Genomic DNA, 56,598 nt, shown 5'->3' with positions numbered 1-56,598 from the left:
TCTGAGCTCGCCCGTCAGGGCCAGCGACCGAACAGAGTCCTATCTGACGGTTCAGCTCTGCCCGAATCGTTTGACGATTTGCGCCGCCAGTACGACCGGGAACGCACGTCTCCGCGCCTGAATCCCGACCTTACTTTCAGTGGTCGCGGCAATTCACGCCGGGTCTCAAGGTTCGGACAATCCACTCCGAAAATCACAGAGGCGTCACCTGCAATTGTTCGGGCGTCCGTCGACTGTCATGGTCATGCGCGAACTTGACCCGTCTCTCGCAGACGACCATCTGCGCGAGTTCGGACGCGCTGACTCGATCCACCTTGGGGGCTCGTCGCTTCGTGCCAGTCACGGTGCGCCCCTACTCGCTCAGCGGCTGTCCGAACATCTGGTTCGTGACAGTCGGTTCACCAAGATCAAGGCCACCCGCCGTCGGACCTGCAGGCAACGGAAGTGAAGCCGCCGCACCGGCCGTCGCTGGCAGGAGCAACCAGTTCTGCGCCAGCAGCCCTTCATGCGCCAGAAAGCGCAGACGGTTGACCCGCTTCGTGCCTTTGTTGAATCGCGCCAGGTCGTCGTACAGCCGCGGGTTGTCGTCGCGATTCATCTCGAACAGCATGCTGATCGGGCCGCCTCCCAGACGTCATGCACTTGGTCAGCGATGACCTGCGGTCTTTGCAGATAGCCGTTGAAGGTCAGCACGGCTCGCTCGGTGCTCTGTTCCCGCGCATCCACATCCAGCACGAAGAGGTTGCGCCGGTTGAAGAAGGCCTCGTCGGTGACGGCGGCACGGTTTCGGTCGAACCGGGCAAACACCCAGATGAGCTTGCCCCTGGAATCCGTACCCCATAGCCGAGTCACGAATTGACTTGCTTGGCCTGTGCGGCCAGCCAGTCTTGCTCGAACCGCACCGGGCTGACGTAAGCCAGCGTCGAGTGCCGTCGGGTCTGGTTGTACCAGAGTAGCCAAGCGATGGCTTCGTCCTTGGCGTGGCGGCGCGTCACGAACCGCTGACCATGCAGCCGCTCCACCTTCAACGACCCGAACAGCGTCTCGCTGCAGGCGTTGTCCCAGCAGTTGCCACGCCGGCTCATCGATGCCGTGATGCCGTACTCAGCCAGGACGTCCCTGAAGTCCTGGCTCGCGTATTGGCTGCCGCGGTCGCTGTGGAAGATCAACCCCGCCTGCTTGCTCGGGTGGCGCTTGAACCAGGCCATACGCAAGGCATCGATGACGATGTCGCGCGTCATGTCCTCTCGCAGCGACCAGCCCACCACCTGGCGACTGAACAGGTCGATCACTACCGCCAGGAACAGCCACCCCTCGTCGGTGGGGATGTAGGTAATGTCGCCGGCCCAGACCTTGTCGGGCTCGGCCACGGTGAACTGCCGATCGAGCAGGTTCGGCGCGATGGGCAGATCGTGGTTGCTGTCGGTGGTCACCTTGAAGCGGCGCTTGCCCTTGGCCCGGATGCCATGCAGTTGCATGAGCTTCTGAACCCGCTCCTTGCCCACACGAATGCCACGGGCCAGCAGTTCCTTCCACGTGCGCGGCCAGCCGTAGCTGCCATGGCTCTCGGCGTGGATGGCCTTGATGTGCACCAGCAGCGCATCGTCGCTCAGGTGGCGCCGTTGCTCGCTGCTGGCCTGACGCACGAAGTGCTCGTGGTACCCCGCCACGCTGGCCTGCAGAACCCGGCATTGCACCGAGATCGGCCACAAACGCCGATGACGGTTGATGAAGGCGTACTTCAACTCTGCCCTTTCGCGAAGTACGCCGTCGCTTGCCCCAAAATGTCGCGCTCCATCTTCACGCGCGCCAGCTCGGCTCGTAGCCGGCTGATCTCCATCTGCTCGGCGCTCACGACCTTGGTGTCAGCGCCTTTGAGCTTGCACCCTGCCGATCAGCTTTGATCCAGTTGAACAGCGTCTGCTCCACCACGCCCAACGACCTTGCCGCCGCGGCGATGCTCTGTCCACCTGTCCACCTGTCACCAGCCTCACCGCCTCCTGCTTGAACTCCAGCGTATAGCGCGCCCGTACTGTCTTCGTCATTTCCGTTCTCCTTGCTTGCATTGAACCACTCAGCAAGGGGTACGTTTTTCGGGGGCAAGGTCAGTTGCAGGCGACGCTACCGAGTCGATGAATGCAGCCAAAGAAGCGGCCAAAGACCTGCTCAAGAGAAAGAAGTAGTCAGTCGAGCCGGTCGGGATCAGAGGTGGCCCCGGTGGTTCAGACAGTCGCCCGGGTTTTCTAAGTGGATCTCTACAGGGTTGAAGGGGTGAGAGTGCTCAGGCCGCGTCGGCAAGCGAGGCCCGCGAAGCGAAGTAGAACTCGTCGGGCGTCATCTTGTCCAGCGTCGAGTGTGGCCGGCGCGTGTTGTAGAACTCGATGTACCTGCCGATGCCGGCCTTGGCCTGGCTGACCGAGTCGTAGGCATGCAGGTACACCTCTTCGTACTTGATCGAGCGCCACAGCCGCTCGACGAACACGTTGTCGCGCCAGCTGCCGCGCCCGTCCATGCTGATCTTGATGCCATGCTCGTGCAGCGCGCTGGTGAACTCCAGGCTCGTGAACTGGCTGCCCTGGTCGGTGTTGAAGATCTCCGGCGTGCCGTACTTGGCGAGGGCCTCGTTCAATGCTTCCAGGCAGAAGCCTGTCTCCATCGTGATCGAGATTCGGTGCGCGAGAACGCGCCGGCTGGCCCAATCGACGATGGCGCACAGATAAACCCAGCCCTGAGCCATCGGGATGTACGTGATGTCGGTGGCCCAGACGTGGTTGGCACGGGTGATCTTGAGCCCGCCCAGCAGGTACGGGTACACCTTGTTGTGCGGGTGCTTGCGGCTCGTGTTGGGCTTGCGGTACAGCGCCTCGATACCCATCCGGGCCATCAGCGTGCCCACGTGCCGGCGGCCCACCGCGAAGCCTTCTCGCTGCAGCAGGTCGCGCAGCATGTGAACCGCCCCGGACTTCGTGGAGTGGAGGCTGTTTGGTTTAAGTCAGGCTGCCACCATGGCGACTTGACTGGCGAGATGCCGGAAGTAGTTTGCCTCAGCTTCAGCGGGAGGTATGTAGCCGATGGGTTCAAGCAAGCGGTGGTTGTTGAACCAGGCCACCCATTCCAGCGTGGCCAGCTCGACCGCTGCCTTGGTCTTCCAGGGCGCTCGGCGATGAATCAGCTCCGCCTTGTAGAGCCCGTTGATCGTCTCGGCCAAGGCGTTGTCGTAGCTGTCGCCCTTGCTTCCCACGGAGGGCTCGACGCCGGCCTCGGCCAGTCGCTCGCTGTACCGGATGGACACGTATTGCGACCCGCGGTCCGAGTGATGAATCAAGCTGCTGTCGCGCTCGGGTTGACGTGCATACAGCGCCTGCTCCAGAGCATCGAGGACGAAGTCCGTTCGCATCGAACTGCTCACCCGCCAGCCCACGATGCGCCGGGCGAACACATCGATGACGAAGGCCACGTAGAGCCAGCCCTGCCAGGTCGAGACATACGTGAAGTCCGAGACCAAGAGCTGGTTCGGCCGCTCGGCACGGAACTGCCGGTTGACCCGGTCCAGTGGGCACGCTGCCTTGCTGTCGCTGATCGTCGTGCGCACCACCTTGCCGCGCATCACTCCGCGAAGCCCGTGTCGCCGCATCAGCCGCTCAACGGTGCAGCGCGCCACCGAGGTGCCTTCACGCCCCAACTGCCGCCAGACCTTGTCGGCACCGTAGACCTGCATATTAGCCTGCCAGACGCGTTCGATCTGCGGCACCAGCACTTCGTCGCGCTGGACCCTGGCGCAGCGTCTGTGGGGCTCGCGCCGAAGCGCGGCATGTCGTCGATATCCCGACGGGGCGATCTGCAGAACCTTGCAGATCGGCTCGACCCCATGGGTAGCACGGTGCTTGTCAATGAAGTCCCTCAAGACTTGAGTCGGCGGTCGAGCTCCGCCTGGGCGAAAAACGCGCTGGCCAACTTCAGGATCTCGTTGGCCCGGCGCAGTTCCTTGACCTCGCGCTCCAGCTCCTTCATGCGCTGCGCGTCGGCCGTGGTCACACCGTCTCGCACACCAGTGTCGACCTCTTGGCGCTTGACCCATTCCAGCAGCGTCTGCGGCACGCAGCCGATCTTCGGCGCCATCGACTCCACGGCTGCCCACAACGATGGGTACTCCCCGCGGTGCTCCTGCACCATGCGCACCGCCCGCTCACGCACCTCTGGTGAAAACTTGTTCGACTTGTTCATGGCTCCATCTTCTCAAGAGTTGGAGCCTCCTCAAAACCCGGGGCGGTTCACAGCGCGCCGACGCGGAACGCGTCATGCACGCCGAGCAGATAGTCCGACTCGACAAGTCGTACAGCCGCGGCTGTGGTCCCGGCCCTTTGTGCACGCTCAAGACGGCGTCGCATGAGAAGTCTTCCCCAACGATCCGGGCTCGCGTCGGCGAAGACGCCGAAGGTTTCACTGCCCTGCTGCGGGTGTTGACGCCCTGCGAACAGCCCCAGCCTTGGATCGAGTCGCAGGTTGGCGTAAGCGCGGTCATCGAGCACGAGCCTGTCGAACTCGAACTCGAATACCTCGCGCCCGGCCCCGCGCCGAGCCCTCAACAAGCCAAGACGGAGCGGCGCAGACAGACCGTCCCAGTCGGCGTAGACCGCGATCTTGCGCGTACCCGTGGCCATGCCGTCAGCAGTGCCGCTTCTTCGGGACCGGCGTCGTAGGCTCAATCAGGTCAGCGAGGATGCGGGAACTGGTGAAGCCACTGTCGCTCATCCACCCGCTCGCGTCGCCCGAAGGCTTCGCACGTGGCCGCACTGTCGGTACGGGCGCATCAACCTGCCGCGCGCTGAGGTCGCGCCTGACGCGCTTGACCTGCACGGGCTGACTCGCCACAGTTTTCTTGGCATCCACCTCGGCGTCCTGCGCGACCCCGGCCGTACTCGCCGCCACTGCAGTGCGTCCCGCCGGTAACCTGGCGTCCTGCAACTCGCGGCCCAGAGGATCCGCCTGCCCCAGCAGGTCGAGATCCCGCTCGATGCCGAGCACCTGCATCACAGCGAGGTAGGCACCGATCGTGACGCCCGGCCCGCCACGCTCCAGGCTGCGCAAAGTCATGGGCGCCATGCCAGCCCGTTCGGCCACCTGCTTGGACGACAGTCGCCGGCGTCTGCGCGCCAAACACAGCCGCTCGCCGAACCGAAGCAAGTGATCCTCTGTCACTGGCAGCAGGGGTGAAGTCTTCTTGGCCATAGTGCCATTATTCTAGCGATTTTAATAACATATCGCCAGATTATATTCACTATTTTCCACTCTACCGTTCTGCGCGTCATCCCGCCGGTTGTCTGCCGGCTTCGGCCGCGGCTGGCTTTTGGCCAGGTCAGCGCCCATCATGTTTTCGCCGTTGGCGACCTCAAGACCGCACTGCGCTTCGTGGCCCAGCCCGCTGAGACCTTCTCACCCGTGCTCGCTGCAACTGCCGGCTCTTCGTATCGCCTAGCCATCACAGCCGGACGAAGCCGAAGATCCTCAAGATAGTCTGCCCATGCCTTCATCATGTGCCGCCGCTGCTCCATGAACTCCGCCCGATCGTAGGCCGCACCCAACGGGCCGCCCTTTTCGTGGGCGAGTTGTGCTTCGATCACGTCCGGATGCACGTTCATCCGTTCGACCATGATGGTTCGGGCCATTGCCCGAAATCCGTGCGGCGTCATCGTGTCGTTGTCGAAACCCATCCTTCGGAGAGCGACGCGCACGGTGTTTTCGCTCATCGGTCGCTGAATGCTTATCAGCGACGGAAAAACGTAGCGTCCCTGACCCGTGAGCGGCTGCAAGTCCTTCAGAGCCGCCACGGCCTGCGGCGGCAAAGGGACGCAGTGGGGACGCCCATTCACCTTTTCCCGCTTTGTGCGCTTCATCTTGTCCGAGGGGATCGTCCACATCGCTTCGTCCAGATCGAGTTCGCTCCACTCCATCTGTCGGATGTTGCCAGGCCGCTGGAAAAGGAATGCCGACAGCATCAGCGCCGTTCGTGTCGAGGGCTGCCCTTGGTAGCCTTGGATCGATCGCATCAAGTCCCCGGCCTGGCTCGGCTCGAGAATCGCCGACATATGCCGCGTCATGATCGGCTTCAGCGCGCCTCGAAGATCGGCCGCGGGATTGCGTTCACATCGACCGGTCGAGACGCCGTAACGGAACACCTGGCCGCACGCCTCAAGCACCGAGTGCGGCAGTTCTCGTACCCCGCGGCTCTCGACCCGCCGCAGCGTTTGCAGCAGCATCGGGGCGCCGATCTGCGACAGGGTGAGTTTGCCCAGCCAGGGGAACACGTCTTTGCTCAGACGTTCCAGCCAGCGCTTGGCATAGTGATCGCTCCAGCCGGCCTTTTTGGTCGCGTGGAACTCGCGGGCAGTGACTTCAAACGTCGCGTTGACATCGAACTGGGAACTGAGGCGTTCAACCTTGCGCTGAAGAACCGGATCGACCCCACGCAGCTGTTGTTTCCTCGCATCGTCGCGAGCGACTCGCGCCTCCTTCAGCCCGATTTCGGGATAGCTGCCAAGCGCCAGGCGTTTCTCTTTCCCGCTGAAGTAGTACTTCCAGAACCAGCGTTTCGATCCCGATGGAACGACCTCAAGGTACAAGCCACCGGAGTCCGCGAGTCGGACGCGCAGTTTGCCGCTTGGGCAGGCCGCGTTCTTGCAATGTGTTTGAGTGAGCATAGGGGAACAAACCTCCGAACGGACAGGGACACTGCCGTTCGTTCCCCTACATGTTCCCCTACATCCGCTGAGCTGTCGTGAGACGGCAGGAACTCTCCAGACACAAACGACCACGTAAGTCGTTGATTTTGCGTGGCGTCTGGGTCTCTATGAGACCTTGTGAAGAGCAGGGATGGGGTGGCTGATGGGGCTCGAACCCACGACAACAGGAATCACAATCCTGGACTCTACCAACTGAGCTACAGCCACCGTAGAGCTTGAAATTATAGCGGATGCCCGAGCGGGCTCAACCGAAACGCCCGGCTGCGCGGCCTGCGCATCGCGTCATTTCGGGGCGGCGCTGGCGGCGCTCGCAGCGGCCTCGGAAACCTTCAGCGCGTCAGACTTGATCTCGACCTTGAAGCGCGATTTCAGCGCGCCGTAGTAGGCCTGCGATTCGGCGTCGCCCCAGGCCTGCGCATACTGCGCCTGCCCTTGTGTCGCGTCGGCCGTGACTGGGTCGCGCCCGAGCACCTTGCTGACTTTGACGACCGCATAACCTTGCTCGCCGAGGTCGACGCCGACGAACGCCGGCAACGTGGCCACAGGCGCCTTCAGCAGCGCATCGAGCACGGCCGACGGCACTTCGCGCGGCTGGGCCCGCGACACCACCTGCACCGGCTCGGTCAGCGCCGTGGCGGGCGCAGCGCGCAAGGCAGCAAGACGCTCTTCACCGAGCTTGCGGGCGAGTGCCGCAGCCTGCACCGCGGCGAGCCGGTCGCGCACCCGCGCCTTGACTTCGGCCAGCGGCAACTGGTGCGCCGCCGCGTACTGGAGCACGCGCCCCGACACCATCGTGCTCGGGGCGATCTCGACCGCTTCGGTGTTGCGCTTGTTGCGCAAGGCATCGGTGCCGAACAAGGCTTCCAGAAACTTCGGGTTCGCGAGCGCGCCGGTGGCACCGGGCACCGCGCTTCGTTTCACGTTCTGTGCAGTGCGGAGTTCGAGTTTGAACTTGTCGGCGGCAGGCTTCAGGCTGTCGGGCTGCTCGTAGACCATGTTGGTGAACTCGACCGCGACCTCGGAGAAACGTTTCTGGGCCAGTTGTGTCTTGACCTCCGCTTCGAGCTCGGCGCGCACCGATTCGAAGCTGCGCTTCTCGCCGCCCTTCACCGCGGCGAGCTTGATGATGTGGTAACCGAAGTCGCTCTCGACAACGGCACTCAGTTCGTCGGGCTTCAGGCCGAAGGCCGCGTCTTCAAACGGCTTGACCATCGCGCCGCGGCCGAAGAAGTCGAGGTCGCCACCCTTCTCTGCCGAGCCCGGGTCTTCGGAGTTCTTGCGCGCCATGTCGGCAAACGCCGCCGGGTTCTTCTTCAGCTCAGCCAGCAGGCCTTCGGCCTTGGCCTTCGCTTTCGCGCGTTCGGCTTCAGGCGCGCTCTTCTCGGCCTTGATCAGGATGTGGCTCGCGCGCCGCTCTTCGGGTGTGGTGTAGCGCCTCTCGTTCTCGGCGTAGTACTTGCGCAGGTCTTCCTCGGACACGCTGATGCCCTTCTTGAGCGTGTCGAGGTCGAGCACCACGTACTCCACCGAGGCCTGCTCGGGGGCCTGGAACTGCAGCGCGTTGGCCGGGTCCTTGTAGAACTTCTCGATGTCGGCATCGGTCGGCGACACCTTGTCGAGCGAGGCCTTGGTGTCAAAGCGCTGCACCTGCACTTCACGCTGCTGGAACATCGCATCGAGCGCACCCGCCGTGGTGCTCACCGGCGCGAACGCGGTACCCGCCAGACCCAGCATCACCTGACGCAATGTCAGGTCCTGGCGCAGGCGCTGCGCGAACTGCTCCGACGACATGCCCTGCGCACTGAGCACGTCCTTGTTGATGCTGCCGTCGGGGTTGCGCATGAAGGCGAACTGCGAGTCGGCCGCGAACACGCGCTGCAGGCGAGCATCGGTCGTCACCAGATCGAGCTTGTCGGCGGCCGCCAGCATCACGCGCTGCCGCACCAGCCCGTCGAGCGATTGGAGTTTCATCTCAGGCGTGTCGAACATCTTCGGGTCGACGCTGGGCATCTGCTGGCGCACACGTTCCATCTGGTCACGCTGCGCCGCTTCCCACTCGGTGCGCGTGATGTTGTGGCCCGCCACCTTGGCGACGGAATCGTTCGCCTCTCCGGTGAAGCCGCTGTAACCCTGGATCCCGAAGAACACGAACGACGGGAAGATCAGGATCACCAGCAGGAACTGCAACACGCGTGTGTGCTTGCGGAAAAAATCGAACATCGGAAGCCTCTGTCAACGGGCCGCCCGACTGCAGGGCAGCGGGGCGGACAGGCGGGTGCAGGAAGGGTGGTCGGGCCACGCGTCGAACCTTGGTTCACGCGCAAAAGCAACAAAGGCGAACCGAGGTTCGCCTTTGACTGCTTGGCTTCGACAATTCTAGCCGGTCACTCGGGGTGCAAATGGGTGGTGGGTGCTGAGGGGCTCGAACCCCCGACCTACGCCTTGTAAGGGCGCCGCTCTACCAACTGAGCTAAGCACCCGCGTTGCTCGAAACTCGTTGCGCAGGTCTTCAGTTGACCGCGTCTTTCAGTGCCTTGCCGGGCCGGAACTTCGGAACCTTCGCGGCCTTGATCTTGATCGTGGCGCCGGTGCGCGGGTTGCGCCCGCTGCGTGCCGCGCGCTTGCCGACGCTGAAGGTTCCGAACCCGACGAGGGACACGGAGTTGCTCTTCTTCAGCGAGGTTTTCACACCGCCGATCACGGCCTCCAAGGCGCGCGCCGCGGCCGCCTTGGAAATGTCGGCCTGCTTGGCGATGTGTTCGATCAATTCACTTTTGTTCACGGGTGCTCCCCCTCTCTAAAGGTCTCTCACATGGAATTCGGGTGGTGTTCGGGCCGCGCGGCGATGGCCTGCAAGGCGCGATTGATTACAGCCGTGCGCTCACCCACTGTCAAGCGCGGAAGCGGATTCTATTCGTAATCGAACGCCCCCGATCATGGGGAAACGCGCGCTTCCTCGCTTGACAAAAGCCGCTGCGCGCGGCTCACCGAACAGGTGCGCGCACCACCAGAGCAACCCCGGTGACGGTGAAGAACATGCCCAGCAGCATCTGCGGCGTGAACGACTCTGCGAACAAAGCCCAGGCCATCAACGCGGTGCACGGTGGCACCAGGTACATGAGGCTCGTGACCCGCGTGGCCGCACCGCGTTGCAACAGCATGTAGAGCAAGGAACTGCCACCGAGCGTCAGCCCCAATACGGACCAGACCATCGCGCCGATCATGTGCGGGTGCCACACGATCGGCTCGGTCTCGAGCAGGGCCAGGGGCAAGGTCACCACGAAGGCCGCGAGCAACTGCACCGCGCTGGCACTGCGCACGTCGCAGGGCGCGACGAACCGCTTCTGGTAGAGCGTGCCGACGGTGATCCCGAGCAAAGCGAACGCCGCCAGAGCCAGGTTCCACGGTGTCACTTCGCCACCGCCGAGCTTGGGCCACACCACGAGCACGAGGCCGAGCAGCCCGAGCGACAGGCCGAGCCACTGCCGTTTCGACACGCGTGACTGGTTCGCGGCGGAAGCGGTCAGCGCTGTCCAGATGGCGGTGAGCACCGGCTGCAAGCCCACGAGCAGTGCGACCGTGCCGGCGCCGATGCCGGCCTTCACGGCAGACCACACGCCGCCAAGGTAGGCCGCGTGGATCAACATCCCCACCACGGCGAGGTGAAACCATTGTTCGCGGCCGCGTGGCCACTCCACACCCGCGACGCTGATCCAGCCCACGAAACACAGCAGCGACAGTGCATAACGCAGCGCGAGAAAACTCATCGGCGGCGCGTGGGGCATGCCGAACCGTGCCACCACGAAACCCGTGCTCCAGATCAGCACGAAGACCCACGGCATGGACCGGATCAGCGCACGCTGCCGGTCGGATTCTTCGACCTGCACCCCTAACGCGCCTTGGCGCGAATTTCGGGCAGCGCCTTCTGCAGGTAGTACACCATCGACCAGATCGTCAGCACCGCCGACGCATAGATCAGCACCGTGCCCCACTGCTGGGTGTCGATGATGCCGAGGAGTTTGCCGTGGTACAGCAGGAACGGGATCGCGACCATCTGCACCATCGTCTTCACCTTGCCCAGCATGTGCACCGCCACGCTGCGCGAGGCACCGATCTGCGCCATCCATTCACGCAAGGCCGTGATCGCGATCTCGCGGCCGATGATGATCAGCGCGATCAGGCTTTGCACACGCTCGAGTTCCACCAGCACGAGCAATGCAGCGCAGACCAGGAACTTGTCGGCCACCGGGTCGAGAAAGGCGCCGAACGACGACGTCATGTTCAGCTTGCGGGCCAGGTAACCGTCGGCCCAGTCGGTCAGCGCCACCACCACGAACAGCACGGTGGCGAACAGGTTGCGGTCGGCCTCGGCCAGCGGCAGGTGGAAAACGCCGACGATCAGCGGAATGGCAACGATGCGCGCCCAGGTGAGCAGCGTGGGGAGATTGAAGAACATCCGCCCATTGTGACCAACTTCGAGCGCGCTTCGCGCCCGGGCTCAATCGAGGGTGCGCGGCTTGAATTTGCGGTCGTCGCTGAACAGGAACGACTCGGTGAAGCGCCAGGGTTTCGGCAGGCGCGAGACATCACCGAACGGCGCCGCCCGGTGCAGTGCGTCGACGGCCAGCTGGACCGTGTCTTTCGCTTCGCGCGGGTAACGCAGCGTTTCGATCTTGCGGATGCTGCCGTCGCCGTTGAGTTCGACTTCGAGCACGGGAATCGCCAGCAGCGGTTCTGGCGGCACGCCGGTGTAGGTGCTGCCCGGGTTGGCTGCCACGAGGCGCTGCGCGGCCTGCCGGCGCAATTCGTTCCAGTTGCGCACAGCGCCGGGCGCGCTCAGGCGCGACGAGCCGGCCGGCGGCGCGGGGGCTTTCGCAACGCTTTGCCCCGCACCCACCGCAGGGGCCGGGGCCGGAGGCGGCGAAGACGAACAGCCCGCCAGAACGCTCAATGTCAACAGGCTCAGGCACGCACGCCGGTCAATGCAAAGCACGATAGATTTCCTCTGCCAGTTCTTTCGATATGCCGTCGACCGTGAGCAGGTCTTCGACGCTGGCGTGCCCCACCCCGCGCACGCCCCCAAACCTCTGCAGCAGCCGGGCGCGCTTTTTCGGCCCCACCCCTGCAATCTCTTCGAGCTTGCTCGCACCGGTGCGCACACTCGCCCGCCGCGCCCGCATGCCGGTGATGGCAAAACGATGCGCTTCGTCGCGGATCTGCGCCACCAGCATCAGCGCCGCCGAATCGCGCCCGAGCGCCACCTTGGCACGGCCATCGGCGAACACCAGTTCTTCGAGCCCGACCTTACGGCCTTCCCCCTTCTCGACGCCAACAATGCGTGCGAGATCGATGCCCAGCTCCTCGAAAACTTCACGCGCCATCGCCACCTGACCACGCCCGCCGTCCACCAGCATCAGGTCGGGCAGGCGCGCTTCGCCCTTGGCCGCCGCCTCGGCGATCTTCGAATAGCGGCGTGTCAGCACCTGGCGCATGGCCGCGTAGTCGTCGCCGCCGGTGATGCCTTCGATGTTGTAGCGGCGGTACTGGGCACTTTGCATCTTGTGGGCTTCGAACACCACGCACGATGCCTGAGTCGACTCGCCGGCGGTATGGCTGATGTCGAAACACTCGATTCGGAACGTGTCGAGGTTCTCGACCGCCAGATCGAGCGCGCTCACCAACGCACGCGTGCGCGCCTGCTGCGAACCTTCTTCGGCCAGCAGTTGCGCGAGCTTCAGCTGCGCGCCGGTGATGCACATGTCGAGCCAGGCCCGGCGCGGCTCGCGGGGCTGGTGTTGCGCGGTGACCTTCACTCCGCTCTGCAGTGAAAGCGCCTCGATCAGGGTCTTGCTGACGGCGTGGCTCAGCACCAGCAAGGGTGGCACGCCACCGTCGAGGTAGTGCTGCGCGATGAAGGCTTCGAGCACCTGAACCTCGGGCGCGTGGCGGGCCCGTGCCGAGCCCGCAGCGCCTTCGTCGGCCTCTTCTTCGACCACTTCGACCGCGTCGTCCACATGCGCCGGGAAGTACGGCCGGTCGCCCAGGTGGCGCCCGCCGCGCACCATCGCCAGGTTGACGCAGGCGCGCCCGCCTTCGACCTTCACGGCGAGGATGTCGGCGTCCTTTGTTGTGACCCCGGTGTTGTCTTCGACCGACTGCTGGTGCAGCACGCGCGACAGCGCGCCGAGTTGGTTGCGGATCTCGGCCGCCTGCTCGAACTGCAAGGCTTCGGCGCGCGCCATCATCTGCTTCTGCAGGCCGTCCATCAGCTCCTGCTGCTCGCCGAGCAAGAAGCGTTCGGCGTTGTTCACGTCCTGTGCGTAGTCTTCCGGCGAGATGAAGTTGACGCACGGGCCGGAACAGCGCTTGATCTGGTACAGCAGGCAAGGCCGGGTGCGGTTGTTGAAGACGGTGTCTTCGCAGGTGCGCAGCCGAAACACCTTCTGCAGCATCTGGATCGACTCTTTCACCGCCCAGGCGCTCGGGAACGGCCCGAAGTAGCGGTGCTTCTGATCGACCGAACCACGGTAGTAAGCCACGCGCGGGAACTTGTGCGAGGCGATCTTCAGGTACGGGTAACTCTTGTCGTCGCGGAACAGGATGTTGTAGCGCGGCGCCAGCGTCTTGATCAGGTTGTTCTCGAGCAGCAGCGCTTCGGCTTCCGAACGCACCACCGTCGTCTGCATGCGCACGATCTTCGTGATCATGTGGCCGATGCGCGTGCCGCCGTGGTTCTTCTGGAAGTAGCTCGACACGCGCTTCTTCAGGTCGCGCGCCTTGCCCACGTAGAGCACAGCGTCGTTCGCGTCGAAGTAGCGGTACACACCGGGCAGGCTCGGCAATGCCGCCACTTCGGCGAGCAGGCGCGCCTGGGCCGCGCTCTCGTCGCTGCCGGTGTCGTCGGTCGTGGAATCGCCCTCGTTCATCGGGCGCCATTGTGCCGCGCAGGCCTTTTGGATAATGCGTGCGATGCACGACACGCCAGCCCGCCGGTGGGACATCTACTGCCGCGTCATCGACAACCACGGCGACATCGGCGTCTGCTGGCGTCTGGCCTGCAACCTGGCAGCGCGCGGCCAGCAGGTGCACTTGTGGGTCGACGACGCTTCGGCGCTCGCCTGGATGGCGCCGGCCGGTGCCCCTGGCGTGCGGGTCTCGCCGTGGCCGACGGGTTTGCACAACGACGAGCCCGGGCAGGTCGTGATCGAGGCCTTCGGTTGCGAGTTGCCGGCGTTCGTGGTCGAACGCATGGCCGCCATGAAGGTGCCGCCGCTCTGGGTCAATCTCGAATACCTCAGCGCCGAGGGGTTCGTCGAACGCAGCCACCGGATGCTGTCGCCCCAACGCGGCGGGCTGAAGAAGTGGTTCTTCTACCCCGGCTTCACCGAGCGCACCGGGGGCCTGATCCGCGAAGCCGACCTGCTGCAGCGCCGGCAACGCTTCGATGCCGCCGCGTGGCTGCGCACGCTGGGCACCGAGCCCGCGGCCGGCGAGCGGGTGGTCAGCCTGTTCTGCTACGAACAACCCGCCCTGCCCGCGCTGCTGCGCCATCTTTCACAGCACCCGACCCTGTTGCTGGCGACTTCGGGGCATGCTGCCCGGCAAGTCGCACACCTGCTCGGCCCGTCATTGCAGTGCGGCGCTTTGCGGGCCAGGCTGCTGCCCGCCCTGTCGCAAAACGAGTACGACCACCTGCTGTGGGCCAGCGACCTCAACTTCGTGCGTGGTGAAGACTCCTTCGTGCGCGCCCAGTGGGCCGGCCAACCCTTCGTGTGGCAGATCTACCCGCAGGCCGATGGCGTTCACGCGGTGAAGCTGCAGGCCTTTCTTGGGCGCTTCCTGGAAGGTGCCGACGCTTTCTGGGCCGCGCGCCTTCGCGACGTCTGGGCGGCATGGAACGGCGGCGGTGCAAGCTGGCCGGCCGAACCCGAGCTCGCAGCCTGGCAAGGCCGCTGCCTGAACTGGCGCGATGCCCTGGCCCGCCAGAGCGACCTGGCCAGCCAGCTGATCGGCTTTGCCGGCGAAACGCGCTAAAATCGCAGGCTTTTCGCGTGCCGACAGGGCGCGCGGACCGAAGTACAGCCAACGAACCACAAACGGAAACGCTATGAAGACCGCAATGGAATTTCGCGCCGGCAACGTGATCATGCTGGGCAAGGACCCGATGGTCGTGCTGCGCACCGAATACAGCCGCGGCGGCCGCAACTCGGCCACCGTGCGCATGAAGCTCAAGAGCCTGCTCTCGAACTCGGGCACCGAAGTCGTCTACAAGGCCGACGACAAGCTCGACCAGGTGATGCTCGACAAGAAGGAGTGCACCTACTCCTACTTCGCCGATCCGATGTACGCCTTCATGGACGCCGAGTACAACCAGTTCGAGGTCGAGTCCGAGAACATGGGCGACGCGATCCAGTACCTCGAAGACGCGATGCCGGTCGAAGTGGTGTTCTACGACGGCAAGGCCATCTCGGTCGAGCTGCCCACCAGCCTGGTGCGCGAGATCACCGACACCGAGCCGGCCGTCAAGGGCGACACCTCGGGCAAGGTGCTGAAGACCGCGAAGATCGCGACCGGCTTCGAGATCTCGGTGCCGCTGTTCGTGCAGACCGGCGACAAGGTCGAAATCGACACCCGCACGCACGAATACCGCAAGCGCGTGTAAAGCCTTCGGCAGACAGGACAGCGGGCGCCTCTGGCGCCCTTTTCTTTTTCTGGTGGCAGTTCTGCTCCATCATCGAGCCATGCCGTTCGACTTCTCCGCCGTCAGTGCGCCCTTCCGAATGCAACCCGGTCTGCGCAAGCTCGCGCCGGGTGCGCAGCAGCTGACGCCGAACCAGCCCGGTGACCGCGCGCTGGCCGAGAAGCTGCACGTGCTTCGAGGTGATGCCGGCCGCGCCCTGCTCTGCACGCCCGGGTTCGACGCCGGCCCGGCTTTGAGCGCCCTGATGCACCACGCCGTGGCCGAACACCCGCAGGCGTTCGCGCTCGACGGTGACGGGCACTTTTCGGCCTTTCGCCTCGGCTGGTCGCTGCGAGGAGACGAAGCCATCGGCCACGGCCCAAATGACATCGGGGCCTGCCTGCACCCCTTGCCCGCGCAACAACGTCTCGCGGCCCTGCTCGCGCTCGCGTTCGCCGAAGACCTGGCCGTCATCGACGCCCGCAGCGGCCGCGTCGACTGGCTCGCGGTCTGCCTGCCCTCGCGCTGGGCGCCCGAAGAAAAGATCGGCCGCCACTTCACCGAAGTGCACGCGCCGGTCGCCGACAACCAGTTGCTGCTGGCTGCCAGCGAACACATCGTGCGGCTCGTGACCGGGCCCGAGCGCTGGGAGCGCTTCGTCTGGACGCTGGTGGCGACCGCTCGTCTCGACCAGCACCCGCTGCGCCAGGCCCGCGCTCCATGGCCACTGCAGGGCGCTGATGCCGACGTGGCGGCGGCGGCTTTCCTTCGCACCGAGCGCCAGACGTTCATCCCGCTGCCCGATCGGCAGCAGGCGGTGTTCACGATCCATGTCGAAACCACGCCGCTGGCCGACGCGGTGGCGGCACCGGGCGCTGCGCGCCGCCTGCACGACGCGCTCGCCAGCATGAGCCCGGCGGTGCTCGACTACCGCGGCCTCACCGAAGCACGCGCGCCGCTGCTGTCGTGGTTGTCGCAGCAGGCTTTGCCTGCATGACGAACGAGCCGATCGCGCCGGGCTGGCAAGGCCGCGGGTCATACGTGGTGCTCGCCACGGGCTTCGAGCGGGCACAAGAATTCCTCTCCACCTGGGCCGCGTGGCGCTGTGACACGCAGCGCAGCGAGCGCCTGTGTTTCATCGCCATCGATGCGCAGCCCCCGTCGCACGCCGAACTGGCCGAAGCGCTGGCCGACTCGCCCCATCGGCCATTGGCCGAAGCGCTTCTGGCGGCGTGGCCACCGCTCACGCCCGACCTCCACTGCCTTCACTTCGACGAAGGCCGGGTTCAACTGCAGCTCGCGGTCGGCGAGCCGGGCCGGTGGCTGCCCGAACTCGTGGCCACGGTGAACGCGTTCTGCGTCGATGTCGCCAGCGTGGCGACTGGCATCTGGGATGAACGCCGCTGCAAGGCGCTCGGCCGCCTCGCGGCTCCGGAGGCGGTGCTCGAGTGCGCCACCGACGATGCCGTTGTGCGGCGCGGGCTGCTGACAGCGGGGTTCGATGTGCAACCCGGCGCAGGCGGCATCCAGGCCCGCTATGCACCGAGGTTCGTGCCGCGCCGCGCCATCGCGCGGGCCAACGAAGCGCGCGCTGGCGAGCGCCGGGCGCTGATCGTCGGTGCCGGCCTCGCCGGTTGTGCTGCTGCCGCAGCACTGGCCGAGCAAGGCTGGCACAGCACCCTGCTCGAACGCCGAGCCGGCCTGGCCGAAGAAAGCTCGGGCAACCCGGCGGGTTTGTTCCATGGCATCGTCAACGCGCAAGACGGCCTGCATGCCCGCTTCAACCGCGCCGCAGCGTTGGTGGCCCGAGAAGCCGTGCGCACCGCGATCGATGCCCACGGTGCACTCGGCAGCACCGACGGTCTCCTGCGCCTCGAGAACACGCTGGGCCAAGCCCGGATGCAAGCGGTGCTCGACACGCTCGGCCTGCCGGCCGCGTATGTGCAAGCGCTGGGCGCTGGGGAAGCGAGCGTGCTTTGCGGCATGCCGCTCCCCCATTCAGCCTGGTTCTACCCCGGCGGTGGCTGGGTGCAGCCGGCGGCGTTGGCGCGCTCGTTCTTCGAACGTGCTTCAGACCACGCACGCTTGCGCACCGGCATCACGGTGCAAGCGTTGCGCTTCGAAGGCAAGCAATGGCAGGCGCTCGACGCCGACGGCGCGGTGATCGACGCCGCGCCGGTGCTGCTGCTCGCGAACGCCGGCGACGCCTTGCGCCTGCTCGGCGCGCCCGGCTGGCCGATCGAAACAACGCGTGGGCAGATCAGCATCGCGCCAGCCGCAGCCTTCGGGCCACCGGGCTCGCCAGGTCGCAGCGCACTGCCCATCGCCGGTGCCGGCTACCTGCTGCCCGAGCTGAACGGGCAGGTGATGTTCGGCGCCACCTCGCAAGCAGCCGATGACGACGCATCGGTGCGCAGTGCCGACCACGCCGCGAACCTCGTTCAGCTCGCTCGGCTCACGGGCACCGCCTTGGCGATGGACACCGCCCAATTCTCTGGTCGCACCGCGTGGCGCTGGGCCAGCCGCGACCGTTTGCCGGTGATCGGCGCGGTGCCGTCGATACCGCTTTTCTGCGTCAGTGGCGCCGCCGACTCGCCGCCTGCTCGTCATGCCGACCAGCCGCGGTTCGTGCCGCGCGTGCCGGGCCTGTTCGTGTTCACGGCCCTGGGCTCGCGCGGCATCACCTGGTCGGCGCTCGGCGGGCGGGTGGTGGCCGCAGCGATCAGCGGCACGCCGGCACCGCTCGAAGCCAGCCTGCTCGACGCGATCGATCCGGCCCGGTTCGTCACGCGCCAGGTGTGGCGCGCGAACTCGCGCTGATCAGGCCAGCGCTGGCGCGTCGAGCCAGCCACGCAGCACCTCGTAGACGCGCGGGTGGTTCAGCAAGGCCATGTGGCCGATGCCCTTGACCTCGACCCGCTGCACGTCGCCGGCCAGACCTTCGTCGGACGCGCTCGACGCCATCACGAGGCCGTCGCCAAACAGCTTGCCGATCAGCGGGCCCATCACCGAATCACCGGCGTCGCCGAGCGTCGCCGAGACGAAGCGCAGCGCGACCGGCGCGTGCCCGGTGCCATGCACCGTCGACGCCGCGACCCGTCGCCCCTGGTGCCCCTGGCGCAAGTCCTTGATGCCCTGGCTGCGGGCATCGGCCATGCGGCCGAGCGGTTTTGTCACGGTCGACAGGCCGAGCGCGGCCGAGGTGGCATGGCCGAGCTTTTCAAGCGGGGCGCCCTGGTGCGGCGAACCCAGGCAGACGAGCAACGGCGCACGCGCCGCCCAGGCTTGGCGTTCGCTGCGGCCCCGCGCCAGCGCCGCGCGAGCGACCAGGCCGCCCATGCTGTGGCCGACAAGAAGCCACTCGTCCACCTGCGGCGCTGCGCGTGCCAGGCGTGTGAGCAGCGCGGCGAGTTGCTGCGCGTTGTTCTCGATCGCGAGGCCGGTGTTGTAGCGCAGGTAGAGCGAGCCGATCCTGAGTTCGCTGTGCAGCAGCGCGCCGTAACTGAGGGGCGCACCCGATGCGAGCACAGCGGCCCATGAAGAAGCAGCCCAGGCATCGCTGCGCAGGTTCCAGCTTTGTTCGTCGCAGGCCAGGCCGTGGATGAACAGGCACACCCGGCTCGGCAGGTGCGCCAGCGCGGCTTTCGAAACGGCGAGCGGTGCGCCGTGCGCGAACAGCCCCATCTGAACCGCGAGCGGGCTGGCCGAAGCCTGGAGCCGGTCACCCATCGCGCCGTTGAGCGCGCTGCGCACGGCCAGTTCCTTGCCCTGTGGCTGCCGCGAAGAATCGGTGCCGAGGCGTTCGACACCGGCGGCGAGCGCGAAAGCGGCGCCGCCACCGTGGCGCACGGCCGCATAGACACCTTGGGAGATCGCATCGTGCACGCCTTGCACGATGCGCGTCGGCACCGCGAGGCCGGGCACGAGTTGCAGGCTGTCGAAGGTCTTGCCGGCGATCGCCTGGTGCATCGCCTGCACGGTGGCCGTGGTGGCTTGCAGGGCGGTGTTCAGCACCGGTGCATAAGAAGCCGCGCCCTCGCCCGGAGGTTTGCGGCGGCCGGCCATGTCAGGGGGCGGGTTGGCCCGATGCGGGCTCGGTTCCGGCCCCGCTGTCTTCGGTCTCCGAGGCGTCGTCCGGAGCGCTTTCGCCGGTCTTGCGGTCGGCCTTTTCTTTCAGTTTCTCTTCTTTTTTCTTCTTCTTCGCCAACTCGCGCTGGCGCTTCTCGAACGAATAATTTGGTTTGGCCATGGGCCGTCCTTTTAGGCAAAGTCAGAGAAACGAACAAACACCGCGAGGTTACGCGCTTTTCGGCGCTGCACCTTCGAGCTGGTGTCAGAAAGTGAGCGTCTTCACGCCCTGCGCGGTGCCGAGCAGGCACACGGCCGCCTTGTTGCGCGCGAAGATGCCCACACTCACGACGCCCGGCCACTGGTTGATCTCGCGCTCCATCGCCACCGGGTCGGTGATCTGCAGGCCTCGCACATCGATGATGTGGCCACCGTTGTCGGTGACCACCCCGGCGCGCAAGCTCGGTGTGCCGCCGAGCGCACGCAGCCGGCGCTCGATCTGCGCCGCCGCCATCGGGATCACTTCGACCGGCAGCGGAAACGCACCGAGCGTGCGCACCAGCTTCGACTCGTCGGCGATGCAGATGAAGCGCTCGGCGATGTCGGCCACGATCTTCTCTCGCGTGAGCGCCGCGCCGCCGCCTTTGATCATGTGGCCTTTGTTGTCGATCTCGTCAGCACCGTCGATGTAGACGGGCACCGATTCGATCTTGTTCGCGTCGAGCACCACGATGCCGTGGGCACGCAGCCGCTCGCTGCTCTTTTCGCTGCTCGACACGGCACCGGCCACGCGTTCCTTCATCGCCGCCAGCGCGTCGATGAAACAGTTCACCGTCGAACCGGTGCCCACGCCGACCACGCTGCCGGGCAGCACGTAGGCGGTGGCGGCCTGGCCCACCAGGGCCTTGAGTTCGTCTTGGGTCATCGGTTCGGGTCGGTTGAAAACACGCCGCGATTATCCCTGCGCCGACTCAACGCGCACCGACCATGTCCTGCGGCCGCACCCATTGCTCGAACTGTTCGGCCGTGACCCAGCCCGAGGCGAGCGCCGCGTCGCGCAGGCTCAGGCCTTCCTTGTGCGCGCGCTTCGCGATCTGCGCCGCCTTGTCGTAGCCGATGTGCGGGTTCAACGCCGTCACCAGCATCAGCGAGCGCTGCACCAGTTCGCCGATGCGCTCGCGGTCGGCTTCGATGCCACGCGCGCAGTGTTCTTCGAAACTCTTCGCACCATCGGCCAGCAGACGCACGCTCTGCAACAGGTTGTGGATGATCACCGGTTTGTAGACGTTGAGCTCGAAGTTGCCCGAGGCGCCAGCCAGGTTCACCGCCACGTCGTTGCCCATCACCTGGCAGGCGAGCATGGTCAGCGCTTCGCACTGCGTCGGGTTGACCTTGCCCGGCATGATCGAGCTGCCCGGTTCGTTCTCGGGGATCCTGATCTCGCCCAGCCCCGAACGCGGGCCCGAGGCGAGCCAGCGCACATCGTTGGCGATCTTCATCAGCGAAGCGGCGAGTGTTTTCAACGCACCGTGGGCGAACACCATCGCGTCGTGCGCGGCCAGCGCCTCGAACTTGTTCGGCGCTGTCTCGAAAGCCAAGCCGGTGGCGCGCGCCAGTTCGGCCGCCACGCGCGCACCGAACTCCGGGTGCGCGTTCAGCCCGGTGCCGACCGCCGTGCCGCCGAGCGCCAGCTCGCGCAGGTGCGGTCGCGTGGTGCGCAGGTGGCGAATGCCGTGGTCGAGCTGCGCGACCCAGCCCGAGATTTCCTGGCCCAGCGTCAGCGGCGTGGCGTCTTGCAGGTGGGTGCGGCCGATCTTCACCACGTCGGCGAAGACCGCTGATTTGGCGGCGAGCGTTTCTCGCAGGGTGGCGAGCGCCGGCAGCAGGTGCGCCTCGATCGCCTGCATCGCAGCCACGCTCATCGCGGTGGGAAACACATCGTTCGACGACTGGCCGCGGTTCACGTCGTCGTTCGGGTGCACGAGGCGTGCTTCGCCGACTTCGCCGCCCATCAACACCGAAGCCCGGTTGGCCAGCACCTCGTTCATGTTCATGTTGCTCTGCGTGCCCGAGCCGGTCTGCCAAACCGACAGCGGGAACTGCGCGTCGTGCCGGCCGGCCAGCACCTCGTCGGCCGCAGCGACGATGGCTTCGGCCTTCTTCGCATCGAGCACGCCGAGCTCGCGGTTGACGACGGCCGCGCTGCGCTTGACCAGCGCCAGCGCCATCAGCAGCTCGTGCGGCATGCGCTCAGTCGAAATGTCGAAGTGGTGCAGCGAGCGCTGCGTCTGTGCGCCCCACAGGCTGGTGTGGGCAACGGCGATCTCGCCGAAAGTGTCGCGTTCCATGCGGGTGTCGTTCATCGGGCTCTCCTCGGGTCAACGCCGCAGTATGCCCACGCGGGGCTTTGCGACAATGGCGGCTCACGCCACGGCCTCTCGCGCATGTCACTCCTGCCCTACCCCATTGCCCGCCCCTTTCTCTTCGGCCTCGACCCTGAACACGCCCATGAGCTGACGCTGGGTGCGCTGGCCCGGTTGCAGAACACGCCCTTGCAATGCCTGTGGCAACAGCCACGCGTGAACGACCCGGTGACAGTGGCGGGCCTGAAGTTCCCGAACCGCCTTGGGCTGGCGGCGGGCCTCGACAAGAACGGCCGCTGCATCGACGGCCTGGGCGCCATGGGCTTCGGGTTCATCGAGGTCGGCACCGTCACGCCGAAGGCGCAGAGTGGCAACCCCAAGCCGCGCATGTTCCGCCTGCCCGAAGCCAACGCGCTCATCAACCGGCTCGGTTTCAACAACGACGGGCTGGGTGCTTTCCTCGCCAACGTGCAGAAGGCCAGGTTCCGTGGCCACGGTGGCATCCTGGGCCTGAACATCGGCAAGAACGCGGCCACGCCGATCGAGCGCGCGGTCGACGACTACCTGTTGTGCCTGGACGGTGTGTACCCGCACGCCGATTACGTGACCGTCAACATCTCGAGCCCGAACACGAAGAACCTGCGCGACCTGCAAAGCGACGCGGCGCTCGATGCGCTGCTCGCGGCTGTGCAGGAGCGCAAGCTGCGGCTCGCCAGCCAGCACGGCCGCCAGGTGCCGATCTTCGTGAAGATCGCGCCCGACCTCGACAGTTCGCAGGTCGACGCGGTGGCCGCCATCCTGAAGCGCCACGGCATCGACGGCGTGATCGCCACCAACACCACGGTCGCGCGCGACGCGGTCAAGCACCTGCAGCACGGCGCCGAGGCCGGCGGCTTGTCGGGGGCGCCGGTGTTCGAGGCATCGAACCGCGTGATCGCGCAACTGCGTGCCGCGCTCGGCAGTGCCTACCCGATCGTCGGTGTGGGCGGTGTGTTGAGTGGTGCCGACGCGCGGGCCAAACGCGCCGCCGGGGCCGACCTCGTGCAGATCTACACCGGCTTCATCTACCGCGGGCCCGTGCTCGTGGGCGAAGCCGCGAGGGCGCTCGCCACCGGGTGAACCGCATGGCGCTTCTGGCGCGTGCTGTTGTATCGTGTGTGCGACCGACCCTCGACACAGGCCGAGACCCCGATGGCAGCAGCGCAGCGTCAGATCAGCACCCGCCCGACGGCTTGGCTCTGCCTCCTCGCGGCCTGCGTTTTCGCTGCAGGCGCGGCCTGTGCACAAGATGCTGCCAGCCTGCGCGCGCGCCACGCGGCCTTGCAGGAACAGCTCGCCCGCAGCCCCCTGCAGCGCCCGATCGTGATCGAATCGAGCCAGACCGCCGGCGACCTGAAAGGCGAGGTCTTCTCGGTCGTCGACTGGCCCTACGCAGCGGTGCAGGCCGCACTGCAGAACACCGACAACTGGTGCGACCTGTTGATGGTGCATCTGCTGGTGAAAGACTGCCGCACCGGGGGCGCACAAGCACCCACGCTCAGCCTGGCCGTGGCCAGAACCTGGGACCAGCCGCTCGACGCCGCGCACCGCATCGACTTCCACTGCAAGACGGTTGCCAGCACGCCCGACTACCTGCACGTGCAGCTGAGCGCCGAGGCCGGCCCGATGGGCACGAAGAACTACCGTCTGATGCTCGAGGTGGTGCCGCTCGACGCGAAACGCAGCTTCATCCACATGTCGTATGCCTACGGCTATGGTTTCGCAGCGCGCCTGGCGATGGAAGGCTACCTGGCCACGCTGGGGCGCAACAAGGTCGGCTTCACCATCACCGGCCAGGGCAACGACGGCAAACCCGTGTACATGGGCAACGTGCGCGGCGTCGTCGAACGCAACACCATGCGCTACTACCTGGCCATCGAAGCCTACCTGGGCGCCATCGGTCTGCCACCGGCCGAGCAGAGCGAACGCCGCATGCGCGACTGGTACGCGAGCATCGAGCGTTACCCGGTGCAACTGCACGAGCTCGAGCGCAACCAGTACCTCGAGATGAAGCGCAAGGAAGTGCAGCGCCAGCAAGCGGCCGCGAAGCCCTGAGGCCGCTCGCGCCGCGCGGCTTCAGTGCAGCGGCACGCCGGTCTTGGCTTTCAGCTCGTCGAGCGTCACGCCTTCGGCCAGCTCGACCACCTTCAGGCCCTGTGGCGTCACGTCGAGCACGGCCAGGTCGGTGATGATGCGGTTGACGACGCCGACGCCGGTGAGCGGCAGGGTGCAGGCCGGGATGATCTTCAGGTCGATCGATCCGTCCTTCTTCTTCGCCACGTGCTCCATCAGCACGATCACACGCGCCACGCCGGCCACCAGGTCCATCGCGCCGCCCATGCCCTTGACCATCTTGCCGGGGATCATCCAGTTCGCCAGATCGCCCTTTTCGCTGACCTGCATGGCACCGAGGATGCTCAGGTTGATCTTGCCGGCGCGGATCATCGCGAAGCTGTCGTGCGAGCCGAAGATCGACGAGCCCGGCAGCGTGGTCACGGTCTGTTTGCCGGCGTTGATGATGTCGGCGTCGACTTGGTCTTCGGTCGGGAACGGGCCGATGCCGAGCATGCCGTTCTCGCTCTGCAGCCAGACCTCGATGTCGGGCGAGACGAAGTTGGCCACCAGCGTGGGCAGGCCGATGCCCAGGTTCACGTAGAAACCGTCCTGCAGTTCCTTGGCCGCACGGGCCGCCATCTGATCGTGTGTCCAGGCCATGGTCAGGCTCCCACTTTTTCGGTGAGCGTGCGCTTCTCGATGCGCTTCTCGGGGTTGGCGTTCAGCACGATGCGGTGCACGTAGATGCCGGGCAGATGAATCGAATCGGGGTCGAACGCGCCGGTCTGGACGATCTCTTCCACTTCGACGATGGTGGTCTTGCCGGCCATCGCCACCGCCGGGTTGAAGTTGCGTGCGGTGCGGCGGAAGATCAGGTTGCCGCTCTGGTCGGCCTTCCAGGCCTTCACAAGCGACACCTCGGGCACCAGCGAACGTTCCATCACGTACTTCTGGCCGTCGAATTCGCGCACTTCCTTGCCTTCGGCCACGAGCGTGCCGACACCGGTCTTGGTGAAGAAGGCCGGGATGCCGGCGCCACCGGCACGCAGCTTCTCGGCCAGCGTGCCCTGCGGCGTGAACTCGAGTTCGAGTTCACCGGCCAGGTATTGGCGCTCGAACTCCTTGTTCTCGCCCACGTAGCTCGAGATCATGCGTTTGATCTGGCGCGATTCGAGCAGCAGGCCGAGGCCGAAGCCGTCGACGCCGGCGTTGTTCGAGATCACGCTCAGGCCCTTGACGCCCGAGTCGCGCAGCGCCGCGATCAGCGCTTCAGGGATGCCGCACAGGCCGAAGCCGCCCACCGCCATCAACTGGCCGTCGCGCACCACGCCCTTCAGGGCTTCGGCGGCGCTTGGGAACACTTTTTTCATCGAGGTCTCCGTGGGGTTCGCAGCCGCAGAGCGTACTACGTAGTGCACTACGTAGTCGTTACGTAGAATCGCCTAAGCATACTTCCGCCCTGCCCTGGCCCCATGCGCTCCGCGCTCGACTACCGCACCGCCTTCGACCTCGCCCCGATCGGCCTGGTGTTGTCGCGCAACCGCCTGATCGTCGACTGCAACCAGCAGGTGCTCGAGATGTTCGGCGCGCACCGCGACGAGCTGGTCGGCGGCAGCTTCGAGCTGCTCTACCCTTCGCACGCCGAGTTCGAGCGCACCGGCGCGCGCATCGTGGCCAGCCTGAACAAGAGCGGCTGGTATGCCGACGAACGTGTGATGAAGCGCTTCGGCGGCCAGCGCGGCGGCGAGCACTTCTGGTGCCACGTTTCCGGGCGTTCGCTCGTCCCCGCCGCGCCGCACGCCGAAGGCATCTGGTCGTTCGAAGACCTGTCGGCTCGGCGCCAGATCGGCGTGGAACTCACGCCGCGCGAGCGTGAAGTGGCGGCTTTGCTGATCGAAGGCCTGACCAGCAAGCTGATCGGCAAGCGGCTGGAGATCAGCCCCCGCACTGTCGACGTGTACCGCGCGCGCCTGATGAAAAAACACCGCGCCTCGACCACACCCGAGCTCGTGCACAAGCTGCTGCGCGCCTGAGCGAGGCGCCCTACACCAGCGCCTTACACCAGCAGCTTGCGCACGTGCTCGGGCAGCGGCACCGACTTCGCGTTCGGGTAGTTGACCCAGACGGTCTTCGCGCCGCCCGAAGCGTAGATCACGCCCGGCTCGTCGGTGCGTTCCAGCGTGATGAAGGTGTCGAAGCTGCTGCGGCCCGGGTTGGCCACGTAGTGCTTGGCGAGCACGTCGCCCGGGAACTTGAGTTGCAGGATGAAGTTGCAGAACGCGTTGACGATGATCGCGCCTTCGCCGTTCGTGTCGAAAGGCCCCGACACCGCGTGCAGCCATTCGAGGCGAACCACTTCCATGTAGCGGAAGTAGATCGTGTTGTTCACGTGGCCCATCGCGTCCATGTCGCCCCAGCGGATCGGGATCACCATCTCGTGCGTGAGCTTCATCTGCTCGGGAAGATCGAATCGCATCACATCCTCGGTTCATTGACGTTGCACACCGAGCTCGGCGTAAAGCCGCTCGACCAGTGCGCGCAGTTCGGTCAGTTCGTTCTGCATTGAAGCTTGCTGAAGCTTCAGCGCGGCCACTTCACTGACCGCCACGAAGTCTTCCGATTCCGCGGCCACCGGCATCGAAGACACGTCGACCGCGCCGCAGAGCAACTGCGCCCAGCGCGGCTCGCGCGCCCCGGGCGCCCGCGGCAGTTTCACGACCAACGGCCCGCCCTTCTCGGGCGACCGCGTGGCGAGCTCATCGAGAAAACCTTCCACCGACGACATGTCGGCGAAGCGGTGCAGGCGGTCGCAGTTGGCACGCAGCTCCGGGCCGGTCTGCGGGCCACGCAGCATCAGCACCGCCAGCAGCGCCACCGACTGCGACGGCAGCCCCATCGCCCGGCCCATGTTGTGCTCGTAGCGCGTGACACGCGAGCCGCTCGCTTCGAGCACGAGGTGCAGGCTCTTCAGCGCGTCGACGGCGGCCTGCACTTCGCTTTCGGTCGCAGCCAGCACCGGGTCGCGCGCCGTCTTCTGGTTGCAGCCCAGCGTGAGCGAGTTGATCGACAGCGGGTAACTGTCGGGCACCGTGTGGGCCTTTTCGACCAGCACGCCGAGGGCGCGTGCTTCGAGCAAGGAGAGTGGCCGCAAGGTCGAGACGCCTAGAGCGCGAAGCCGTCGTCGGCCTGGATCACCGCGCCGTTGATGAAGTGGCTCTCGTTTGCACACAGCATCATCAGCAGCGAGTCGAGGTCTTGTGCCTGCCCCACGCGCTTGCGCGGCAGCATCTCGATCAGCTTCTTGCCCTGCTCGGTCTGCCAGTGGTGGTGGTTGATCTCGGTGTCGATGTAACCCGGGCAGATCGCGTTCACGTTGATGCCGAAGCGGCCCCATTCGAGCGCCATCGAGCGCGTCATGTGAATGACCGCCGCCTTGCTCATGCAGTACACGCCGATCTGGCCCAGCACCTTCAGCCCAGCCATCGACGCGATGTTGACGATGCGCCCGCCCGTGAAGGTGCCCGGCGCCGCGCCCTTGGCCCGCGCCAGCATGCGCTTGCCCACCTCTTGCGCCACGAAGAACGCACCCTTGGTGTTGGTGTCGAAGATGTAGTCGTAGTCTTCGGGCGTGATGTCGACCAGCTTCTGCGTGGTGCTCACACCCGAGTTGTTGATCAGGATGTCGATCGTGCCCATTTCGGTCTCGGCGTGGGCCACGGCCGACTTGATGCTGTCGTGATCGGTCACGTCGAGCGTGACGACGTGCGCGTCACCGCCGTCGGCTTCGATCTCGGCGCGCAGGGTCTTGAGCCGCTCGACGCGGCGCCCGGCGAGCACGACGCCGGCGCCCGCTTTGGCCAGCGTCTTGGCGAACTGCGTGCCGAGGCCGCTCGACGCGCCTGTCACCAGCGCGACCCGGCCCGACAGATCGATGTTGTAGCTCATGTTCTGCTCCGCGAATCCTTTGAATCAGTGCGAACAACGATAGCACGCAGCCCCATGTGGAGAGCCTGCTCCAGAGTGGTTTGGTCGGTGCCGGTCCGTGCTCCCGCGCCCGTAGAATCCTGCGCCAACGACAGCACCGAGGAAGACCATGACGCCCGCAGAACTCATCGCCACGCACGGTCCGCGCGAAGCCATGGAATACGACGTGGTGGTGGTCGGTGCCGGCCCCGGAGGCCTGGCCACCGCCATCCGCCTGAAGCAGCTCGCGGCCGAACAAGGCAAGGAGGTCAATGTCGTCGTGCTCGAGAAGGGCTCCGAGCCGGGCGCACACATCCTGAGCGGCGCCATCATGGACCCGCGTGCATTGACCGAGCTGCTGCCGAACTGGAAGGAACTCGGCGCGCCGCTGAACCAGCCCGTCACCGGCGACCAGATGCTGTTTCTCACGCAGAACGGCGCGATCAACACGCCGCAGTTCCTGATCCCGAAGTCGCTGCACAACGAAGGCAACTACGTCGTCAGCCTGGGCAACGTGGTGCGCTGGCTCGGTCAGCGGGCCGAAGCGCTCGGCGTCGAGATCTTCCCGGGCTTCTCGGCCGCCGAGGTGCTCTACAACGACGACGGTTCGGTGAAAGGCGTGGCCACCGGCAACCTCGGCATCGGCAAGGACGGCGAGCCGACGGGCGAATTCCAGCTCGGCATGGAGCTGCACGCCAAGTACACGATCTTTGCCGAAGGCTCGCGCGGCCACCTCGGCAAGCAGCTGATCGAGAAGTTCAAGCTCGACGCCGGCAAGGACCCGCAGACCTATGCCATCGGCATCAAGGAGCTGTGGGAAGTGGACCCCGCGCAGGCCAAACCCGGCCACGTGATCCACTCGCTCGGCTGGCCGATGGACAGCCAGACCTACGGCGGTGCGTTTCTCTACCACCTGGAAGACAACAAGGTCACGCTCGGCCTGATCACCGGCCTGGAATACAGCAACCCGTGGCTGAGCCCGTTCGAGGAAATGCAGCGCTGGAAGACGCACCCCTCGGTGCGCAAGGTGCTCGAAGGCGCCAAGCGCATCGGCTACGGTGCACGCGCCATCACCTGCGGTGGTTTGATGAGCCTGCCCAAGACCGTGTTCCCCGGCGGCGCACTGGTGGGCTGCGATGCGGGTTTTCTGAACTTCTCGCGCATCAAGGGCAGCCATGCGGCGATCAAGACCGGCATGCTCGCCGCCGACGCGGCCTTCGCGGCCGTGACCAGCGGCCGCCAGCACGACGAGCTCTCGGCATACCCCGAGGCCTTTGCGAAGAGCTGGCTGTTCGAAGAGCTCGACGCGTCGCGCAACACCAAGCAGTGGATGAAGAAGGGCCTGTACCTGTCGTCGATCATGAATGGCATCGAACTCTGGCTGCTGCCCAAGCTCGGCTTCAAGGCGCCGCCCTGGACGATCCACAGCACGGTGCCAGACCACGCCAAGCTCAAGCCCGCGGCCGAGTGCCCGCAGATCGTCTACCCCAAGCCCGACGGCAAGCTCACCTTCGACCGCCTCTCGAGCGTGTTCATCAGCAACACCAACCACAACGAGCACCAGCCCGCGCACCTGACGCTGAAGGACGCGAGCGTGCCGGTGAACATCAACTTGGCCAAGTACGCCGGCCCCGAGAGCCGCTACTGCCCGGCCGGCGTGTACGAGTTCGTGAAGAACCCCGACAACAGCGACCGCCTGCAGATCAACGCGCAGAACTGCGTGCACTGCAAGACCTGCGACATCAAGGACCCGACGCAGAACATCGTCTGGGTCACCCCCGAAGGCGGCGGCGGGCCGAACTACAGCGGCATGTGATGCGGTGGCCGCACCGCTGAAGTACCTGTCGGGCTACGCGCCCGAGTTGCTCGACCGGGTGCAGCAGCTCATCGACGAAGGCCGCCTGGCCGAGAGCATTCGCCAGCGCTACGGCGAGGTGCACGAAGTGCGCACCGATCGTTCGCTGTACGACTACGTGATGGCACTGAAGAACCAGCACTTGCGCAACGCCGAGCCGCTGTCGAAGGTGGCCTACGACCAGAAGCTGCACATCATCCAGAACGCACTCGGCACGCACACCACCGTGTCGCGCGTGCAAGGCAACAAGCTCAAGTCCAAGCGCGAGATCCGCGTGGCCAGCCTGTTCAAGGAAGCACCGGCGCCCTTTCTGCGGATGATCGTGGTGCACGAACTGGCGCACCTGAAGGAGCGTGCGCACGACAAGGCGTTCTATTCGTTGTGCATGCACATGGAGCCGCAGTACCACCAGCTGGAGTTCGACGTGCGGCTTTGGTTGACTTCGCTCGAACTCGAGGGGCGCAGCATTCGGTGACGCGCGGCGTCTGTGGCGGCAAAGGCGCGTCTGCGCTTGCTCGTCGAGCACTACCACCGGTGCCTGAGCCGCCCGCCGGGTGCCGCCCGCCGCGACGTGCCCAAGCAACAGACAAACATCAACCTGGTTTCCGAAACCCGTCTTCGATCCAAGCCGTCGCACTGCCCACATTGAGCTTGAACCCCGCCGCAACGCGCACCGAAGCCAGAGACTCACCAAGCACATCGCTCGCACTCAACACCGCATGCGGATCGTCTTCGTCGGCCACGATGTCCAGCGCCACCGTCACACGCTGGCCAGCCACCGTCACCGCCAAGTTCCGGTGCAAGGTCGCGTGCAACTGCTGCTCGTGGCGCCGGATCACTTCAGCAGCGGTCTTCACCAGCGTGTTGAACGCCGACACATCGAGCGGCTTCGGGTTCTTCTTGTCGCGGCCCATGGTCCAGGGGCCGACGAGTGCCGGCTCGGCCTCGCCGTCTTTCATCATCTCGACCGCCCAGCCTTCGTCGTCTTCGTTCTTGATGACACGGGCGGTCCAGCCGTTGTCGCGCCACAGGCGCTCTTCGTGCACCGCCTCGGCGCCGTCTTCGGCAGACGAGCTCACTTGCCCGAGCGCCCGCGCACCACGCCGACCAGCGGCCACAGCAGCAGCACGATCGCCAGACCTGCGATGCTGCCCACCAGCGGGTTCGACCAGAAGATCGAGATGCTGCCCTGCGAGAGCAGCATGGCCTGGCGGAAGCTCGCTTCGGCCATGTCGCCGAGCACCAGCGCCAGCACCATCGGCGCCAGCGGGTAGCGCAGCTTCTTGAAGAGGTAGCCGACCACGCCGAACACCAGCATCAGCCACACGTCGAACATCGAACCGTGCACGGTGTAGGCGCCGATCGCGCAGATCACGATGATGACCGGCGCGATCACCGAGAACGGGATGCGCAGGATCGCGGCCCAGAACGGCACGGTGGTCAGCACCACCAGCAGGCCGACCACGTTGCCGAGGTACATCGAGGCGATCAAGCCCCAGACGAAGTCTTTCTGCTCCACGAACAGCATCGGCCCGGGTTGCAGGCCCCAGATCAGCAAGCCGCCGAGCAGCACGGCCGCGGTCGGCGAACCAGGAATGCCGAGCGTCAGCATCGGCAGCAAGGCCGACGTGCCGGCCGCGTGCGCCGCAGTCTCGGGCGCGAGCACCCCTTCGATCTGGCCCTTGCCGAACGATTCTGGCTCTTTCGACATGCGCCGCGCCATGCCGTAACTCATGAAAGAAGCCGGCGTCGCGCCGCCCGGCGTGATGCCCATCCAGCAACCCACCGCGACAGAGCGCAGCATCGTCAGCCAGTAGCGCGGCAGCATTGCCCAGGTCTGGAACACGACCTTCAGATTGATCTTCGCGGTCTTGCCCTTGAAGGCGAGGCCCTCTTCCATCGTGATCAGGATCTCGCCGATGCCGAACAGGCCGATCACGGCGATCAGGAAGTCGAAGCCTTTCAGCATTTCCGGGAAGCCGAAGGTCATGCGCAGTTGGCCGGTCACCGTGTCCATGCCCACGGCCGCGAGCGCGAAGCCGAGCATCATCGACGCGATGGTCTTGGCCGGGGGCTCCTTGCTCATGCCGACGAAACTGCAGAAGGTCAGCAACTGCACCGCGAAGAATTCGGGCGGCCCGAACTTGAGCGCGAACTTCGCCAGCAGCGGCGCGAGAAAGGTGATCAGGATCACTGCGAACAAGGCCCCGACGAAGGAGCCGGTGAAGGCCGCCGTGAGCGCCTGCGCCGCCTTGCCCTGCTGCGCCATCGGGTAACCGTCGAAGGTGGTGGCCACCGACCAGGGCTCGCCCGGAATGTTGAACAGGATCGACGTGATCGCGCCACCGAACAGCGCACCCCAGTAGATGCAGCTCAGCATGATGATCGCCGAGGTCGGGTTCATCGAGAACGTGAGCGGCAGCAGGATGGCGATGCCGTTGGCACCGCCGAGCCCGGGCAACACGCCGATCAACACGCCGAGCGTGATGCCGATCAGCATGTAGACGAAGTTCGCCAGCGTCAGTGCGACGCTGAAGCCGTGGATCAGGTTGTTGACTTCTTCCATCGCGTCAAAGGCCGAACAGGCCTTCTATGGGGCCCTTGGGCAGCGGCACCAGGAACCAGCGCTCGAAGACCAGGAAGAACAGCAGCGGCACACCGATCGACACGGCCGCGGTGAGCGGCCAACCGAACTTGCCGTGGCGGCGCATGAAATAGCCGATGAGCACGAACGACGCGGCGTAGATGCCGGCCAGCGCGATGCCGCCCACGTAGATGACCATCGGGATCAGCACCGCGAAGACCATGCCGAGCTGCTCGCGTTCGACGAACACCGGGTCGGCCTTGCGCCAGCCGAGCAGCGCCCTCACCAGCACCGTGCCGCTCGAAGCCAGCAGCAACAGGCCGATGTAGAACGGAAAGTAGCCGGAGCGCGGCCCTTCGTCGCCCCAGCCGGTGCCCACGCGCAGGCTGTCCTTGATGACCAGCAACGCCAGCAGCATCAGGCAGCCGGCCACCACCACTTCAGGCCAGCGCGTGCCCACGGCACCGGGCTGGCCGTTGCCGGCTTCAGAGGGTTCATCGCTCATGCAAAACTCCTGCGGCCCGGCCCGTCGGCCACAGCGCGATCAACGACAAGAACACCGACAACGAGACCGATGCGGTTTCAGTTGGCGATGAAGCCAGCCTCTTTCATCAGAACCCGGTGCATCTGCTCGTTCTTGCCGAGCCAGTCGACGAACTCCTGGCCGCTCAGCGCGGTCTGGTTGAAGGCGCCTTTCTCCATGAAGTCTTTCCACTCCGGCAGCGCGCGCACCTTCTTCAGCAGCTCGGTGTAGTAGGCCAGCTGGTCGGGCGCCACGCCCGGCGGCATGAAGATGCCGCGCAACATCACGTAGTCGACCGGCAAGCCGGCCGAAGCGCAGGTCGGCACGTCTTGCCAAGACTGCGTGGGCGTGAGCTTGGCGGGGTAAGGCATCTTCACCTTGTCCATCACGCACAGCGCGCGCAGCTTGCCGGCGCGCCACTGGCCTTCGGCTTCGATCGGGTTGTTCACGGTCGAGTCGACGTGTTTGCCCACGAGCTGCACCGCCACCTCACCGCCGCCCTTGTAGGGCACGTAGACCAACTTCTTGCCGACCGCTTTCTCGAGCATCACGGTGATGATCTGGTCTTCCTGCTTCGAGCCGGTGCCGGCCATCTTGAAGGTCTTGTCGGGCTGCGCCTTGATGGCGTCGAGGTACGCCTTGGTGGTCTTGTAGGGCGACTCCTCGTTCACCCACAGCACGAACTGGTCGAGCGCCATCATGGTCACGGGCGTCATGTCGCGCCAGTTGAAGGGCACCCCGGTCGCCAGCGGCGTGGTGAACAGGTTCGACAAGGTGATCACGATCTTGTGCGGGTTGCCCTTGTCACCCTTCACGTCGAGAAAGCCTTCGGCGCCGGCGCCGCCCGACTTGTTGACGACGATCAGCGGCTGGTTCATCAGCTTGTGCTTGATCACCACACCCTGGATGAAACGTGCCATCTGGTCGGCACCGCCGCCGGTGCCTGCCGGCACCACGAACTCGACCGGCTTGGTCGGCTCCCAGGCCATCGCGGCCGGGCTGAAGGCGGCGGCCAGCATTGCCGCGGCGGCCAGAACATGGAGGCGCATCTTCTTCAAGGTCATGGCGGTTCCCGTCAGTCGTGAGCGTGGTGCACCGGGCCCGGAGCGGGCCGCGGAAGGAGCGCGCAGTTTACACAGCAGGTGCGTTTCTGCGCAGCCGCCCAACCCGTTCGGCTACCCCTATTGACGCCAGCTCCGCGCGGGCCTCACCACTGCGGCGGGCGCTTGTCGATGAAGGCCTGCACACCTTCGAGGGCCGTGTCTTCCATCATGTTGCAGGCCATCGTCTGGCCCGCGTCTTCGTAGGCCTTTTCGATGCCGGTTTCGAGCTGGCGGTAGAACAGGGCCTTGCCCATCGCCACCGCGACACGCGGCTTGGCCACGATGCTGGCGACCAGCGCCTCGACCGCAGCGTCGAGTTCTTCGGGAGCCGCCACCCGATTGATCAGGCCTTTGTCGAGGGCCTGCTGCGCGCCGATGAACTCACCGGTCACGAGCATCTCGAACGCCGCCTTCCGGCCGAGGTTGCGGCTCAGTGCCACGCTCGGCGTGGAGCAGAACAGCCCGAGGTTGACGCCGCTGACCGCGAACTTCGCGCTGCTGGCCGCCACCGCCAGGTCGCACATCGCCACGAGCTGGCAGCCCGCCGCGGTGGCGATGCCCTGCACCTTGGCGACCACCGGCACCGGCAGGCGCTGCACGCTCATCATCATCTGCGCGCACTGGTCGAACAACGCGCGGTAGTAGCCGAGCGAAGGCTCGGCGCGCATCTCTTTCAGGTCGTGGCCGGCGCAGAAGGCCTTGCCCGCCGCGGCGAGCACGACAACGCGCGCGCCCGTGTCGTCTTTCAGCTTGTCCAGTTCGGCCTGCAGCGCCGCCAGCAAGCCTTGCGACAGCGAGTTGAAAGCCTGCGGGCGGTTCAGCGTGATCGTGACCACACCGCGTTCGTCGCGTGAATTCAGGATCAGCGCTTCATTCTCTTGAGTCATTTCTTTTCTCCGGGTCACTTCGACACCACTGCCGCACGCGCACGCTCGCGCAGGGTGAACTTCTGGATCTTGCCGGTCGAGGTTTTCGGGATCTCCTCGAAGCGCACTTCACGCGGCACCTTGTAGCCGGCCAGCAGGCTCTTGCAGTGCGCCACCAGTTCGGCCGCCGTCACGTTGGCATCGGCGCGCAGTTCGACGAACGCGACCGGCGTCTCGCCCCACTTGTCGTCGGGCCGCGCCACCACCGCACAGGCCAGCACGGCCGGGTGGCGGTAGAGCGCGTCTTCGACTTCGAGCGACGAGATGTTCTCGCCGCCGGAGATGATGATGTCCTTGCTGCGGTCCTTGATCTTCACGTAGCGGTCGGCTTCCATCACCGCCAGGTCGCCGGTGTGGAACCAGCCCCCTTCGAAGGCCTGCGCGGTCGCTGCCGGGTTCTTCAGGTAACCCTTCATCACGATGTTGCCGCGGAACATGATCTCGCCCATGGTCTCGCCGTCGGCCGGTGTTTCTTTCATGTCGGCCGCGCCCATCACGGTCATGCCTTCCTGCAGCGCGTAGCGCACGCCCTGGCGCCCGTTCAGGCGGGTCTGCTCCGACAAGCTCTCTGAAGCCCAGCTGTCGCGCTTCACGGCCACCGAAGCCGGGCCGTAAACCTCGGTCAGGCCGTAGACATGCGTGATGTCGAAGCCGATCTTGGCCATGCCTTCGATCATCGACGCCGGCGGCGCTGCGCCGGCGACCATGCCACGCACCTTCTGAGTGATGCCTTCTCTCAGGGCGGCGGGCGCGGCGATCAGCAGGTTGTGCACGATCGGTGCCGCGCAGTAGTGGTCGACAGCGTGTTCACGCATCGCGGCCAGGATGTTCGGTGCGTCGACACGCCGCAGGCACACGTGTGTGCCGCCGAGCATCGCCACGGTCCAGGGGAAGCACCAGCCGTTGCAGTGGAACATCGGCAGCGTCCACAGGTATTTCGGGAAGTGCGGCATGGTCCAGGTGGCCGCGTTGCTCACCGCGTTCAGGTAGGCGCCGCGGTGGTGCGTGACCACGCCCTTGGGGTCGCCGGTGGTGCCCGAGGTGTACGAGACGGCGATCGCGTCCCATTCGTCCTGCGCGCCTTCGAGCCGGGCCAGGGGCGCGTGCGCGGCGAGCAGCGTTTCGTAGTCGGTGCTGCCGAGCAAGTCGCCGGGCCCGGTGTATTCACTGTCGTTCACGTCGATGACGGTGATGCTGCGGCCGTGTTCGTCTTTCAGCAAGCGCAGCGCGGTGGCCATGGTGGGTGCGAACTCGCGGTCGGTGATCAGCACCTTCGCTTCACAGTGGTTCATCTGCCAGGCCAAAAGCGAAGCGTCGAGCCGTGTGTTGAGCGTGTTCAGCACCGCGTTCAGCGCGGGCACCGCGTAGTGCGCTTCGACCATCTCTGGCGTGTTCGGCAGCATCACGCTGACCGTGTCGCCGCGCGCGATGCCCATCTTGCGCAAGGCCGCGGCCAGCCGGGCCGAGCGATCTCGCAGCTGGGCCCAGTTGTAGCGCCGCGCGCCGTGCACCACGGCCGGCAGGTCGCCGAACACCTCGGCGCTGCGCTCGACGAAGCTCACCGGCGACAAGGCGACGAAGTTGGCGGCGTTCTTGTCGAGGCCCTGGTCGTAGATGGTGTTGTTCATGCGTGTCTCCGTGCAGGCGTTTGCCCTTGCAGCATAGCCTTGCTTCAGGGCGAGCCCGATCCGAAGCGTGCATCGAACTCGGCCCGATCGGCCCAGACGAAGCGCAGCGCGTCAAACCAGGCCGGGAACGTCGCGATCGGCAGCATCAACAGATAGCGCCGGCCACGCCGGGGCTGGCCCAGATAGAACCAGTGCGCACCGCACCAGCCGAACCAGACGGCCAGCAACACCGCGTTGAGGCGCCGGTGGCGCTGCGGCCCCGCGCCCCACACCAACCCGAGTTGCGCGAACACCTGGCGCCAGGCACGCTGCAGCGGCCCGGCCGCCGGACGCAAGGTCATCGCATGACCGAGGTCTGCCCACGCCAGCGGCCAGGAGCGCACGGGTACGACGTGTGCGGCCTCGCCGCGCGGAAAACACACCAGTGCTCCGAAGCGCCGGTTGGGTGAGCCGCCCCACCAAGGCCGCGGCGGCGCGGGCAGCGCGGCGATCAGCGCCGTTCCCAGCACCGCGGCGAGCCGTTCGTGAATCTGGGGCGCCAGCGCTGCGCTGCCGAGCAATACGAGCACGAGTCGCTCGCGCGGCAGGTGTTCGAGCGCCTGGTTGATTTCCCACAGCACGCCCGGCGATGAACCGACTCGCACGACGACCAGCGCGGCATGCCGCATCAACGCGTTGACTTCGGCCTGCCACACGTCGTGCCCGACATACAGGCGCGCAGCGCCGAGCTCGGGCAGCGGTTCGCCCGGCTTGCCGATCGCGACGACCGGGCCCGCGCGTTCCAGCGTGCCCGCGAGCTCCTCTTCGGCCGAAGTCGGCGTGAGCGCGCCGAAAAGCTTTTGCGCCACCGCCCCGCCCTCGTCGGTGATCAGCATGCGCCCGTCGTCCTGGAACGAACGCAGGTACAGCACCGGCGGGCGCGGGTCGTCGGCCATGGCCTGCGCTGCACTTCGGGCTTCGTGCTGGCGGCTGCGCCGGTAGAGCCACAACGCGGTGACCGCGAACACGGCGATGACGGCAGAGAAAGCGGTGCTCCAGGCGCTCTCGTCCAGCTCGACCGATACCTTGTCGGAATTGACCAGCAGGCCGTAGACCAGCATCGGCAACACCAGGTTGGCCACCAGCAGCTTGAGCCACCAGGCCCGGCGCGAGGCCGGCGTGGCCCAGGGGCGCGGCCCGCCGCAGCCGATGGCCAACCACATCAGGCCGAACGCGGTCAGGTTCAGCACGATGACCGCCACCAGCACGAAAGGCCCGAAGCGCTGTGCGTCGAGCGGCCACTGAGTCGCCGCCTCGGCCGCCAGGCGGGCATACAGCGGCACGCACAAGCCGAGCAGCACGAGCCCGAGCGCCTTCAGCCGGCGGTCTTCGGGTCGAGCGGCCTGCACGTCGAGACCCTAGCGGCTTGCGGCCGCGAGCGCTTGGTCGATGTCCCAGAGGATGTCATCGATGTGCTCGAGCCCGACCGAGATGCGGATCATGTCGGGGCGCACGCCGGCGGCGAGCTGCTGCGCCGCGTCGAGCTGGCGATGCGTCGTGGAAGCCGGGTGGATGATGAGCGTGCGTGTGTCGCCGATGTTGGCCAGGTGGCTCATGAACTGCGCCGCGTCGATGAACTTCTCGCCCGCAGCCAGCGCGCCGGCCGGGTCGCTCGTCGGTGACTTCAGGCCGAACGCAAGCAGACCCGACGCGCCCGGCGCACCGTCGACCGAACGCAGCTGCTTTTGCGCCAGCGTGTAGTGCGGGTGATCGGGCAGCCCCGGGTAGTTGACCCAGCCGACCGCCGAGTGCCCGCTCAGAAACGCCGCCACCTTGCGCGCGTTCGCGCAATGCCGCTCCATGCGCAAGGGCAGCGTCTCCACGCCTTGCAGAATCTGCCACGCGCTCATCGGCGACAGCGCGGCGCCGTAGACGCGCAGCGTTTCCATCCGCGCGCGCATGGTGAAGCCGAAGTCGCCGAAGGTCTCGAAGAACTTGACGCCGTGGTAACCGACCGAGGGTTCGGTCATGCCGGGAAACTTGCCGTTGCCCCAGGGGAATTTGCCGCTCTCGACCATCACGCCGCCCAGCGTGGTGCCGTGGCCGGCCAGGTACTTGGTGGCCGAGTGCACCACGATGTCGGCGCCGAAGCGGATCGGGTTGCACAGGAAAGGCGAAGGCACCGTGTTGTCGACGATCAGCGGCACACCGTGCGCGTGCGCCACGTCGGCCACGGCCTGGATGTCGAGCAGTTGCAGGCTCGGGTTGCCCAGGCTCTCGGCGAACACGGCTCGCGTGTTCGGCTGCATCGCCGCCGCGAAGGCCTCGGGCGAACCGGCATCGACGAAGGTGGTGGTGATGCCGAGCTTCTTGAGGTTGACCGCGAGCAGGCTGACCGAGCCGCCGTACAGCGCGCCGGCTGCGACCACGTGGTCGCCCTGCTGCAGCAGCGTCATCAGCGCCATCGCCTCGGCCGCCATGCCGCTGGCCGACGCCAGCGCGGCGCGGCCGCCTTCGAGGGCGGCCACGCGTTCTTCGAGCGCGGCCACCGTGGGGTTCGACAAACGCGAATACACGTTGCCGAAAGTCTGCAGGTTGAACAGGCTGGCTGCGTGCTCGGCGCTGTCGAACACGAAACTCGTGGTCTGGTAGATCGGCAAGGCGCGCGCGCCGGTGGCGGCGTCGGGCACCTGGCCGGCGTGGATGGCCAGGGTCTCGGGCTGGAATCGGTGGTCGGCCATGGCTCAGACAGGTCGTTTCGATGAGATCACGCCGGTGTTCACGCCAGCCCAGTGCAGGCCACCGAAGAGGCGCGCGTGTTCGATCTTCACGCAACGGTCCATCACCGAGTCGAGCCCGGCCTGCTGGGCCAGCGCGTCGGCTTCGAGGTTCTTCACGCCGATCTGCTGCCACAGGCAACGTGCGCCCTTCTCGACCGCCTGCAGTGCGATCGGCAGCACGTCTTCGCTGCGGCGGAACACGTCGACCATGTCGATCGCGAAAGGGATCTCGGCGACGCTCGGGTAACAGCGCTCGCCCAGCACCTCGTTGTAACGCGGGTTCACCGGCACGATGCGGCGGCCGTGCTGCTGCAGGTACTTGGCGGCGAAGAAGCTGGGGCGGTGCCATTCGGCCGAAAGGCCGACCACCGCGATGGTGTGGCAGGTGCGCAGAATGCGGCGCAGCGAAGGGATGTCGTCGGTCATGGTCGGCGGCGAAGTGCCGCGCGACCTTACCTGAAACCGCTGACGGCGGTCAAAACGCTAAGTACCCTGCAGCAGCACCTGTGAGCGCACGGCGCGCAGCGCGTGAGCGTCGCCGAGCAGGCGCTGGCGCTGCGCGCGGTTGAGCGATTCGAGCCCGTCGCTCGCCGCCCGTGCGACCAGCTGCGCGCGGGCTTGTGCCTTCAGGCCTGCGGGCTGCGGCCGCGGCGGGATCGCGCGCAGCACCTGTTCGTGCACTTCGGCGTCGGCCAGCACATCGGCGGCCTGCGGCGCGGGTGCAAAGGCCTGCGCATGGCGCTCGGCTTCGGCGAGCACGAAAGGCTGGTCGATCTCTTCGGGAATCAGGAAGATACCGCGCGCTCGCAGCCACCGACCCGGCGCGGAATGGCTGCCCCAGGCCGAGAGCGGGATCGCTGCGAGCAGGCCCACGATGACGGGCGACAGCCACCACGGAAACGCCGCGCTGCCGACCAGGATGGCGCCAACCCAGGCCAGTGACAGCGCCGTGTGCAGCCCGTGGCGGTGCAGCGCTTCGCCCCAGCCGGTGGCGGCGTCGTCACGCGGCGGCGACTTCCAGTCGAGCTTCCAGCCGGTCAATGCGGCGAACACGAACTGGGTGTGGAAGAGCATGCGCACAGGGGCCAACAGCAGCGAGTGCGCGAACTCGAACAAGGCGCCCAGCAGCAGCCGCGCCACCCCACCGTAGTGGCGGGCCTGGCCACGCAGCACGATCACCGCGAGCGACATCACCTTGGGCGCCAGCAGCAGCACGGCGGTCAGGCCGAACAGCGTCAGCATCAGCTTCAGGTTGGCGCTGGGCCAGATCGGGAACAGCTGGTAGGGCTCGAAGAAATACTGCGGGATCTCACGCGAGTGGCTCGCGAACAAGACCGACGACAGCAGCAGGAACGCGAGCCAGAGCGGCGCCGACACGTAGGCCAGCACGCCGGTCAGAAACACCGTGCGGTGCACCGGGTGCAGGCCGGGTTCGAACATCAGCCGCGAGTTCTGCAAATTGCCGTGGCACCAGCGGCGGTCGCGCTGCAACTCGGCCAGCAGGTTCGGCGGAAGCTGTTCGTAGCTGCCTTCGAGGTCGTGCGCGATCCAGACCTTCCAGCCGGCGCGCCGCATCAGCGCGGCTTCGACGAAGTCGTGCGACATCACGTCGCCCGACAGCGAGGTCTGCCCCGGCAGCGGCGCCAGCGCGCAGTGCGCCATGAACGGCGCGACGCGCAGGATCGCGTTGTGGCCCCAGTAGTGCGATTCGCCGAGCTGCCAGTAGTGCATGCCGGTCGTGAACAGCGGGCCGTAGACACGCGAGCCGAACTGCTGGATGCGCGAGTGCAAGGTGGTGTGGCCACAGGCGCGCGGCGCGGTCTGGATGATGCCGGCGTCGGGTTTCAGCTCCATGAGCTTCACAAGCGATGCTAGGCAGTCGCCAGTCATCACGCTGTCGGCATCGAGCACCACCATGTAGCGGTAACGCCGGCCGAAGCGGCGGCAGAAATCGGCCACGTTGCCAGCCTTGCGCTTGCTGCGGTGCTGGCGCCAGCGGTAGTGCACCCGCACGGCGGCGTGGCCGGCGTCGGCTTCCAGCGCCTGCACGAGCTGGCCCCAAGCGGCCTGCTCGGCAGCGCGGATGTCGGGGTCGTTGGTGTCGCTGAGCACGAAGAAGTCGAAGCGCTCTTTCGAGTCGGTGCGTTGCAGCGATTCGTAGGTGGCGCGCAGGCCGGCGAACACGGTCGCCACGTCTTCGTTGCAGATCGGCATGACGACAGCGGTGCGCGCCTCGGGCGGGATCGGGCCGGCCTGGCCGAGCGCGCGTGTCACCGATTGGCGGTCGCGGCCGCGCAGCAGCACCCAGGCGCCCATCACGGCGGTCCAGAAACCGGCCGAGATCCACGCGAACAGGATGCCGAACAGCACCAGCAGCGCCTGCTCGGTCCAGGTGCCGCCTTGCTTGGGCAGCACGTCGGCCATCGCGTCAGTGCCGACGATCGCACCCAGCGCCACCAGCACCGCGAGCAGCACGCGGCGCAGCATCAGCGGGCGCGCGTCCATGGTCGCGCGCCAGGGCTGCGGCTGGCGATAGCCGAACAAGCGCCGCAGCGAACGCAGGAACGGATGGCCGGCCCAGGGCACGGGCACCATCGAGGCGCGCTGGATCGGAGGCTGCGCTGCCGTCACGGTGGTTCTGGCGTTCATGGCTTGTCGGCCTCCGGCGGAACGATGTAGCTCCATATTTCGGTGAGGCCGCCCTGCCCGGCCTGCTTGATCTGCGCGCGCAGCTCGACCGGTTTGGTAGCGTCGGCACGCTTGATGCGCACCGTCATGCGCCAGGCGCCGCTCACCTGGTTGCGGAAGAGGTTCTGCTCTCTCAGTTGCGCGTTGCCGCCGACCTCGACCGCGGCTTCGAGCTTGGCGTCGGGCTTGAGCAAACGCATGGCGGGGCCGTCGAAATCGACGACGAAATTGATGTCGCCGTCGGGCTGCTTCACGTAGCCGCGGCCGCGCCGGGTCTGCACCACGTAACCCTTGCTCGGCGGCGTGGTGCCGAGCGTCGACCAGTGCAGCTTGTAGGCGAAGTTGAAAGGCTGCTTCGCCGCCGGCGCCACGTCGGGCACCCAGTAGGCGACGATGTTGTCGTTGGTCTCGTCGGGCGTCGGTATCTGCACCAGTTCGACGCGCCCGGCGCCCCAGTTGCCGACCGGCTCGACCCAGGCGCTGGGCCGGCGCTCGTACAAGGCCTCGGGGTCTTCGTAGCTGGTGGCCGCGCGGTCACGCTGCATCAGGCCGAAGCCTTTGGGGTTCACGGCAGAGAACGACGTGACCAGCAGGCGCTTCGGGTTCAGCAGCGGGCGCCAGATCCACTCGCCATCGCCGGTGGCGACCGACAGGCCGTCGGAGTCGTGCACCTCGGGCCGGTAGTCGTCGGTGCCCGGCTGGTTCTCGCCGAAGGCGTACATGCTGTTCAGCGGCGCGATGCCGAACCGGGCGACGCTTTCGCGCGGGTAGACACGCGCTGTGACCTGCATCACCGTGTCGGCGCCCGGCGTCAGCACAAAGCGGTAGGCACCCGCCAGACGCGGCGAGTCGAGCAGCGCCAGGATCGTCAGCGCCGTGGCGCCAGGTTGCGGCCGCTCGATCCAGAACTCGCTGAAACGAGGAAACTCCTCGCCTTGCGCCGCCGCCGTGTCGACCGCCAGGCCGCGTGCCGACAGCCCGTAATGCTGGCCCTTGCCCACCGCGCGAAAGTAACTCGCGCCGAGGAACACCAGCACCTCGTCCTTGTAGCCGGGCTTGTTGACCGGGTAGTGCACACGAAAGCCGGCAAAGCCGGCGTTGCGCAGCTTCTGCGGGTCGAGCTTGTTGCGGCCGTAGTCGAACAGCGCGGAATCGAAGGCGAGCCGTTTCACGCCGTCGGGCTCGATGGTGTTGATGCGCACCGGGTCGGCGAACGTGCGCCCGGCGTGAAAGAACATCAGTTCGAACGGCAGCTTTTCGGCACGCCAGAGCGAGCGCTCGGGCTTGAAGCGGATGTCACGGTAGCCGTCGTAGTCGAGTTCGCGCAGTTCTTGCGGCAGGTTCGACACCGGGGGTTTGTAGGCCACCGCGGCCAGTTCCCTGGCGCGGTTGGCCACGTCGTCGAGATCGAAAGCCTGGGCCGCCAGCGGCAACACGAAGGCCATCAGCGCGGCGATGCGCAGCACAAGTTTTTGCGGCAGTTTGCAGACGTGGTCCAGAACCCATTCCCCTGTCGTTCGGTGCGACCACAACGCAGCAAATGGCATGCCGCTGACCCGGGTCGTTGTTGGAAGGCCCGAACTCTAAGGGTTTTTACTCTTACCGTGATGCAATGCGCACTTGCTTACATGCTGGCGCCGATACCGCATCGGGTCTTGCCGAAAGCCCATGAAAAAACGCCCGGCAGCTCGTGGCTACCGGGCGTCAGGCCCACCGCAGCCCGGGTCGGGCTGCGCTTCGCGCCGGGGGCGGTTGGCGCCGGATCTTCAGCCGAAGGCCCGGGCCTCCGGCATCACGATGCGGCGCTGTCCGACACGCGGTCGCGCTGGATTCAACCGTGCTTGGCGTCGAAGAACTGTTCGTCTTCGGTCGAGCCCTTGAGCGCAGCCGTGGAAGCGTCGCGCTCGATCGTGGTGGTCACGGCGTCGAAGTAACCCGTGCCCACTTCGCGCTGGTGCTTCACCGCGGTGAAACCGCGGTCGGCGGCGGCGAATTCGGCTTCCTGCAACTCGACGAACGCGGTCATGTTGTTGCGGGCGTAGCCGTGCGCCAGGTTGAACATCGAGTAGTTCAGGCTGTGGAAGCCGGCCAGCGTGATGAACTGGAACTTGTAGCCCATGGCACCCAGCTCGCGCTGGAACTTGGCGATGGTGGCGTCGTCGAGGTTCTTCTTCCAGTTGAACGACGGCGAGCAGTTGTAGGCGAGCAGCTTGCCCGGGAACTTGGCGTGGATGGCGTCGGCGAACTTCTTGGCGTAGGCCAGATCGGGCTTGCCGGTTTCGCACCACACCATGTCGGCCACTTCGGAATAAGCCAGGCCGCGCGCCACGGCTTGCTCGAGGCCCGGCTTGCAGCGGTAGAAGCCTTCGACCGTGCGCTCTCCGGTCAGGAAAGGCTTGTCGATGTCGTCCACATCGCTGGTGACGAGGTCGGCGGCTTCGGCGTCGGTGCGCGCGATCACGAGCGTGGGCACGCCCATCACGTCGGCGGCCAGGCGCGCGGCGGTCAGCTTGGCCACGGCTTCACGCGTGGGCACCAGTACCTTGCCACCCATGTGGCCGCATTTCTTCACCGAGGCGAGCTGGTCCTCGAAGTGCACGCCCGCGGCGCCGGCTTCGATCATCGACTTCATCAGCTCGAAGGCGTTGAGCACGCCGCCGAAACCGGCTTCGGCATCGGCCACGATCGGCGCAAAGAAGTCGACGTCGTTCTTGCCTTCCGACCACTGGATCTGGTCGGCGCGCGTGAAGGTGTTGTTGATGCGCTTGACGACGACCGGCACCGAGTTCACGGGGTACAGCGACTGGTCGGGGTACATCTCGCCGGCCGAGTTGGCGTCACCGGCCACTTGCCAGCCCGACAGGTAGATGGCCTTCAGGCCGGCCTTGACCTGCTGCATTGCCTGGTTGCCGGTGAGCGCGCCCAGCGTGTTGACGAAGGGCTCGGTGTTGACGAGGTTCCAGAGCTTTTCCGAACCGCGGCGCGCGAGCGTGTGCTCGACCACCAGCGAACCGCGCAGCCGCACCACGTCGGCGGCGGTGTAGTTGCGCTGAACGCCCTTCCAGCGCGGGTTCGTGGCCCAGTCTTTTTCGAGGGCGGCAATTTGCTGGTCGCGGGTTTGTTGGGTCATGCAGAGCTCCGTGGGTTGATGAACAGAAAACCGAAAACGATGGCATCAGCTTAGCGGTCATCGGCGTCTTTGAGAAGACTTGTGTCTTATATAAGACTAAGTTTATGGTCCAATAAAATCAAAGACTTACGGATTTCATCTCACGATACAGAACGACTTTTGCGATGGCGGAATGAAATGCGGCGGCGCAGCAATTGCGTTTTCACGATGTGACATTGACGGGTGAGCCGGTGAAATTCAGCCACGCAACAGATCGCGCCACGAAGCCCTGCCAAGACGCTGCTCCTATGATCAGCCCCAACCTGTTTGCACGAACCGCCCGCGATGACGAGCTTTGCCTTCCTGTCCAACAACAGCTTCCTGAAAAGCCCGGCGCTCGCACCCACGGCACGCTTCGGCATTGCCGGCGTGGCCTGGGACGGCGCCGTCACCAACCGCCCCGGCGCGCGCTTCGGCCCGCGCGCGATCCGCGAAGCGAGCCACATGCTGTGCGACGCCATCCACCCGTTGTTCGACGTGTCGCCGCACGGCCTGCTGGGTGATGCCGGCGACCTGGCCCTGCCCAACACCAGCATCGAAGGCATGCGCGCCGCGCTGATGCCGCAGGCCGAAGAGCTGGTGCGCGGCCACCACATGTGCTGGCTCGGCGGCGACCACTCGATCACGCTCGCGCTGCTGCGTGTTTACCGCGCCGTGCTGGGGCAGCCCTTGGCCGTCATTCATTTCGACGCGCACTGCGACACGTGGCAAGACCATTTCGGCGAACCGAGCGGCCACGGCACCTGGGTCTATGAAGCGATTCAGGAAGGGCTCGTGCTCAAGCGGTGTTTCACGCAGATCGGCATTCGTTCGTCGGGCGAACGCGAGGCGCGCGAGTACGTCGCCGATCAGGGCGGGCAGATCTTCACGGCGCGCGCATTGCGCGGGCTGGAAAGCCCTGCGCAATTGGCCAGCGTGCTCGGCGCGATCCGATCGCGCCTGGCAGAACACGGCAACCCGCCCGTCTATCTGAGTCTGGACATCGACTGCCTCGACCCGGCTTTCGCGCCCGGCACCGGCACGCCCGAGCCGGGCGGCCTGAGCAGCAACCAAGTGCTGAGCCTGCTCGAAGAGCTGGCCGATCTGCCGTTCGTGGGCATGGACTGCGTGGAGGTCTCGCCGCCCTACGACCACGCCGAGCTGACGAGCCAGGCCGCAGCGAACTTTGTCTGGACCTACCTGTGCGGCCAGCTCGCCACACGGCCTTGACCGCCCGCGTTCACACCGGCAGCGCGGTCGTCTTCTTCACCGTGCGCAAGACCAGCAAGGAATTGCACCGCGCCACGTTGGGCAAACGCATCAGCACCTCGGAGTGAAAGCGTTCCAGGTCCTCAGCGTCGTGGTACGCGAAGCGGATCAGGTAGTCGTTCGAGCCGGCCACGTAGAAGCAGTCGAGCACCTCGGGCTGGTCGCGCACCGCTTGTTCGAAGGCTTCGAGCTGCGGCGTGTTCATGCTCTCGAGGTTGACGATCGTGAAGCTGATGCCGTGCTTGCCGACGGCGCGGGGGTTCACGAGCGCCACGTACTGGGCGATCACGCCGCTGTCTTCGAGCGCCTTGACGCGCCGCAGGCAAGCCGACGGCGACAGATGAACCCGTTGCGCGAGATCCTGGTTCGACAGCCTGCCCTCGCGCTGGAGTTCGGTCAGAATCAACCGGTCCGTCGAATCCAGATTCGTTGAAGCCGCCATGTTTCGCATCAGATTCTGCCAATCAAGCAATTCACCGCATGATATTGCAAGGAACAGGGCGAACCCTTCGCCATTGAGAGAGCACATTGCGCGGCGCTTTCTCTAGACTCCGAACGCGCCTGCTCGCACACTCACACCTCGGGCAAATCACTGCCCCAAGGAACCCGACATGCACAAAGACGACCCCGCGACCCAAGCACCCCAAGCCGCTGCCGCTTCTTCAGCGCCGCAGCCGAAGATGGACGCGTTCTGGATGCCCTTCACTGCCAACCGGCAGTTCAAGAAGGCGCCGCGCCTGCTGTCGAAAGCCAAGGGCATGCATTTCTGGACGCCGGAAGGCCGCCAGATCCTCGACGGTATTGCCGGCCTGTGGTGCGTGAACGCCGGCCACGCGCGGCCGAAGATCGTGCAGGCGATCGCCGACCAAGCGGCAGAGATGGACTTCGCGCCGCCCTTCAACATGGGCCACCCGAAGGCCTTCGAACTCGCCGAGCGGCTGGTCGAGCTCACGCCGGCGGGCCTGAACAAGGTGTTCTTCACCAACTCGGGTTCAGAGTCGGTCGAGACCGCGCTGAAGATGGCGATCGGCTACCACCGCGCCCGCGGTGAGGGCACCCGCACCCGCCTCATCGGCCGCGAGCGGGGTTACCACGGCGTGAACTTCGGTGGCATCTCGGTCGGCGGCATCGTCGGCAACCGCAAGAGCTTCGGGCCCATGCTGCCCGGCGTCGACCACATCCGCCACACCCACGACCTGGCGCGCAACGCGTTCTCGCGCGGTGTGCCCGAGCACGGCGCCGAGTTGGCCGACGACCTGGAGCGCCTCGTCGCGTTGCACGACGCTTCGACCATCGCCGCCGTGATCGTCGAGCCGGTCGCCGGTTCCACCGGCGTGCTGCTGCCGCCAAAGGGCTACCTGCAGCGCCTGCGTTCAATCTGCGACAAGCACGGCATCCTGCTGATCTTCGACGAAGTCATCACCGGGTTCGGCCGCCTCGGCTCACCTTTCGCGGCCCAGCATTTCGGCGTCACGCCCGACATGATGACGGTCGCCAAGGGCATCACCAACGGCTGCGTGCCGATGGGCGCGGTGTTCGTGAAGCAGCAGATCCACGACGCCTTCATGACGGGCCCGGAACACCTGATCGAGTTCCTGCACGGCTACACCTATTCTTCGCACCCTCTCGCCTGCGCAGCCGCCATCGGCACGCTCGACACCTACGCCGAAGAAGGCCTGCTGACTCGCGGCGCCACGATGGCGCCGGTGTTCGAGAACGCGCTGCATTCGCTCAAAGGCCTGCCCAACGTGATCGACGTGCGCAACATCGGCCTGGTCGGTGGCATCGAACTCGAGCCGATCGCCGGCCAGCCAGGCAAGCGTGCGTTCGACGTGTTCCTCGAATGCTGGGCGCGTGGTGTGCTGATCCGCACCACCGGCGACACCATCGCGCTGTCGCCACCGCTGATCGTCGAAAGCTCGCACATCGACCAGATCGTCAGCACGATCGCCGACGTTCTGAAGACGACCGGCTGAACCCGCATTTCTTGCCCCACATCGCCAACCCATCTTCCAAGAGGATTGCCTAGCGCACACCCGTTCATGTCCCTGCTCAGCGCCGACCAGCAACTGACCAAAAACTCCTACTACGCCGCCACCGTGCAGCGTGATCGGGGCTTCGGGTCATTGCAGTCGAATGAAGAGTGCGACGTGGCGGTGGTGGGCGGTGGTTTGGCCGGGTTGTCGGCCGCCATCGAATTGGCCGACCGGGGTTACAGCGTCGTCGTGCTCGAAGCGCGGCAGGTCGGTTGGGGCGCCTCGGGGCGCAACGGTGGCCAGGTGATCGCCGGCCTGGCCTGCGACCAGTCGGTGATCGAACAGCAACTTGGGGCTGAGTCGTCTCGCGAAGTCTGGAACATGACGCTCGAAGCGCTGCGCCTGATCGGCGAACGGCGCGAGCGTTTCGAGATCGACTGCGACTGGCGCAGCGGTTACCTGAGCGTGGCGGTGGGCGCCCGCAAGGCGCGCGAACTGCAGGCCTGGCAAGCGCACATGCAGCGCGCATACGACTACACCACGCAGTGGATTGGACCGGCCGAATTGCCGAAGTGGATCGCCAGCCCGCGCTTTCACAGCGGCGTGCACGACCCGCTCGGCGGCCATCTGCACCCGCTGAAGTACAGCCTGGGCCTGGCGCGCGCTGCGGCAAGCCTCGGCGTGCGCATCCACGAAGAATCGGCCGTCATCGGCATCGAGCCCGGCAGCACCGTGTTGCTGCGCACCGCCACCGGCTCGGTGCGTGCGTCGCATGTGCTGCTGGCCGGCAACGTGTACCTGCAGGGCATCGCCCCGGCGCTCGAACAACGCATCATGCCGGTCGGCACCTACATCGTGGCGTCGGAAGTGCTGGCCCCCGAACTCGCGAACTCACTCGTGCCCTCGCAGTCGGCCGTGTGCGACACCAACTTCGTGCTCGACTACTTCAGGCCCACCGCCGACCACCGAATGCTGTACGGCGGCCGGGTCAGCTACAGCACCGCGACACCGCTCAATCTGGCGGCCAGCATGCAGCGGCGCATGGCACGCACCTTCCCGCAATTGAAGAACACCGCCGTCGAATACGCGTGGGGCGGCTTCGTCGACATCTCGATGAACCGCGCGCCCGACTTCGGGCGCCTGCCCGATGCCGGCGCGGCGCGCGCGTTCTCCAACGTCTACTACCTGCAGGGGTTCTCTGGCCACGGCCTCGCGCTGACGGGCCTGGCGGGCCGCCTCGTCGCCGAAGCGATCGCCGGCGATGCTGAGCGCTTCGACACTTTCGCGCGCATCCGCCACCGCAACTTCCCCGGCGGGGCTCTGTTGCGCACGCCGGCGCTGGTGGCCGGCATGGCCTACTACCGACTGAAGGACATGCTGTGAAGCGCCTTCACCCCCTCATCGCCGGCACACTCTTTGCTCGGTGCCTTGTACAAGAATGCCCATCGCGGATGCGCACCCACCGCCTCTCGCAGCAAGCCTCATGAAAACTGCTTCCGCTCACTCATCGAAGCCCGCCAAACCGGTGGTGCTGGTGCCCGCCTGCAACCGCATGATGGGCCAGCACCCGTTCCACGTGGCCGGCAAGAAATACATCGACGCGGTGCGGCTCGCGGGCTGCCAGCCGTTGGTGGTGCCTTCGGCCGAGGTGGGCGAGATCGACGCGCTGCTCGATCTGGCCGACGGCGTGTTCCTCACCGGCTCGGCCTCGAACGTGCACCCGAGCCACTTCGGCGAAGACGTGCACGACACGACGCTGCCGCTCGACACCGACCGTGACGACTGGACGCTGCCGCTGATTCCGCGCGCGCTTGAGCGTGGCATTCCGCTGTTCGCGATCTGCCGTGGCTTCCAGGAAGCCAACGTCGCGCTCGGCGGCTCGCTGCACCAGGCGGTGCAGGAAGTGGCGGGCCAGTTCGACCACCGTGGCGCCAAGGACGGCACGGCCGAAGAGCAGTACGCCCAGGCGCACGACGTGGCGGTGTTGCCGGGTGGCACGCTGGCCCGCGTGCTTGGGGAAAGCCGCGTCGAGGTCAACTCCGTGCACGGCCAGGGTGTGAACCGCCTGGCCGCGGGGCTGCGGGTCGAGGCCGTGGCGCCCGACGGCCTGGTCGAAGCTTTTTCTGTCGATGCCGCACCGGCCTTCAACCTGTGCGTGCAATGGCATCCCGAATGGCAGGCGGCGAACAACCCGGTCTCGATGCGCTTGTTCCGCGCGTTCGGCGTGGCGTGTGCCGCGTTCCGCGACCGCCACCGAGTCCCGCACCAGGACCCGGATCGATAGTGGCGCCGAGCGCAACCCGTTGCGCGCACCACAACCCGATTCCGAACTCATCCCGGCGCGTCGACACCCCGACCCGCCCCACATTCCCAGGTGCCCCATGGTGGACAAAAGCAACTTCACATTCGCCGACCTAGAAAACTGGTTCAACGAACGCCGCGTGACCGAGATCGAATGCCTCGTGCCCGACCTGACCGGCGTGGCACGCGGCAAGATCCTGCCGCGCGAAAAATTCACCGAAGACCGTGGCATGCGCTTGCCCGAAGCCATCGTCGGCATCGGCGTGACCGGCAACTTCCCGGAAGACGGCCCGTACTACGACGTGATCCACCCGACCGACCGCGACATGCACCTGCGGCCCGACCCGAGCACGGTGCGCATCGTGCCCTGGGCCGTGGACCCGACGGCGCAGGTGATCCACGACTGCTTCGACCGCGACGGCAACATGATCCCGTACGCGCCGCGCTCGGTGCTGCGCCGCATCTGCGACCTCTACGCCACCGAAGGCTGGGAGCCGGTCGTCGCCCCCGAACTCGAGTTCTACCTGATCGAGCGCAACTCCGACCCGAACACGCCGCTGCGCCCACCCAAAGGCCGCAGCGGCCGGGCAGAAACCTCGCGCCAGGCCTATTCGATCGACGCGGTGAACGAGTTCGACCCGCTGTTCGAAGACATCTACGCCTACTGCGAGCAGATGGAATTGAACGTCGACACGCTGATCCACGAGGTCGGCGCCGGGCAGATGGAGATCAATTTCTTCCACGACCACCCGCTCGGTCTGGCCGACGAGGTGTTCTTCTTCAAGCGCACGATCCGCGAGGCGGCGCTGCGCCACGAGATGTATGCCACCTTCATGGCCAAACCGATGGCCAACGAGCCGGGCAGCGCGATGCACGTGCACCAGAGCATCGTCAGCAAGCTCACCGGCAAGAACATCTTCAGCAACGAAGACGGCTCGCCGAGCAAGGAGTTCTACTGGTACATCGGCGGCCTGCAGAAGTACACGCCGGCGGCGATGGCGCTGTTCGCGCCCTACGTCAATTCCTACCGGCGGCTGGCGCGCTCGACGGCGGCGCCGATCAACATCCAGTGGGGCAGCGACAACCGCACCGTCGGCATCCGCTCGCCGGTGGCCACGGCCGCCGCGCGTCGCATCGAGAACCGCGTGATCGGCGCCGACGCCAACCCCTACGTGGCACTCGCCGCCACGCTCGCCTGCGGTTACCTCGGCATGAAGAACCGCATCGAACCCGCGCCCGAATGCAAGGGCGACGCCTACCTGTCGGAATACCAGCTGCCACGCTCGCTGAGCGAAGCGCTGGGCTGGCTCGCCGACGAAAAAGACCTGCACGACGTGCTCGGCAAGGACTTCATCACCGTCTATTCCGAAGTGAAGGAGATCGAACACGACGAGTTCATGAAGGTGATCTCGCCGTGGGAGCGCGAGCACCTGCTGCTGCACGTCTGACCTGCCGACACACACGGAGCACACCATGTCGAACAACATCGTCATCCAGGCGCCCGCCCTGGCGCAGCGGCGCAGCACCAAGGAATGGCAGGCCGCCGACGCCGCTCACTACCTGCACCCGTTCACCGACTTCAAGTCGCTCGCGGCCAAAGGCTCGCGCATCGTCACCAAGGCCGACAACATCTACCTCTGGGACAGCGACGGCCACAAGATCCTCGACGCGATGTCGGGCCTGTGGTGCGTGAACGTGGGTTACGGCCGCCAGGAACTGATCCGTGCCGCGACTCAGCAGATGACCGAGCTGCCGTTCTACAACAGCTTCTTCCAGACCGCCACGCCGCCGGCGATCGAGCTGGCCGAGCTGTTGGCGCGGGTCACCCCGCCGCAGTTCAAGCACGTGTTCTTCTCGGGCTCGGGCTCGGAGGGCAACGACACTGTCGTGCGCATGGTGCGCCGCTACTGGGACGTGCTGGGCCAGCCCGAGCGCACGGTCATCATCAGCCGGCACAACGCGTACCACGGCTCGACCATGGCCGGCGCTTCGCTCGGAGGCATGAGCGGCATGCACGCGCAGGGCGGGCTGCCGATTCCCGGCATCACGCACATCGAACAGCCTTTCTGGTTCGAGCTTGGGCAAGGGCTGAGCCGCGAAGAATTCGGGCTGAAAGCCGCGAGCTGGCTCGAGGCAAAGATCCTCGAAGTCGGCGCCGACAAGGTCGCGGCCTTCATCGGCGAGCCGGTGCAGGGTGCGGGCGGCGTGATCGTGCCGCCCGAGACCTACTGGCCCGAGATCCAGCGCATCTGCGACAAGTACGGCGTGTTGCTCGTCTCCGACGAAGTCATCTGCGGTTTCGGCCGCACCGGCCACTGGTTCGGCTGCGAGCGTTTCGGCTTCAGGCCCGACCTGATGACCTTCGCCAAAGGCGTGACCTCGGGCTACGTGCCGCTCGGCGGCGTGATGGTCGGCGAACGCATCGCCAAGGTGATGATCGACCAGGGCGGCGAGTTCAACCACGGCTACACCTACTCGGGCCACCCGGTGGCCTGCGCGGTGGCGGTGGCCAACATCAAGCTGCTGCAGCGCGAAGGCATCGTCGAGCGGGTGCACGACGATGTCGGCCCCTACCTGGCGCAGCAGTTCGCCCTGCTTGCCGACCACCCGCTCGTGGGCGAGGTGCAGACCTGCGGCCTGATGGGCGCGGTGCAGTTGGTGCAAGACAAGGCCTTGGGCAAGACCTTCCCGGGCGAGCTCGAAGTCGGCATGGTTTGCCGCGGCCACTGCTTCGGCAACGGCTTGATCATGCGCGCCGTCGGCGACCGCATGATCGTGGCGCCGCCGCTTGTGATCACCCGCGCGCAGATCGACGAGATGATGACGCTGATCCGCCGCTGCCTCGACCTCACGCTGGCCGACGCCACGCGCCAAGGCTGGCTGCGTGCGGCCTGACACTCAAGATGGCACGGGGTTTGCCTGTAGCTGGCGAGGCGCCCACGCTGGCTAGACTGCCCGACGCGCCCCGGATTCGACACCACTTCCAATGACAAGGACTCGACCATGAAACGGATGTTCAACACCCTGCTCTCGCTGGCTTCGATCGGGGCGGCCACGGCCCTGCTGTTCGCCGGCCCCGCCCGGGCGCAGGAGGAAGAAAAGCTGCTGAACGTCTACAACTGGTCCGACTACATCGCCGAAGACACGATCAAGAACTTCGAAAAGGAAACGGGCATCAAGGTCCGCTACGACAACTTCGACAACAACGAGATCGTTCACGCCAAGCTGGTGGCGGGCAAGACCGGCTACGACGTGGTCGTGCCCTCGAGCGGCTGGGCCAAGCTGCAGGCCGACGGCGGCCTGCTGCGCAAGATCGACAAGAGCCTGATCCCGAACTACAAGAACCTCGACCCCGACATTCAGGCCCAGCTCGCCAAGCTCGACCCGGGCAACCAGTTCATGGTGAACTGGCTGTGGGGTTACGACACGGTCGGCATCAACGTCGACAAGGTCAAGGCCGCCCTGGGCAACATGCCGATGCCCGACAACGCCTGGGACCTGATCTTCAAGCCCGAGTACATCTCCAAGCTGAAGTCGTGCGGCGTCTCCTTCCTCGACTCCGCGACCGAGGTCGTGCCGGCCGCTCTCTGGTACCTCGGCAAGAACGCGTACAGCAAGAACCAGGGTGACTACGCTGCCGTGGCCACACTGCTGAAGTCGATCCGCCCCTACGTGACGCTGTTCAGCGCCTCGGGCTACATCAACGACATGGCCAGCGGCTCGATCTGTCTGGCTTTCGGCTGGTCGGGTGACATCAACATCGCGAAGAACCGCGCGATCGAAGGCAAGACCGGGCAGAAGATCGAAGCGCTGCTGCCCAAGACCGGCGGCCTGCTGTTCTTCGACACCATGGTGATTCCGGCCGACGCGCCGCACCCCGGCAACGCGCACAAGTTCATCAACTACATCCTGCGCCCCGAGGTGCACGCGAGCATCACCAACAAGGTGTTCTACGCCAACCCGAACAAGGAATCGCGCAAGTTCATCAAGCCCGAGGTGGCAAACGACCCGACGGTGTTCCCGGTCGAGGCCGAGATGAAGAAGATGTCGGTGCCCGAAGCGATCAACAACGACATCCGTCGCCTGATGACGCGCACCTACACCTCGTTCAAGACCGGCCTGTGATTCACCCGGAAAGCGTGTGATGGCTGCAGAAGCATTTCTCCAGATCCGCAACGTCGTCAAGGACTTCAGCGGCTACAAGGCGGTCAACAACGTCAGCATCGACATCGCCAAGGGCGAGATCTTCGCGCTGCTCGGCTCCTCGGGCTGCGGCAAGACCACGCTGCTGCGCATGCTGGCCGGCTTCGAGACGCCGACCTCGGGCAACATCGTGCTCAACGGGCAAGACTTGGCGGGCATGCCGCCCTACGAGAGCCCGATGAACATGATGTTCCAGTCCTACGCGCTGTTCCCGCACATGACGGTGTGGGACAACGTGGCTTTCGGGCCGCGGCGCAGCGGCCTGCCGGCCGCCGAAGTGTCGGCGCGTGTCGAAGAGATGCTGAAGCTGGTGCAGCTCGGCAAGTTCGCCAAGCGCAAGCCGCACCAGCTCTCGGGTGGTCAGCAGCAGCGTGTGGCGCTCGCGCGCAGCCTCGCGAAGAAGCCTCAGTTGCTGCTGCTCGACGAGCCGCTCGGCGCGCTCGACAAGAAGCTGCGCGAAGAAACCCAGATCGAACTCGTCAACATCATCGAGAAGGTCGGCGTAACCTGCGTGATGGTCACGCACGACCAGGAAGAAGCGATGACCATGGCCTCGCGCATCGCGGTGATGAGCGAAGGCCGCTTCCTGCAGGTGGGCGCGCCAAGCGAGATCTACGAAACGCCGGCGAACCGCTTCGTGGCCGACTTCATCGGCAACGTCAACCTGATGGAAGGCACGCTCGCGACCGACGAGGTCGACCACGTGACGATCCGCTGCGCCGACTGCACCCATTACGTCGGCCACGGCATCACCGGCACCGAAGGCATGGGTGTGTCGGTCGCGCTGCGCCCCGAGAAGATCCGCATCACGCGCGACGCGCCGGCGCCGCTCGACGACGAGCCGGGCGCCGCTTTCAACCGCGTGCGTGGCACCGTGAAAGACATGGCCTACTTCGGCAGCTTCACCGTCTATCACCTCGCGCTCGAGAGCGGCTTGGTGCTCAAGATCAGCTCGAGCAACACCGAGCGCCACCGCGCCGACCAGCTGACCTGGGGTGACGAAGCCTGGGCGAGCTGGTCGCCCACCTCGCAAGTGGTGCTCACGGCATGAGCGGCAGCCTGAAACACGGCAGCCGGAGCGGCCGCTGGGCCGTGATCGGCGTGCCCTATTTCTGGCTGCTGCTGTTCTTCATGCTGCCGTTCCTGATCGTGTTGAAGATCAGCGTCTCCGAAATGGAGACCGTCACCTTCAAAGACGTGCTGACCTGGAAAGACGGCGTGCTCGCGCTCTCGCTCAAGCTGAGCAACTACGCGTCGCTGGTGCAGGACGACCTGTACTTCCTGACCTACGTGTCGAGCCTGAAGTACGCCGCTGTCACGACCGTGCTGTGCCTGGCCATCGGCTACCCGTTCGCCTACTTCATGGCACGCGCCAAGCCGACGATCCAGCCGTCGCTGCTGATGCTCGTGATGCTGCCGTTCTGGACTTCGTTCCTGCTGCGTGTGTACGCGTGGAAGGGGCTGCTCAGCGAGCACGGCTGGGCGGCAGACTTCATCTCGGCTCTCGGCCTCGACCGCGTGCTGCTGGTGCTCGGCCTGATCCCGGCGCAAGGCCAGCTGATGAACACGCCTTTCTCGCTGGTGCTGGGCATGACCTACACCTACCTGCCCTTCATGATCCTGCCGCTGTACTCGAACCTGGCCAAGATGGACCTGCGCCTGCTCGAAGCGGCGAGCGACCTGGGCGCCACCGCCTGGGTCGCGTTCTGGAAGATCACCGTGCCCTT

The 56,598-nt window shown here is 66.0% G+C and carries 52 protein-coding genes, 2 tRNA genes, 2 pseudogenes and 1 other annotated feature (1 of these 57 cut by a window edge); of the genes and pseudogenes, 18 read left to right on the top strand and 38 right to left on the bottom strand.

The features are described 5' to 3' along the window. Window positions 1-352: 352 nt before the first annotated feature. The 16 genes and pseudogenes from AC30PD_RS13560 to uvrC all read right to left on the bottom strand — a co-directional run bounded on the left by AC30PD_RS13560 (window position 353) and on the right by uvrC (window position 13,666). Complete coding sequence (locus AC30PD_RS13560) at window positions 353-610, bottom strand: hypothetical protein (protein WP_489536175.1); 258 nt, start codon at window positions 608-610, stop codon at window positions 353-355. After that, window positions 595-807, bottom strand: coding sequence for a hypothetical protein (locus AC30PD_RS13555; protein ID WP_489536174.1), 213 nt, complete (start codon window positions 805-807; stop codon window positions 595-597). Before AC30PD_RS13555 ends, AC30PD_RS13560 begins: the two co-directional genes overlap by 16 nt. A 41-nt stretch (window positions 808-848) precedes the next feature. Continuing rightward, window positions 849-2,045 (bottom strand): annotated as a pseudogene (locus AC30PD_RS13550) (IS3 family transposase). 236 nt (window positions 2,046-2,281) lie between these two features. Beyond that, window positions 2,282-2,947: pseudogene (locus tag AC30PD_RS13545) on the bottom strand (IS3 family transposase); the annotation flags it as partial. A gap of 45 nt (window positions 2,948-2,992) precedes the next feature. Continuing rightward, window positions 2,993-4,224 (bottom strand): IS3 family transposase gene (locus AC30PD_RS13540; protein WP_489536173.1). Its coding sequence is split into 2 segments (ribosomal slippage): window positions 2,993-3,936 and window positions 3,936-4,224, totalling 1,233 coding nucleotides; the frame shifts between segments, so codons are not numbered across the junction. Further along, window positions 3,830-3,946: a sequence feature (AL1L pseudoknot), on the bottom strand. (Overlaps the previous gene by 117 nt.) Window positions 4,225-4,271: 47 nt before the next feature. Next, window positions 4,272-4,661, bottom strand: a complete 390-nt coding sequence (locus tag AC30PD_RS13535) for a hypothetical protein (protein WP_489536172.1) — start codon at window positions 4,659-4,661, stop codon at window positions 4,272-4,274. Window positions 4,662-4,665: 4 nt separating this feature from the next. Beyond that, window positions 4,666-5,229, bottom strand: a complete 564-nt coding sequence (locus AC30PD_RS13530; RefSeq protein WP_489536171.1) for a helix-turn-helix domain-containing protein — start codon at window positions 5,227-5,229, stop codon at window positions 4,666-4,668. A 137-nt stretch (window positions 5,230-5,366) separates the two neighbouring features. Beyond that, a complete protein-coding gene (locus AC30PD_RS13525; RefSeq protein WP_489536170.1) occupies window positions 5,367-6,698 on the bottom strand; it encodes a tyrosine-type recombinase/integrase in 1,332 nt (443 codons plus the stop codon). A gap of 173 nt (window positions 6,699-6,871) precedes the next feature. After that, window positions 6,872-6,947 (bottom strand) — tRNA-His (locus tag AC30PD_RS13520). A gap of 75 nt (window positions 6,948-7,022) precedes the next feature. Beyond that, window positions 7,023-8,960: a SurA N-terminal domain-containing protein gene (locus AC30PD_RS13515; RefSeq protein WP_489536169.1), complete on the bottom strand. Its 1,938-nt coding sequence runs from the start codon at window positions 8,958-8,960 to the stop codon at window positions 7,023-7,025. 184 nt (window positions 8,961-9,144) lie between these two features. Continuing rightward, window positions 9,145-9,220, bottom strand: a tRNA-Val gene (locus tag AC30PD_RS13510). Window positions 9,221-9,249: 29 nt separating this feature from the next. Continuing rightward, on the bottom strand, window positions 9,250-9,522 hold the full coding sequence (locus AC30PD_RS13505) for an HU family DNA-binding protein (protein WP_489536168.1): 273 nt from the start codon (window positions 9,520-9,522) through the stop codon (window positions 9,250-9,252). 202 nt (window positions 9,523-9,724) lie between these two features. Next, complete coding sequence (locus AC30PD_RS13500; protein ID WP_489536343.1) at window positions 9,725-10,582, bottom strand: DMT family transporter; 858 nt, start codon at window positions 10,580-10,582, stop codon at window positions 9,725-9,727. Window positions 10,583-10,629: 47 nt separating this feature from the next. Beyond that, window positions 10,630-11,196, bottom strand: coding sequence for a CDP-diacylglycerol--glycerol-3-phosphate 3-phosphatidyltransferase (pgsA, locus tag AC30PD_RS13495; protein WP_489536167.1), 567 nt, complete (start codon window positions 11,194-11,196; stop codon window positions 10,630-10,632). A gap of 42 nt (window positions 11,197-11,238) precedes the next feature. Beyond that, window positions 11,239-11,562, bottom strand: coding sequence for a hypothetical protein (locus AC30PD_RS13490; protein WP_489536166.1), 324 nt, complete (start codon window positions 11,560-11,562; stop codon window positions 11,239-11,241). A 157-nt stretch (window positions 11,563-11,719) separates the two neighbouring features. Next, complete coding sequence (gene uvrC / locus AC30PD_RS13485) at window positions 11,720-13,666, bottom strand: excinuclease ABC subunit UvrC (RefSeq protein ID WP_489536165.1); 1,947 nt, start codon at window positions 13,664-13,666, stop codon at window positions 11,720-11,722. Between the two features lie 43 nt (window positions 13,667-13,709). On the opposite strand from uvrC, the gene earP reads away from it, so the two are divergent. From earP to mnmC1, 4 genes are all read left to right on the top strand, one after another. Continuing rightward, window positions 13,710-14,774: an elongation factor P maturation arginine rhamnosyltransferase EarP gene (gene earP / locus AC30PD_RS13480; RefSeq protein ID WP_489536164.1), complete on the top strand. Its 1,065-nt coding sequence runs from the start codon at window positions 13,710-13,712 to the stop codon at window positions 14,772-14,774. A 73-nt stretch (window positions 14,775-14,847) separates the two neighbouring features. After that, window positions 14,848-15,402 carry an elongation factor P gene (efp, locus tag AC30PD_RS13475; protein WP_489536163.1) on the top strand — a complete coding sequence of 185 codons (555 nt, stop codon included), beginning with the start codon at window positions 14,848-14,850 and terminating at the stop codon, window positions 15,400-15,402. Between the two features lie 79 nt (window positions 15,403-15,481). Then, window positions 15,482-16,417, top strand: a complete 936-nt coding sequence (locus AC30PD_RS13470) for a heme-dependent oxidative N-demethylase subunit alpha family protein (protein ID WP_489536162.1) — start codon at window positions 15,482-15,484, stop codon at window positions 16,415-16,417. Beyond that, window positions 16,414-18,240, top strand: a complete 1,827-nt coding sequence (gene mnmC1, locus AC30PD_RS13465; protein ID WP_489536161.1) for an FAD-dependent 5-carboxymethylaminomethyl-2-thiouridine(34) oxidoreductase MnmC1 — start codon at window positions 16,414-16,416, stop codon at window positions 18,238-18,240. The genes AC30PD_RS13470 and mnmC1 overlap by 4 nt, the downstream gene beginning before the upstream one ends. Here mnmC1 and AC30PD_RS13460 read toward each other — a convergent pair whose 3' ends face one another. The 4 genes from AC30PD_RS13460 to fumC all read right to left on the bottom strand — a co-directional run bounded on the left by AC30PD_RS13460 (window position 18,241) and on the right by fumC (window position 21,851). Further along, complete coding sequence (locus tag AC30PD_RS13460) at window positions 18,241-19,485, bottom strand: esterase/lipase family protein (protein ID WP_489536160.1); 1,245 nt, start codon at window positions 19,483-19,485, stop codon at window positions 18,241-18,243. 1 nt (window position 19,486) lies between these two features. Beyond that, window positions 19,487-19,669, bottom strand: coding sequence for a hypothetical protein (locus AC30PD_RS13455; RefSeq protein ID WP_489536159.1), 183 nt, complete (start codon window positions 19,667-19,669; stop codon window positions 19,487-19,489). An 84-nt stretch (window positions 19,670-19,753) separates the two neighbouring features. Beyond that, on the bottom strand, window positions 19,754-20,413 hold the full coding sequence (rpiA, locus tag AC30PD_RS13450) for a ribose-5-phosphate isomerase RpiA (protein WP_489536158.1): 660 nt from the start codon (window positions 20,411-20,413) through the stop codon (window positions 19,754-19,756). Between the two features lie 46 nt (window positions 20,414-20,459). Continuing rightward, a complete protein-coding gene (gene fumC, locus AC30PD_RS13445; protein ID WP_489536157.1) occupies window positions 20,460-21,851 on the bottom strand; it encodes a class II fumarate hydratase in 1,392 nt (463 codons plus the stop codon). A gap of 81 nt (window positions 21,852-21,932) precedes the next feature. On the opposite strand from fumC, the gene AC30PD_RS13440 reads away from it, so the two are divergent. Together AC30PD_RS13440 and AC30PD_RS13435 are read left to right on the top strand one after the other, a co-directional pair. Beyond that, complete coding sequence (locus AC30PD_RS13440) at window positions 21,933-22,970, top strand: quinone-dependent dihydroorotate dehydrogenase (protein WP_489536156.1); 1,038 nt, start codon at window positions 21,933-21,935, stop codon at window positions 22,968-22,970. 72 nt (window positions 22,971-23,042) lie between these two features. Continuing rightward, a complete protein-coding gene (locus AC30PD_RS13435) occupies window positions 23,043-23,945 on the top strand; it encodes a hypothetical protein (protein ID WP_489536155.1) in 903 nt (300 codons plus the stop codon). A 21-nt stretch (window positions 23,946-23,966) separates the two neighbouring features. Here the strand turns inward: AC30PD_RS13435 and AC30PD_RS13430 are convergent, their stop codons facing one another. Further along, complete coding sequence (locus AC30PD_RS13430; protein WP_489536154.1) at window positions 23,967-24,605, bottom strand: 3-oxoacid CoA-transferase subunit B; 639 nt, start codon at window positions 24,603-24,605, stop codon at window positions 23,967-23,969. 2 nt (window positions 24,606-24,607) lie between these two features. After that, window positions 24,608-25,315, bottom strand: coding sequence for a CoA transferase subunit A (locus AC30PD_RS13425; protein WP_489536153.1), 708 nt, complete (start codon window positions 25,313-25,315; stop codon window positions 24,608-24,610). 102 nt (window positions 25,316-25,417) lie between these two features. Between AC30PD_RS13425 and AC30PD_RS13420 the strand changes: the two genes are divergently transcribed. Further along, window positions 25,418-25,978: a helix-turn-helix transcriptional regulator gene (locus AC30PD_RS13420; protein ID WP_489536152.1), complete on the top strand. Its 561-nt coding sequence runs from the start codon at window positions 25,418-25,420 to the stop codon at window positions 25,976-25,978. Window positions 25,979-26,001: 23 nt separating this feature from the next. Here AC30PD_RS13420 and AC30PD_RS13415 read toward each other — a convergent pair whose 3' ends face one another. The 3 genes from AC30PD_RS13415 to AC30PD_RS13405 are packed head-to-tail and all read right to left on the bottom strand — an operon-like array spanning window position 26,002 to window position 27,890. After that, window positions 26,002-26,421 (bottom strand): acyl-CoA thioesterase, encoded by a 420-nt coding sequence (locus AC30PD_RS13415; RefSeq protein WP_489536151.1) that lies wholly within the window; start codon window positions 26,419-26,421, stop codon window positions 26,002-26,004. 12 nt (window positions 26,422-26,433) lie between these two features. Further along, a complete protein-coding gene (locus AC30PD_RS13410) occupies window positions 26,434-27,096 on the bottom strand; it encodes a YceH family protein (protein ID WP_489536150.1) in 663 nt (220 codons plus the stop codon). A gap of 11 nt (window positions 27,097-27,107) precedes the next feature. Beyond that, entirely contained in the window at window positions 27,108-27,890 is a 783-nt protein-coding gene (locus tag AC30PD_RS13405) for an SDR family oxidoreductase (RefSeq protein WP_489536149.1), read from the bottom strand. Between the two features lie 148 nt (window positions 27,891-28,038). Between AC30PD_RS13405 and AC30PD_RS13400 the strand changes: the two genes are divergently transcribed. Beyond that, window positions 28,039-29,724 carry an electron transfer flavoprotein-ubiquinone oxidoreductase gene (locus AC30PD_RS13400; protein WP_489536148.1) on the top strand — a complete coding sequence of 562 codons (1,686 nt, stop codon included), beginning with the start codon at window positions 28,039-28,041 and terminating at the stop codon, window positions 29,722-29,724. 4 nt (window positions 29,725-29,728) lie between these two features. Further along, window positions 29,729-30,238 carry a YgjP-like metallopeptidase domain-containing protein gene (locus tag AC30PD_RS13395; protein WP_489536147.1) on the top strand — a complete coding sequence of 170 codons (510 nt, stop codon included), beginning with the start codon at window positions 29,729-29,731 and terminating at the stop codon, window positions 30,236-30,238. A gap of 118 nt (window positions 30,239-30,356) precedes the next feature. On the opposite strand, the gene AC30PD_RS13390 is transcribed toward AC30PD_RS13395, so the two are convergent. The 12 genes from AC30PD_RS13390 to aceA form a co-directional block, all read right to left on the bottom strand. Further along, complete coding sequence (locus tag AC30PD_RS13390; protein WP_489536146.1) at window positions 30,357-30,842, bottom strand: hypothetical protein; 486 nt, start codon at window positions 30,840-30,842, stop codon at window positions 30,357-30,359. Next, window positions 30,839-32,329 carry a tripartite tricarboxylate transporter permease gene (locus AC30PD_RS13385; RefSeq protein ID WP_489536145.1) on the bottom strand — a complete coding sequence of 497 codons (1,491 nt, stop codon included), beginning with the start codon at window positions 32,327-32,329 and terminating at the stop codon, window positions 30,839-30,841. The genes AC30PD_RS13390 and AC30PD_RS13385 overlap by 4 nt, the downstream gene beginning before the upstream one ends. Before the next feature lie 4 nt (window positions 32,330-32,333). After that, window positions 32,334-32,852: a tripartite tricarboxylate transporter TctB family protein gene (locus AC30PD_RS13380; protein WP_489536144.1), complete on the bottom strand. Its 519-nt coding sequence runs from the start codon at window positions 32,850-32,852 to the stop codon at window positions 32,334-32,336. A 77-nt stretch (window positions 32,853-32,929) separates the two neighbouring features. Beyond that, window positions 32,930-33,934: a Bug family tripartite tricarboxylate transporter substrate binding protein gene (locus AC30PD_RS13375; protein ID WP_489536143.1), complete on the bottom strand. Its 1,005-nt coding sequence runs from the start codon at window positions 33,932-33,934 to the stop codon at window positions 32,930-32,932. A gap of 143 nt (window positions 33,935-34,077) precedes the next feature. Then, window positions 34,078-34,860 carry an enoyl-CoA hydratase gene (locus AC30PD_RS13370; protein WP_489536142.1) on the bottom strand — a complete coding sequence of 261 codons (783 nt, stop codon included), beginning with the start codon at window positions 34,858-34,860 and terminating at the stop codon, window positions 34,078-34,080. 14 nt (window positions 34,861-34,874) lie between these two features. Next, window positions 34,875-36,527 (bottom strand): acyl-CoA synthetase, encoded by a 1,653-nt coding sequence (locus tag AC30PD_RS13365; RefSeq protein WP_489536141.1) that lies wholly within the window; start codon window positions 36,525-36,527, stop codon window positions 34,875-34,877. 44 nt (window positions 36,528-36,571) lie between these two features. Further along, window positions 36,572-37,915 carry a TM2 domain-containing protein gene (locus AC30PD_RS13360; protein ID WP_489536140.1) on the bottom strand — a complete coding sequence of 448 codons (1,344 nt, stop codon included), beginning with the start codon at window positions 37,913-37,915 and terminating at the stop codon, window positions 36,572-36,574. Between the two features lie 9 nt (window positions 37,916-37,924). Continuing rightward, window positions 37,925-39,247, bottom strand: coding sequence for an O-acetylhomoserine aminocarboxypropyltransferase/cysteine synthase family protein (locus AC30PD_RS13355; protein ID WP_489536139.1), 1,323 nt, complete (start codon window positions 39,245-39,247; stop codon window positions 37,925-37,927). Between the two features lie 3 nt (window positions 39,248-39,250). Next, window positions 39,251-39,712, bottom strand: a complete 462-nt coding sequence (locus AC30PD_RS13350) for a CoA-binding protein (protein WP_489536138.1) — start codon at window positions 39,710-39,712, stop codon at window positions 39,251-39,253. A 57-nt stretch (window positions 39,713-39,769) separates the two neighbouring features. Continuing rightward, entirely contained in the window at window positions 39,770-41,935 is a 2,166-nt protein-coding gene (gene mdoH, locus AC30PD_RS13345; protein WP_489536137.1) for a glucans biosynthesis glucosyltransferase MdoH, read from the bottom strand. Then, window positions 41,932-43,419 carry a glucan biosynthesis protein G gene (locus AC30PD_RS13340; protein ID WP_489536342.1) on the bottom strand — a complete coding sequence of 496 codons (1,488 nt, stop codon included), beginning with the start codon at window positions 43,417-43,419 and terminating at the stop codon, window positions 41,932-41,934. The genes mdoH and AC30PD_RS13340 overlap by 4 nt, the downstream gene beginning before the upstream one ends. Window positions 43,420-43,805: 386 nt before the next feature. Continuing rightward, the gene (aceA, locus tag AC30PD_RS13335; RefSeq protein WP_489536136.1) at window positions 43,806-45,104 is read right to left on the bottom strand and encodes an isocitrate lyase; all 1,299 of its coding nucleotides are present in this window, start codon (window positions 45,102-45,104) and stop codon (window positions 43,806-43,808) included. A gap of 324 nt (window positions 45,105-45,428) precedes the next feature. Between aceA and speB the strand changes: the two genes are divergently transcribed. Continuing rightward, window positions 45,429-46,352 carry an agmatinase gene (speB, locus tag AC30PD_RS13330; RefSeq protein WP_489536135.1) on the top strand — a complete coding sequence of 308 codons (924 nt, stop codon included), beginning with the start codon at window positions 45,429-45,431 and terminating at the stop codon, window positions 46,350-46,352. 10 nt (window positions 46,353-46,362) lie between these two features. On the opposite strand, the gene AC30PD_RS13325 is transcribed toward speB, so the two are convergent. Beyond that, a complete protein-coding gene (locus AC30PD_RS13325; protein ID WP_489536134.1) occupies window positions 46,363-46,842 on the bottom strand; it encodes an Lrp/AsnC family transcriptional regulator in 480 nt (159 codons plus the stop codon). A gap of 229 nt (window positions 46,843-47,071) precedes the next feature. Between AC30PD_RS13325 and aptA the strand changes: the two genes are divergently transcribed. The 8 genes from aptA to AC30PD_RS13285 all read left to right on the top strand — a co-directional run. Further along, the gene (gene aptA / locus AC30PD_RS13320; RefSeq protein WP_489536341.1) at window positions 47,072-48,367 is read left to right on the top strand and encodes an omega-aminotransferase AptA; all 1,296 of its coding nucleotides are present in this window, start codon (window positions 47,072-47,074) and stop codon (window positions 48,365-48,367) included. Between the two features lie 66 nt (window positions 48,368-48,433). Next, on the top strand, window positions 48,434-49,750 hold the full coding sequence (locus AC30PD_RS13315) for an NAD(P)/FAD-dependent oxidoreductase (RefSeq protein WP_489536133.1): 1,317 nt from the start codon (window positions 48,434-48,436) through the stop codon (window positions 49,748-49,750). A gap of 100 nt (window positions 49,751-49,850) precedes the next feature. Then, window positions 49,851-50,651, top strand: coding sequence for a gamma-glutamyl-gamma-aminobutyrate hydrolase family protein (locus AC30PD_RS13310; RefSeq protein ID WP_489536132.1), 801 nt, complete (start codon window positions 49,851-49,853; stop codon window positions 50,649-50,651). Between the two features lie 97 nt (window positions 50,652-50,748). After that, on the top strand, window positions 50,749-52,116 hold the full coding sequence (locus AC30PD_RS13305) for a glutamine synthetase family protein (RefSeq protein ID WP_489536131.1): 1,368 nt from the start codon (window positions 50,749-50,751) through the stop codon (window positions 52,114-52,116). 25 nt (window positions 52,117-52,141) lie between these two features. Then, window positions 52,142-53,563: an aspartate aminotransferase family protein gene (locus tag AC30PD_RS13300; protein ID WP_489536130.1), complete on the top strand. Its 1,422-nt coding sequence runs from the start codon at window positions 52,142-52,144 to the stop codon at window positions 53,561-53,563. 108 nt (window positions 53,564-53,671) lie between these two features. Beyond that, window positions 53,672-54,793: a polyamine ABC transporter substrate-binding protein gene (locus AC30PD_RS13295; RefSeq protein ID WP_489536129.1), complete on the top strand. Its 1,122-nt coding sequence runs from the start codon at window positions 53,672-53,674 to the stop codon at window positions 54,791-54,793. A 19-nt stretch (window positions 54,794-54,812) separates the two neighbouring features. After that, window positions 54,813-55,922: an ABC transporter ATP-binding protein gene (locus AC30PD_RS13290; RefSeq protein WP_489536128.1), complete on the top strand. Its 1,110-nt coding sequence runs from the start codon at window positions 54,813-54,815 to the stop codon at window positions 55,920-55,922. After that, window positions 55,919-56,598 carry the 5' portion of an ABC transporter permease gene (locus AC30PD_RS13285; protein ID WP_489536127.1) on the top strand. 247 nt of this gene lie beyond the right edge of the window, so the window shows 680 of its 927 coding nt (coding positions 1-680); the start codon lies at window positions 55,919-55,921; the stop codon falls past the right edge of the window. Before AC30PD_RS13290 ends, AC30PD_RS13285 begins: the two co-directional genes overlap by 4 nt.

The organism is Rhizobacter sp. (assembly GCF_032229685.1).
GTDB lineage: Bacteria > Pseudomonadota > Gammaproteobacteria > Burkholderiales > Burkholderiaceae_C > LMDS01.
Note: the sequence above shows the minus strand (reverse complement) of the source record. Positions and strands in the feature narration are given on the sequence as shown.

Coding starts and splice junctions, on each gene's coding strand:
- AC30PD_RS13560 (WP_489536175.1), bottom strand. CDS start 610: ATGCTGTTCGAGATGAATCGCGACGACAACCCGCGGCTGTACGACGAC.
- AC30PD_RS13535 (WP_489536172.1), bottom strand. CDS start 4,661: ATGGCCACGGGTACGCGCAAGATCGCGGTCTACGCCGACTGGGACGGT.
- AC30PD_RS13530 (WP_489536171.1), bottom strand. CDS start 5,229: ATGGCCAAGAAGACTTCACCCCTGCTGCCAGTGACAGAGGATCACTTG.
- AC30PD_RS13525 (WP_489536170.1), bottom strand. CDS start 6,698: ATGCTCACTCAAACACATTGCAAGAACGCGGCCTGCCCAAGCGGCAAA.
- AC30PD_RS13515 (WP_489536169.1), bottom strand. CDS start 8,960: ATGTTCGATTTTTTCCGCAAGCACACACGCGTGTTGCAGTTCCTGCTG.
- AC30PD_RS13500 (WP_489536343.1), bottom strand. CDS start 10,582: ATGCCGTGGGTCTTCGTGCTGATCTGGAGCACGGGTTTCGTGGTGGCA.
- pgsA (WP_489536167.1), bottom strand. CDS start 11,196: ATGTTCTTCAATCTCCCCACGCTGCTCACCTGGGCGCGCATCGTTGCC.
- uvrC (WP_489536165.1), bottom strand. CDS start 13,666: ATGAACGAGGGCGATTCCACGACCGACGACACCGGCAGCGACGAGAGC.
- earP (WP_489536164.1), top strand. CDS start 13,710: ATGCACGACACGCCAGCCCGCCGGTGGGACATCTACTGCCGCGTCATC.
- efp (WP_489536163.1), top strand. CDS start 14,848: ATGAAGACCGCAATGGAATTTCGCGCCGGCAACGTGATCATGCTGGGC.
- AC30PD_RS13470 (WP_489536162.1), top strand. CDS start 15,482: ATGCCGTTCGACTTCTCCGCCGTCAGTGCGCCCTTCCGAATGCAACCC.
- mnmC1 (WP_489536161.1), top strand. CDS start 16,414: ATGACGAACGAGCCGATCGCGCCGGGCTGGCAAGGCCGCGGGTCATAC.
- AC30PD_RS13460 (WP_489536160.1), bottom strand. CDS start 19,485: ATGGCCGGCCGCCGCAAACCTCCGGGCGAGGGCGCGGCTTCTTATGCA.
- AC30PD_RS13455 (WP_489536159.1), bottom strand. CDS start 19,669: ATGGCCAAACCAAATTATTCGTTCGAGAAGCGCCAGCGCGAGTTGGCG.
- rpiA (WP_489536158.1), bottom strand. CDS start 20,413: ATGACCCAAGACGAACTCAAGGCCCTGGTGGGCCAGGCCGCCACCGCC.
- fumC (WP_489536157.1), bottom strand. CDS start 21,851: ATGAACGACACCCGCATGGAACGCGACACTTTCGGCGAGATCGCCGTT.
- AC30PD_RS13440 (WP_489536156.1), top strand. CDS start 21,933: ATGTCACTCCTGCCCTACCCCATTGCCCGCCCCTTTCTCTTCGGCCTC.
- AC30PD_RS13435 (WP_489536155.1), top strand. CDS start 23,043: ATGGCAGCAGCGCAGCGTCAGATCAGCACCCGCCCGACGGCTTGGCTC.
- AC30PD_RS13430 (WP_489536154.1), bottom strand. CDS start 24,605: ATGGCCTGGACACACGATCAGATGGCGGCCCGTGCGGCCAAGGAACTG.
- AC30PD_RS13425 (WP_489536153.1), bottom strand. CDS start 25,315: ATGAAAAAAGTGTTCCCAAGCGCCGCCGAAGCCCTGAAGGGCGTGGTG.
- AC30PD_RS13420 (WP_489536152.1), top strand. CDS start 25,418: ATGCGCTCCGCGCTCGACTACCGCACCGCCTTCGACCTCGCCCCGATC.
- AC30PD_RS13415 (WP_489536151.1), bottom strand. CDS start 26,421: ATGCGATTCGATCTTCCCGAGCAGATGAAGCTCACGCACGAGATGGTG.
- AC30PD_RS13405 (WP_489536149.1), bottom strand. CDS start 27,890: ATGAGCTACAACATCGATCTGTCGGGCCGGGTCGCGCTGGTGACAGGC.
- AC30PD_RS13400 (WP_489536148.1), top strand. CDS start 28,039: ATGACGCCCGCAGAACTCATCGCCACGCACGGTCCGCGCGAAGCCATG.
- AC30PD_RS13385 (WP_489536145.1), bottom strand. CDS start 32,329: ATGGAAGAAGTCAACAACCTGATCCACGGCTTCAGCGTCGCACTGACG.
- AC30PD_RS13380 (WP_489536144.1), bottom strand. CDS start 32,852: ATGAGCGATGAACCCTCTGAAGCCGGCAACGGCCAGCCCGGTGCCGTG.
- AC30PD_RS13375 (WP_489536143.1), bottom strand. CDS start 33,934: ATGACCTTGAAGAAGATGCGCCTCCATGTTCTGGCCGCCGCGGCAATG.
- AC30PD_RS13370 (WP_489536142.1), bottom strand. CDS start 34,860: ATGACTCAAGAGAATGAAGCGCTGATCCTGAATTCACGCGACGAACGC.
- AC30PD_RS13365 (WP_489536141.1), bottom strand. CDS start 36,527: ATGAACAACACCATCTACGACCAGGGCCTCGACAAGAACGCCGCCAAC.
- AC30PD_RS13355 (WP_489536139.1), bottom strand. CDS start 39,247: ATGGCCGACCACCGATTCCAGCCCGAGACCCTGGCCATCCACGCCGGC.
- AC30PD_RS13350 (WP_489536138.1), bottom strand. CDS start 39,712: ATGACCGACGACATCCCTTCGCTGCGCCGCATTCTGCGCACCTGCCAC.
- mdoH (WP_489536137.1), bottom strand. CDS start 41,935: ATGAACGCCAGAACCACCGTGACGGCAGCGCAGCCTCCGATCCAGCGC.
- AC30PD_RS13340 (WP_489536342.1), bottom strand. CDS start 43,419: ATGGCCTTCGTGTTGCCGCTGGCGGCCCAGGCTTTCGATCTCGACGAC.
- aceA (WP_489536136.1), bottom strand. CDS start 45,104: ATGACCCAACAAACCCGCGACCAGCAAATTGCCGCCCTCGAAAAAGAC.
- speB (WP_489536135.1), top strand. CDS start 45,429: ATGACGAGCTTTGCCTTCCTGTCCAACAACAGCTTCCTGAAAAGCCCG.
- AC30PD_RS13325 (WP_489536134.1), bottom strand. CDS start 46,842: ATGCGAAACATGGCGGCTTCAACGAATCTGGATTCGACGGACCGGTTG.
- aptA (WP_489536341.1), top strand. CDS start 47,072: ATGGACGCGTTCTGGATGCCCTTCACTGCCAACCGGCAGTTCAAGAAG.
- AC30PD_RS13315 (WP_489536133.1), top strand. CDS start 48,434: ATGTCCCTGCTCAGCGCCGACCAGCAACTGACCAAAAACTCCTACTAC.
- AC30PD_RS13310 (WP_489536132.1), top strand. CDS start 49,851: ATGAAAACTGCTTCCGCTCACTCATCGAAGCCCGCCAAACCGGTGGTG.
- AC30PD_RS13305 (WP_489536131.1), top strand. CDS start 50,749: ATGGTGGACAAAAGCAACTTCACATTCGCCGACCTAGAAAACTGGTTC.
- AC30PD_RS13300 (WP_489536130.1), top strand. CDS start 52,142: ATGTCGAACAACATCGTCATCCAGGCGCCCGCCCTGGCGCAGCGGCGC.
- AC30PD_RS13295 (WP_489536129.1), top strand. CDS start 53,672: ATGAAACGGATGTTCAACACCCTGCTCTCGCTGGCTTCGATCGGGGCG.
- AC30PD_RS13290 (WP_489536128.1), top strand. CDS start 54,813: ATGGCTGCAGAAGCATTTCTCCAGATCCGCAACGTCGTCAAGGACTTC.